This is a genomic window from Nonomuraea sp. NPDC050202 (assembly GCF_040656115.1).
Lineage (GTDB): Bacteria > Actinomycetota > Actinomycetes > Streptosporangiales > Streptosporangiaceae > Nonomuraea.
On the sequence record NZ_JBFALF010000004.1, the window covers coordinates 56,096 to 111,751 of the forward strand.

At 70.5% G+C, this 55,656-nt stretch carries 56 protein-coding genes and 1 pseudogene (2 of these 57 only partly in view); 34 read left to right on the forward strand and 23 right to left on the reverse strand.

Annotated features, from left to right (window positions below; translation table 11 throughout):
- From AB0I79_RS14000 to AB0I79_RS14025, 6 genes are all read left to right on the forward strand, one after another.
- Positions 1-58: the final stretch of an acetyl-CoA synthetase gene (locus AB0I79_RS14000; protein ID WP_357871792.1), read on the forward strand. Its footprint begins 1,376 nt before the window's first position; the window shows 58 of its 1,434 coding nt (coding positions 1,377-1,434); its start codon lies off the left edge, out of view; its stop codon occupies positions 56-58.
- Between the two features lie 96 nt (positions 59-154).
- Positions 155-433, forward strand: a complete 279-nt coding sequence (locus AB0I79_RS14005) for a hypothetical protein (protein ID WP_357871795.1) — start codon at positions 155-157, stop codon at positions 431-433.
- Entirely contained in the window at positions 420-848 is a 429-nt protein-coding gene (locus AB0I79_RS14010) for a type II toxin-antitoxin system VapC family toxin (RefSeq protein WP_357871797.1), read from the forward strand. Before AB0I79_RS14005 ends, AB0I79_RS14010 begins: the two co-directional genes overlap by 14 nt.
- Before the next feature lie 46 nt (positions 849-894).
- On the forward strand, positions 895-1,782 hold the full coding sequence (locus tag AB0I79_RS14015) for a hypothetical protein (protein ID WP_357871800.1): 888 nt from the start codon (positions 895-897) through the stop codon (positions 1,780-1,782).
- Between the two features lie 59 nt (positions 1,783-1,841).
- Positions 1,842-2,798, forward strand: coding sequence for a zinc-binding dehydrogenase (locus tag AB0I79_RS14020; protein WP_357871803.1), 957 nt, complete (start codon positions 1,842-1,844; stop codon positions 2,796-2,798).
- Positions 2,799-2,874: 76 nt separating this feature from the next.
- On the forward strand, positions 2,875-3,732 hold the full coding sequence (locus tag AB0I79_RS14025) for an oxygenase MpaB family protein (protein WP_357871806.1): 858 nt from the start codon (positions 2,875-2,877) through the stop codon (positions 3,730-3,732).
- Between the two features lie 43 nt (positions 3,733-3,775).
- On the opposite strand, the gene AB0I79_RS14030 is transcribed toward AB0I79_RS14025, so the two are convergent.
- The 5 genes from AB0I79_RS14030 to AB0I79_RS14050 form a co-directional block, all read right to left on the reverse strand.
- Positions 3,776-4,531: a PadR family transcriptional regulator gene (locus tag AB0I79_RS14030; RefSeq protein ID WP_357871809.1), complete on the reverse strand. Its 756-nt coding sequence runs from the start codon at positions 4,529-4,531 to the stop codon at positions 3,776-3,778.
- A complete protein-coding gene (locus AB0I79_RS14035) occupies positions 4,528-5,331 on the reverse strand; it encodes a DUF4097 family beta strand repeat-containing protein (protein WP_357871811.1) in 804 nt (267 codons plus the stop codon). The genes AB0I79_RS14030 and AB0I79_RS14035 overlap by 4 nt, the downstream gene beginning before the upstream one ends.
- Positions 5,332-5,456: 125 nt before the next feature.
- Entirely contained in the window at positions 5,457-5,633 is a 177-nt protein-coding gene (locus AB0I79_RS14040) for a DUF6104 family protein (RefSeq protein ID WP_181308704.1), read from the reverse strand.
- A gap of 112 nt (positions 5,634-5,745) precedes the next feature.
- Positions 5,746-9,405, reverse strand: coding sequence for a multifunctional oxoglutarate decarboxylase/oxoglutarate dehydrogenase thiamine pyrophosphate-binding subunit/dihydrolipoyllysine-residue succinyltransferase subunit (locus tag AB0I79_RS14045; RefSeq protein ID WP_357871814.1), 3,660 nt, complete (start codon positions 9,403-9,405; stop codon positions 5,746-5,748).
- Positions 9,406-9,609: 204 nt separating this feature from the next.
- The gene (locus tag AB0I79_RS14050; protein ID WP_357871817.1) at positions 9,610-10,254 is read right to left on the reverse strand and encodes a phenylalanine--tRNA ligase beta subunit-related protein; all 645 of its coding nucleotides are present in this window, start codon (positions 10,252-10,254) and stop codon (positions 9,610-9,612) included.
- A gap of 74 nt (positions 10,255-10,328) precedes the next feature.
- Between AB0I79_RS14050 and AB0I79_RS14055 the strand changes: the two genes are divergently transcribed.
- Complete coding sequence (locus AB0I79_RS14055) at positions 10,329-10,895, forward strand: helix-turn-helix domain-containing protein (protein WP_357871819.1); 567 nt, start codon at positions 10,329-10,331, stop codon at positions 10,893-10,895.
- Positions 10,892-12,175 (forward strand): MFS transporter, encoded by a 1,284-nt coding sequence (locus AB0I79_RS14060; protein WP_357871822.1) that lies wholly within the window; start codon positions 10,892-10,894, stop codon positions 12,173-12,175. The genes AB0I79_RS14055 and AB0I79_RS14060 overlap by 4 nt, the downstream gene beginning before the upstream one ends.
- On the opposite strand, the gene AB0I79_RS14065 is transcribed toward AB0I79_RS14060, so the two are convergent.
- The gene (locus AB0I79_RS14065) at positions 12,123-12,968 is read right to left on the reverse strand and encodes a glutathione S-transferase C-terminal domain-containing protein (protein ID WP_357871824.1); all 846 of its coding nucleotides are present in this window, start codon (positions 12,966-12,968) and stop codon (positions 12,123-12,125) included. The genes AB0I79_RS14060 and AB0I79_RS14065 overlap by 53 nt on opposite strands.
- Before the next feature lie 45 nt (positions 12,969-13,013).
- Here AB0I79_RS14065 and AB0I79_RS14070 point away from each other — a divergent pair, with 45 nt between their 5' ends.
- Positions 13,014-14,072 carry an MBL fold metallo-hydrolase gene (locus AB0I79_RS14070; RefSeq protein ID WP_357871826.1) on the forward strand — a complete coding sequence of 353 codons (1,059 nt, stop codon included), beginning with the start codon at positions 13,014-13,016 and terminating at the stop codon, positions 14,070-14,072.
- A gap of 1 nt (position 14,073) precedes the next feature.
- Here AB0I79_RS14070 and AB0I79_RS14075 read toward each other — a convergent pair whose 3' ends face one another.
- Positions 14,074-15,228: a DUF418 domain-containing protein gene (locus AB0I79_RS14075; protein ID WP_357871829.1), complete on the reverse strand. Its 1,155-nt coding sequence runs from the start codon at positions 15,226-15,228 to the stop codon at positions 14,074-14,076.
- Between the two features lie 123 nt (positions 15,229-15,351).
- On the opposite strand from AB0I79_RS14075, the gene AB0I79_RS14080 reads away from it, so the two are divergent.
- From AB0I79_RS14080 to AB0I79_RS14115, 8 genes are all read left to right on the forward strand, one after another.
- On the forward strand, positions 15,352-16,275 hold the full coding sequence (locus AB0I79_RS14080; protein ID WP_357871831.1) for a zinc-binding dehydrogenase: 924 nt from the start codon (positions 15,352-15,354) through the stop codon (positions 16,273-16,275).
- A 67-nt stretch (positions 16,276-16,342) separates the two neighbouring features.
- Positions 16,343-17,215 carry an SDR family NAD(P)-dependent oxidoreductase gene (locus tag AB0I79_RS14085; protein WP_357871833.1) on the forward strand — a complete coding sequence of 291 codons (873 nt, stop codon included), beginning with the start codon at positions 16,343-16,345 and terminating at the stop codon, positions 17,213-17,215.
- Between the two features lie 167 nt (positions 17,216-17,382).
- Positions 17,383-18,540, forward strand: a complete 1,158-nt coding sequence (locus AB0I79_RS14090) for an ROK family transcriptional regulator (protein ID WP_357871836.1) — start codon at positions 17,383-17,385, stop codon at positions 18,538-18,540.
- A gap of 11 nt (positions 18,541-18,551) precedes the next feature.
- Positions 18,552-20,036: a sugar ABC transporter ATP-binding protein gene (locus AB0I79_RS14095; RefSeq protein WP_357871839.1), complete on the forward strand. Its 1,485-nt coding sequence runs from the start codon at positions 18,552-18,554 to the stop codon at positions 20,034-20,036.
- The gene (locus tag AB0I79_RS14100; protein ID WP_357871842.1) at positions 20,036-21,025 is read left to right on the forward strand and encodes an ABC transporter permease; all 990 of its coding nucleotides are present in this window, start codon (positions 20,036-20,038) and stop codon (positions 21,023-21,025) included. The genes AB0I79_RS14095 and AB0I79_RS14100 overlap by 1 nt, the downstream gene beginning before the upstream one ends.
- Positions 21,022-22,077, forward strand: a complete 1,056-nt coding sequence (locus AB0I79_RS14105; RefSeq protein ID WP_357871844.1) for an ABC transporter substrate-binding protein — start codon at positions 21,022-21,024, stop codon at positions 22,075-22,077. Before AB0I79_RS14100 ends, AB0I79_RS14105 begins: the two co-directional genes overlap by 4 nt.
- A gap of 17 nt (positions 22,078-22,094) precedes the next feature.
- On the forward strand, positions 22,095-23,246 hold the full coding sequence (locus AB0I79_RS14110; protein ID WP_357871847.1) for a Gfo/Idh/MocA family oxidoreductase: 1,152 nt from the start codon (positions 22,095-22,097) through the stop codon (positions 23,244-23,246).
- Positions 23,243-24,250 (forward strand): sugar phosphate isomerase/epimerase family protein, encoded by a 1,008-nt coding sequence (locus tag AB0I79_RS14115; RefSeq protein ID WP_357873047.1) that lies wholly within the window; start codon positions 23,243-23,245, stop codon positions 24,248-24,250. The genes AB0I79_RS14110 and AB0I79_RS14115 overlap by 4 nt, the downstream gene beginning before the upstream one ends.
- Positions 24,251-24,312: 62 nt before the next feature.
- Here AB0I79_RS14115 and AB0I79_RS14120 read toward each other — a convergent pair whose 3' ends face one another.
- Genes AB0I79_RS14120 through AB0I79_RS14130 form a run of 3 tightly spaced genes read right to left on the reverse strand, consistent with a single transcriptional unit; the run spans position 24,313 to position 26,065 of the window.
- Positions 24,313-25,398, reverse strand: coding sequence for an alcohol dehydrogenase catalytic domain-containing protein (locus AB0I79_RS14120; protein WP_357871849.1), 1,086 nt, complete (start codon positions 25,396-25,398; stop codon positions 24,313-24,315).
- A gap of 26 nt (positions 25,399-25,424) precedes the next feature.
- Complete coding sequence (locus AB0I79_RS14125; protein WP_225269183.1) at positions 25,425-25,616, reverse strand: ferredoxin; 192 nt, start codon at positions 25,614-25,616, stop codon at positions 25,425-25,427.
- A complete protein-coding gene (locus tag AB0I79_RS14130; RefSeq protein ID WP_357871851.1) occupies positions 25,616-26,065 on the reverse strand; it encodes a pyridoxamine 5'-phosphate oxidase family protein in 450 nt (149 codons plus the stop codon). Before AB0I79_RS14130 ends, AB0I79_RS14125 begins: the two co-directional genes overlap by 1 nt.
- Before the next feature lie 74 nt (positions 26,066-26,139).
- Here AB0I79_RS14130 and AB0I79_RS14135 point away from each other — a divergent pair, with 74 nt between their 5' ends.
- The gene (locus AB0I79_RS14135) at positions 26,140-26,781 is read left to right on the forward strand and encodes a class I SAM-dependent methyltransferase (protein ID WP_357871854.1); all 642 of its coding nucleotides are present in this window, start codon (positions 26,140-26,142) and stop codon (positions 26,779-26,781) included.
- Here the strand turns inward: AB0I79_RS14135 and AB0I79_RS14140 are convergent, their stop codons facing one another.
- Positions 26,782-27,735 (reverse strand): NADP-dependent oxidoreductase, encoded by a 954-nt coding sequence (locus tag AB0I79_RS14140; RefSeq protein ID WP_357871856.1) that lies wholly within the window; start codon positions 27,733-27,735, stop codon positions 26,782-26,784.
- Positions 27,736-27,784: 49 nt separating this feature from the next.
- Here AB0I79_RS14140 and AB0I79_RS14145 point away from each other — a divergent pair, with 49 nt between their 5' ends.
- On the forward strand, positions 27,785-28,411 hold the full coding sequence (locus tag AB0I79_RS14145) for a helix-turn-helix domain-containing protein (RefSeq protein WP_357871860.1): 627 nt from the start codon (positions 27,785-27,787) through the stop codon (positions 28,409-28,411).
- 4 nt (positions 28,412-28,415) lie between these two features.
- On the opposite strand, the gene AB0I79_RS14150 is transcribed toward AB0I79_RS14145, so the two are convergent.
- From AB0I79_RS14150 to AB0I79_RS14165, 4 genes are all read right to left on the reverse strand, one after another.
- Positions 28,416-29,384, reverse strand: a complete 969-nt coding sequence (locus AB0I79_RS14150; protein WP_357871863.1) for a DUF1702 family protein — start codon at positions 29,382-29,384, stop codon at positions 28,416-28,418.
- A 145-nt stretch (positions 29,385-29,529) separates the two neighbouring features.
- Positions 29,530-30,600 (reverse strand): prenyltransferase, encoded by a 1,071-nt coding sequence (locus AB0I79_RS14155; protein ID WP_357871866.1) that lies wholly within the window; start codon positions 30,598-30,600, stop codon positions 29,530-29,532.
- Entirely contained in the window at positions 30,597-31,307 is a 711-nt protein-coding gene (locus AB0I79_RS14160; protein ID WP_357871869.1) for a methyltransferase domain-containing protein, read from the reverse strand. The genes AB0I79_RS14155 and AB0I79_RS14160 overlap by 4 nt, the downstream gene beginning before the upstream one ends.
- 3 nt (positions 31,308-31,310) lie before the next feature.
- A complete protein-coding gene (locus AB0I79_RS14165) occupies positions 31,311-32,561 on the reverse strand; it encodes a glycosyltransferase family 4 protein (protein WP_357871871.1) in 1,251 nt (416 codons plus the stop codon).
- Positions 32,562-32,812: 251 nt separating this feature from the next.
- Between AB0I79_RS14165 and AB0I79_RS14170 the strand changes: the two genes are divergently transcribed.
- From AB0I79_RS14170 to AB0I79_RS14185, 4 genes and pseudogenes are all read left to right on the forward strand, one after another.
- Positions 32,813-33,841 (forward strand): GDP-mannose 4,6-dehydratase, encoded by a 1,029-nt coding sequence (locus AB0I79_RS14170; protein WP_357871874.1) that lies wholly within the window; start codon positions 32,813-32,815, stop codon positions 33,839-33,841.
- A gap of 277 nt (positions 33,842-34,118) precedes the next feature.
- A complete protein-coding gene (locus tag AB0I79_RS14175) occupies positions 34,119-34,697 on the forward strand; it encodes a helix-turn-helix domain-containing protein (RefSeq protein WP_357871877.1) in 579 nt (192 codons plus the stop codon).
- Positions 34,690-35,526: an SRPBCC domain-containing protein gene (locus AB0I79_RS14180; protein WP_357871879.1), complete on the forward strand. Its 837-nt coding sequence runs from the start codon at positions 34,690-34,692 to the stop codon at positions 35,524-35,526. Before AB0I79_RS14175 ends, AB0I79_RS14180 begins: the two co-directional genes overlap by 8 nt.
- A gap of 495 nt (positions 35,527-36,021) precedes the next feature.
- A pseudogene (locus AB0I79_RS14185) lies at positions 36,022-36,381 on the forward strand (DUF559 domain-containing protein); the annotation flags it as partial.
- A gap of 306 nt (positions 36,382-36,687) precedes the next feature.
- Here AB0I79_RS14185 and AB0I79_RS14190 read toward each other — a convergent pair.
- On the reverse strand, positions 36,688-37,872 hold the full coding sequence (locus tag AB0I79_RS14190) for a cytochrome P450 (protein ID WP_357871882.1): 1,185 nt from the start codon (positions 37,870-37,872) through the stop codon (positions 36,688-36,690).
- A 1,034-nt stretch (positions 37,873-38,906) separates the two neighbouring features.
- Here AB0I79_RS14190 and AB0I79_RS14195 point away from each other — a divergent pair.
- The 7 genes from AB0I79_RS14195 to AB0I79_RS14225 all read left to right on the forward strand — a co-directional run bounded on the left by AB0I79_RS14195 (position 38,907) and on the right by AB0I79_RS14225 (position 46,357).
- Positions 38,907-39,704, forward strand: a complete 798-nt coding sequence (locus AB0I79_RS14195) for a fumarylacetoacetate hydrolase family protein (RefSeq protein WP_357871885.1) — start codon at positions 38,907-38,909, stop codon at positions 39,702-39,704.
- A 158-nt stretch (positions 39,705-39,862) separates the two neighbouring features.
- Positions 39,863-41,137, forward strand: a complete 1,275-nt coding sequence (locus AB0I79_RS14200) for an L-fuconate dehydratase (protein WP_357871888.1) — start codon at positions 39,863-39,865, stop codon at positions 41,135-41,137.
- Positions 41,138-41,166: 29 nt separating this feature from the next.
- On the forward strand, positions 41,167-41,901 hold the full coding sequence (locus AB0I79_RS14205) for an SDR family oxidoreductase (RefSeq protein WP_357871890.1): 735 nt from the start codon (positions 41,167-41,169) through the stop codon (positions 41,899-41,901).
- 30 nt (positions 41,902-41,931) lie between these two features.
- Positions 41,932-42,954 (forward strand): sugar ABC transporter substrate-binding protein, encoded by a 1,023-nt coding sequence (locus tag AB0I79_RS14210; protein ID WP_357871893.1) that lies wholly within the window; start codon positions 41,932-41,934, stop codon positions 42,952-42,954.
- Positions 42,955-44,436, forward strand: coding sequence for a sugar ABC transporter ATP-binding protein (locus AB0I79_RS14215; RefSeq protein ID WP_357871896.1), 1,482 nt, complete (start codon positions 42,955-42,957; stop codon positions 44,434-44,436). It abuts the gene before it with no gap.
- A complete protein-coding gene (locus AB0I79_RS14220; protein WP_357871898.1) occupies positions 44,433-45,422 on the forward strand; it encodes an ABC transporter permease in 990 nt (329 codons plus the stop codon). The genes AB0I79_RS14215 and AB0I79_RS14220 overlap by 4 nt, the downstream gene beginning before the upstream one ends.
- Complete coding sequence (locus AB0I79_RS14225; RefSeq protein ID WP_357871900.1) at positions 45,422-46,357, forward strand: aldo/keto reductase; 936 nt, start codon at positions 45,422-45,424, stop codon at positions 46,355-46,357. The genes AB0I79_RS14220 and AB0I79_RS14225 overlap by 1 nt, the downstream gene beginning before the upstream one ends.
- Before the next feature lie 143 nt (positions 46,358-46,500).
- Here AB0I79_RS14225 and AB0I79_RS14230 read toward each other — a convergent pair whose 3' ends face one another.
- From AB0I79_RS14230 to AB0I79_RS14255, 6 genes are all read right to left on the reverse strand, one after another.
- The gene (locus AB0I79_RS14230; RefSeq protein ID WP_357871903.1) at positions 46,501-47,448 is read right to left on the reverse strand and encodes a DNA polymerase ligase N-terminal domain-containing protein; all 948 of its coding nucleotides are present in this window, start codon (positions 47,446-47,448) and stop codon (positions 46,501-46,503) included.
- 10 nt (positions 47,449-47,458) lie between these two features.
- Positions 47,459-47,635 (reverse strand): hypothetical protein, encoded by a 177-nt coding sequence (locus AB0I79_RS14235; protein WP_357871906.1) that lies wholly within the window; start codon positions 47,633-47,635, stop codon positions 47,459-47,461.
- A 32-nt stretch (positions 47,636-47,667) separates the two neighbouring features.
- Positions 47,668-48,348, reverse strand: a complete 681-nt coding sequence (locus tag AB0I79_RS14240) for a FadR/GntR family transcriptional regulator (protein ID WP_357871909.1) — start codon at positions 48,346-48,348, stop codon at positions 47,668-47,670.
- A 25-nt stretch (positions 48,349-48,373) separates the two neighbouring features.
- Positions 48,374-49,396, reverse strand: a complete 1,023-nt coding sequence (locus AB0I79_RS14245; RefSeq protein ID WP_357871911.1) for an MBL fold metallo-hydrolase — start codon at positions 49,394-49,396, stop codon at positions 48,374-48,376.
- Between the two features lie 63 nt (positions 49,397-49,459).
- Positions 49,460-50,575 (reverse strand): steroid 3-ketoacyl-CoA thiolase, encoded by a 1,116-nt coding sequence (locus AB0I79_RS14250; RefSeq protein ID WP_357871914.1) that lies wholly within the window; start codon positions 50,573-50,575, stop codon positions 49,460-49,462.
- 42 nt (positions 50,576-50,617) lie between these two features.
- The gene (locus tag AB0I79_RS14255; RefSeq protein ID WP_357871917.1) at positions 50,618-51,610 is read right to left on the reverse strand and encodes a sigma-70 family RNA polymerase sigma factor; all 993 of its coding nucleotides are present in this window, start codon (positions 51,608-51,610) and stop codon (positions 50,618-50,620) included.
- 106 nt (positions 51,611-51,716) lie between these two features.
- On the opposite strand from AB0I79_RS14255, the gene AB0I79_RS14260 reads away from it, so the two are divergent.
- From AB0I79_RS14260 to AB0I79_RS14270, 3 genes are read left to right on the forward strand one after another with little or no spacing between them, the layout of a single operon-like run.
- Positions 51,717-52,055, forward strand: coding sequence for a metalloregulator ArsR/SmtB family transcription factor (locus tag AB0I79_RS14260; protein ID WP_357871919.1), 339 nt, complete (start codon positions 51,717-51,719; stop codon positions 52,053-52,055).
- A complete protein-coding gene (locus AB0I79_RS14265; RefSeq protein WP_357871921.1) occupies positions 52,052-52,528 on the forward strand; it encodes an SRPBCC domain-containing protein in 477 nt (158 codons plus the stop codon). Before AB0I79_RS14260 ends, AB0I79_RS14265 begins: the two co-directional genes overlap by 4 nt.
- Positions 52,525-53,163 (forward strand): dihydrofolate reductase family protein, encoded by a 639-nt coding sequence (locus tag AB0I79_RS14270; protein WP_357871924.1) that lies wholly within the window; start codon positions 52,525-52,527, stop codon positions 53,161-53,163. Before AB0I79_RS14265 ends, AB0I79_RS14270 begins: the two co-directional genes overlap by 4 nt.
- 91 nt (positions 53,164-53,254) lie before the next feature.
- Here AB0I79_RS14270 and AB0I79_RS14275 read toward each other — a convergent pair whose 3' ends face one another.
- Entirely contained in the window at positions 53,255-53,905 is a 651-nt protein-coding gene (locus AB0I79_RS14275) for a TetR family transcriptional regulator (protein ID WP_357871927.1), read from the reverse strand.
- A 187-nt stretch (positions 53,906-54,092) separates the two neighbouring features.
- Between AB0I79_RS14275 and AB0I79_RS14280 the strand changes: the two genes are divergently transcribed.
- Positions 54,093-55,656, forward strand: the 5' portion of a protein-coding gene (locus AB0I79_RS14280; RefSeq protein ID WP_357871929.1) for an AMP-binding protein. The gene runs 233 nt beyond the window's last position; the window shows 1,564 of its 1,797 coding nt (coding positions 1-1,564); the start codon lies at positions 54,093-54,095; its stop codon lies beyond the right edge, outside the window.

The following is a 55,656-nucleotide window of genomic DNA, read 5'->3' on the forward strand; positions in this document are numbered from 1 at the left end:
GGTGGGGGAACAGGTGCGGGTGTCCAGCGATGGGAAGCTCAATGTGGCCGTATGGTGACACAAAGTAAGAGCAAAGTTCGTGATCGCATGACTACGATCTGGAGTTGACATTTTTATGTCGCGCGCGGACGCTGGAGTCATGCGGAGGACTACGGTGCGCATCGACGAGGTGCTCCTCAACGAGGCGAAGGCGTACGCGGCGAAGAACGGACGCAGTCTCAACTCGGTCATGGAGGACGCCTTGCGACAACTGCTCAACCGATCCACGGAGGTGGCCGAACGGCCTCGCGTGGAGATCATCACTTCAACGGCCGTACCCGGATATCAGCCCATGGTCCAGGAACGCCTCGACGCCGGCGAGAAGCTGGAGCACATCCTCTACGACCTCGACGACGAGAGGTGGATTGAGGAGGCGCGCGATGCTGCTCGCTGACATCAACGTTCTCGTCAACGCCTTCCGGAAGGAGTCTCCTGATCACGAGTCCTGCCATGTTGTCATCGACGAGATGGTCAACGGTGACTCCGGCTACGCGGTGAGCGACTTCGTCGTCAACGGATTCATCAGGATGGTGACCAACCGGCGCATCTATAAGGATCCCGACCCGATCGAGCGGGCGCTGACCTTCGCCGAGACCTATCGCAACCAACCGCACGCGACGGTGATCACAACGGAGGATCGACACTGGGGGATCTTCACCAGGATCAGCCGCGAGGCGGGTGCGACGGGCAACCTCATCCCCGACGCCTACCTCGCCGCACTCGCCATCGAGCACGGTTGTGAATTCGTGACCTGCGACAAGGATTTCGCCAGGTTCCAGGGCTTGCGCTGGCGGTCCCCGCTCAATTGAACTGGTCGGTAAGGGCGCAAGCCGGCACTACTCGGCTAGGAACGTCGTGGCTGACCAGTTCGACGTCATCGAGGCAGGCGAGCGCGGCCGTCGCCGGTGGATCGGGCTGGTGGTGGTTCTGGCGCTCCTGCTGATCCCCGTTGTCGGCCTGCTCACCAGCCGGGACCCCGAGCCCGAGCCCGAGGCCGCTCCGGCGAGCCGGACGCCCGGGCCCATCAGGTCCCTGACCACGCTCGACAACGCGCCCAACATTCTCAACGTGCCGGCCAGGAAAAAGGGCGACGACGAGGTCATCCAGGTGGTGTTCCCGCACGGTGCGCGGGCCGAGGTGCGTTATCCGGGTGAGCTGGGGCTCGCCGCAATGGGGTCGCGGCCGTTCCGGGCGGGCTGGATCGACGGGATGTTCCGGCAGTTCGTCGCGCCCTACGGTGGCGAGGCCGAGATCACGCGGGGTGGCCGGCCGCTCAGGAATTACGCCTCCAACGTGACTCTCTGGCCGCGCCAGGCCGGCAGCGGCCAGTACGGGCAGGTGCTGCTGTTCGCGTTCGGGCCGTGGCGGCTGGCGATGTACGACCGGGGGCAGGGGCTGACGTTCGAGCAGCGGACGACCGTGGCCGAGAGCCTGAAGGGGCGGGTGACCAAGGACGGGTACCTGGTGCTGACCGCCAGGGGCGGGGTGCGGCTGGCGGAGCCGGGCGAGCACGTGCAGGGGGAGCCGGTCGGGCCGCAGCTGTGGTTCGGGGGCGGGGCGGGACAGATGGTCGCGCTCGTGCCTACGCCTGACTGCGAGCAGCAGGTCAGGACGCCTGGGGCGATCGAAAGGCCGGGGCGGCGGGCCGAGATGGTGTGCCGGGGTGACGTGCTGGTCGCCGTCACCGGGCCGGCGTCGTTCCGGACGAAGGCGATCTCCGGCATCCGGGTCACGATGAAGTGAGGCCTGGGAGCGTGGCGGGGGGCCGGGGCCAGGGGAGCGGGCTGAAGTAAGGTGCGGCCATGTTCGCCGTAACCGCCACACAGACCGATCCCGACAACCCGCTCGCCGGCCTGACGCTGGGCGAGCACCCGGAGCCGAAGCTGCCGGACGGGTGGACGACCGTCTCCGTACGGGCCGCCGCGCTCAACCACCACGACCTGTGGACGCTCAAGGGCGTGGGCATCAGGCAGGACCGGCTGCCGATCGTGCTCGGCTGCGACGCCGCCGGCGTGGACGAGGACGGTAACGAGGTCATCGTGCACGCCGTGATCGGCACCGGGGCCGACGAGACGCTCGATCCCAAGCGCACGCTGCTGTCCGAGGTGCACGACGGCACGTTCGCCGAGCGTGTGGCCGTGCCGCGCCGCAACCTGGTGCCCAAGCCCGCCGGGCTGAGCTTCGAGCACGCCGCCTGCCTGCCGACGGCCTGGCTGACCGCGTACCGGATGTTGTTCGACAAGGCGGGGCTGCAGCCGGGCTCCACCGTGCTCGTGCAGGGGGCGGGCGGGGGTGTCGCGACCGCGCTGATCGCGCTCGGCCGGGCCGCCGGGTACCGGGTGTGGGCCACCAGCCGTTCGGGGGAGAAGCGGGAGCGGGCCCGGGAGCTCGGCGCCGACCAGGTGTTCGAGCCCGGTGCGCGGCTGCCCGAGCGGGTGGACGCGGTCATGGAGACGGTCGGGCAGGCCACCTGGGAGCATTCGCTCAAGTCGCTCAGGCCCGGTGGTCGCATCGTCGTCTCCGGCGCCACCAGCGGCGCGGTTCCGCCGGCCGATCTGAACCGGGTCTTCTTCCTGCAGCTGTCCGTGATCGGCACGACGATGGGGACGCGGGAGCAGCTGGCGCGGCTGGCGGTGTTCCTGGAGCAGACCGGGCTGCGGCCCGTGGTCGATCGGGTGTTGCCGCTGGCCGAGGCGCGGGACGGGTTCGCCGCCATGGACGCCGGGGAGATCTTCGGAAAGATCGTCTTTACGAGCTGAATAAGTGAAGGGTTACTTCTGACCCTCCTGGGTGATACAAGAGGAATGGGGTTGTACCACCCAGGAGGCAGTCACCATGGACGTTGAGCCCTTCGGCCCAGGTTCGATGCACTGGGACACCGCCGGCGAATACCGCAACCTGCTCGTGGCCGGCAGCGCGCTGGTCCTCCAGACGATGCACCCGGCCGTCGGAGCCGCGGTCGCGGAGCATTCCACGTACAAGCACGACCCGTGGGGGAGGCTGGAGCGCACGCTCGCCTCCGTGCAGAAGTGGGTCTACGGCGGTGCGGACGGTCCCGCCGAGGGGCGGCGGCTCAGGGAGCTGCACAAGCCGATCAGCGGGGTGGACGAGCAGGGCAGGCACTACCACGCGCTGAACGGCGAGGCCTGGGCGTGGGTGCACCTGTCGCTGTTCGAGCGGTTCATCGCGCTCAACCGGTACTTCGGCACCCCGTTCACCACGGCGCAGGAGCGGCGGCTGTACGCGGAGTCGCGGCAGCTCGGCGCCATCCTTCAGGTGCCCGAGCGGGAGATGCCCGCGGACCTGGAGGCGTTCTGGCGGTACTTCGACGAGATGGTGAGCCGCCGGCTGGAGGCGCATGCCACCGCGCTCGACGTGCTGACGGTGATGCGCGGCACGCCGGCGCCGCCCCGGCTGCCCGCTCCGCTGCGGCGGTTGTGGACGCCGGTGGGGGCGGGGGCGGGCGAGTTCAACTACTTCGTCACCGTCGGCACCCTGCCGCCTGCCGTGCGGGAGAAGCTGGGGTTGCGGTGGACCGCCAGGGAGGAGCGGCGGTTGCGGCATCTCGGGCACGCGGTGGCGATGGTGACGCCGCGGCTGCCCGAGCGTCTGCGGTACATGCCGATCGCGTATCACGCCAGGCGGGCCGCGCGGAGCTCGCGCCGCCGCCGGCTGGAACGCATGTCGGCCTAGAGCGCCCGATTCCCCGGGGAGGCGGGTCGCGCTCCCCGGCGGGTCACCGGTCGAGGATGTCGTGGACGCGGCGGGCGGCCTCGTCGAGCGTCGTACGCAACTCCTCCAGCTTCTCCGCGGTCAGACGCGCGTCCGAGGCCTCCTCGCGGGCCCTGGCGACGAAGTCGGCGAGGAGCTCGCCCAGCTCGGCGTCGAGCGCGGCCCGGTTGGGCGAGGCGCCGCCGGGCGGGGGGCCGCCGAGCGTGGCCCAGACCTCCGACCAGATCCTGCGCCACTCCTTGCTGATCCGCTCGCCCTCGTCCTGCCAGTGGTAGGCATGCTCCATCCACTGCCGCTTCTGCTGATCACGCAGCCGCTTGAGATCCTCTTTCTGCTTGTCGCGCAGCCGCCTGGTGTCGTCGGCCGCTCCCGTGCGGACGTCCTTGGCCATCCGGGTCAGCTCGTCGCGCAGCGACTTGACCGTGTCGCGCACGTCCTCCTTGACCTCGCGGGCGATGTCGCGGACGGAGGCCGAGATCTCCTGCTCCAGGTCGTCGAGCTCGTCGAGCCGGGCGTTCAGCTCCTCGCGCCCCTTGTCGGTGATGGAGAACACCTTCTTGCCCTCGATCACCTCGTGCGTCACCAGGCCCTCCTCCTCCAGGCGGGCCAGGCGCGGGTAGATGGTGCCGGGAGAGGGCGAGTAGACGCCGAGGAAGCGGTCCTGGAGCAGCCGGATGACCTCGTAGCCATGGCGCGGGCTCTCTTCCAGCAGCTTGAGCAGGTACAGCCGGAGCCGGCCGTGACCGAAGACAGGGCTCATTCCTTCTCCCCCTTGAGCAGCGTGACCTCGCCGGAGACCGTGATGGCCGACAGCGAGGCCATGCCGCCACCCAGCCGCCCCGACAGCGACTTCGCGCCGGGGCCGCTCGTGTTGGACAGTTCCTCGAACGTGCTGACCAGCCTGCCGGAGGTGGACCTGATGCTGACGTCCGCCTCCACGTTCTCCGGCAGCCTGACCAGGATGTCACCGGAAACGCTGTTGAACGTGACGTGGCCCGTCGGCCGCAGCGCGAGATCGGCCGTGATGCGGCCCGAGACGGTGTTGGCCTTCAGCCGGCGCGGGGTGCCGTCGGCCACGGTCAGGTCGCCCGAGATGCTGATGAACGACAGGTCGCCGTCCATGGCCCGGGTCTCGACGGCGCCCGAGACGGTGTTGGCGGCGACGTCGCCGCTGACCCCGTCCAGCACGACGTCCCCGGAGACGCTCTTGACGTGCGTCACCCTTTCGAAACCGGCCAGCACGGCGGGGGCGGACACCACGCCCGCCCTGACCTTGCAGGCCTTGGGCACGGCGATGGACAGCACCGACCTGTGCCTGTCGCGACGGAGCCAGCCGAGCACGCCGTCCCAGGTGAGGTCCCGGTCGGCGATGGTGAGCGACCGGGTGGCCTCGTCGTAGGTCACGGTGAGTGGTGAGGCCGGCTCGATGTCGGCGATCTCCAGTGTCGGCGGGCCGTCGCTGGCCAGCACGTCCAGGCGGCCGGCCACGATGCGGACGTCCAGCGACTCGACCTCACCGAACGTCAGTTGCCCCGGCTCGTCGATGGTCCATTGCTGCATGCTCCCCGGCCCCTCTCTAGGCGACACCGATCCTCCACAAATCACGATATGTCGCGTCTTGCGGAAACTCAAGATGTATCGCGTTATTCGAGACTACGGCTTCCGTGAGGAAGCCGCGGCGTCGGTCAGTCGTCCTCGTCGTCGAGGCGCGCCAGCCACGTGGCCAGCCGCTCGATCGGCGTCTCGAACTCGGGGTTGAGATCGACGAACTCGCGCAGCCGCTCGCCCAGCCACAACAGGCTGACCTCCTCCTCGCCGCGCCGCTCGACCAGCTCCTCGATCCCCCGATCGGTGAAGTACATCGCTCTCCATTCACAGTTCCAGCAGGCACCCGGCCTGCACTTTAGCCTGCCCGAGCAGCAGTGAGCCCCCGGCCGCCGCGGTGGGCGGGCCGGGGGCTCGAACGCCGGTGACTCAGCCGAAGATCTGGTGCAGGATCTCCTCGAGCTCGGTGTCGTGCGAGTTGTGCGACCCGGTCGCCGGCGAGCTGTTCGGCGTGCGCGACACGCGCCGGATGGCGCGGCCGTTCAGGGTCTGCGGGTCCTCGGCCAGCTTGAGCGTGAGGTACGGCCACGGGCCCATGTTGGCCGGCTCGTCCTGCGCCCAGATCAGCTCCACCTGGCCGCCGTACCGGGACAGCTCGGTGGCGAGCTCCTCGGACGGGAACGGGTAGAGCCGCTCCAGCCGGACGATCGCCACGTCGTCGCGGCCGGTCTTGTCGCGGTGCGCCGCCAGGTCGTAGTAGAGCCTGCCGGAGGTGAGCACCACCTTGGTGACCTTGGCCGGGTCGGCCGTCGAGTCGCCCAGGACCGGCTGGAAGGAGCCCGAGGTGAAGTCGGACGCCTTCGACGTGGCCGCCTTGTGGCGCAGCAGCGACTTGGGCGTGAAGACCACCAGCGGCTTGTGCCGCTCCGACTCCACCTGCCAGCGCAGCAGGTGGAAGTAGTTGGCCGGGGTGGTGGGCTGCGCGACCGTCATGTTGTCGAGCGCGCAGACCTGCAGGAACCGCTCGATGCGGGCGGAGGAGTGGTCGGGGCCCTGGCCCTCGTAGCCGTGCGGCAGCAGCAGCACGACCGAGGACTTCTGACCCCACTTCTGCTCGCCCGACGAGATGAACTCGTCGATGATCGTCTGGGCGCCGTTGACGAAGTCGCCGAACTGCGCCTCCCACAGGACCAGCGCGTCAGGGCGCACGACGCTGTAGCCGTACTCGAAGCCGAGCGCCGCGAACTCGCTGAGCAGCGAGTCGTAGACGTAGAACTTCGTGGTGCCCTGGTTGAAGGTCTTGAGCGGCGTGTGGTCGGCGCCGGTCATCCGGTCCACCAGGACGGCGTGGCGCTGGGTGAACGTGCCGCGCCGGGAGTCCTGGCCGACCAGGCGCACCGGGTGGCCGTCCATCAGCAGCGACCCGAACGCCAGCGTCTCGCCCATCGCCCAGTCGATCGCGTCCTGCTCGACCATCTGGCCGCGGCGCTGCAGCACCGGCGCCAGGCGCGGGTGCGGCGTGAAGCCCTCGGGGAGGTTGAGCTGGGTGTCGACGATGCGCTTGAGCGTCTCGTGGGTGATGCCGGTCGGCGTGTCGTCGTGCGACCACTTGACGACCTCGGTCGGAGGCACCCGCATCGCGGCCGCCTCGGCCGGCTTCTTGGCCGCCTCGCGGGTCTCGGTGAACGCCTGCTCCAGCTTGGCCTGGTAGTCGCGCAGCGCCTGCTCGGCCTCCTCGACCGTGATGTCGCCCCGGCCGATCAGCGCCTCGGTGTAGAGCTTGCGGGTCGAGCGCTTGGCGTCGATCAGGTCGTACATCAGCGGCTGGGTGAAGGCGGGGTTGTCGCCCTCGTTGTGACCGCGGCGGCGGTAGCAGATGAGGTCGATGACGACGTCCTTGCGGAACGCCTGGCGGTACTCGTAGGCCAGCTCGCCCACGCGCACCACGGCCTCGGGGTCGTCGCCGTTGACGTGGAAGATCGGCGCCTGGATCATCCGCGCCACGTCGGTCGCGTAGACCGAGGAGCGGGACGAGGCGGGCGAGGTCGTGAAGCCGACCTGGTTGTTGACCACCACGTGCACGGTGCCGCCGGTGCGGTAGCCGCGCAGCTGCGACAGGTTGAGCGTCTCGGCCACGACGCCCTGGCCGGCGAAGGCCGCGTCACCGTGGACGAGCACGGGCAGGACGGTGAAGCCCTCCTCGCCGCGCTCCAGGAGGTCCTGCTTGGCGCGGACCACGCCCTCCAGGACCGGGTCGACCGCCTCCAGGTGGGAGGGGTTGGCCACGACGGAGGCGGTGATCGTCTTGCCGCTCGGCGCGGTGAACGTGCCGGTCGCGCCGAGGTGGTACTTCACGTCGCCCGAGCCGTGCGCCGTGCGCGGGTCGATGTTGCCCTCGAACTCGCCGAAGATCTGCGCGTAGGACTTGCCCACGATGTTGGCCAGCACGTTGAGCCGGCCTCGGTGGGCCATGCCGATGACGACCTCGTCGAGGTCCTCGTCGGCGGCGTCGCTGATCACCGAGTCGAGCAGCGGGATCAGGGACTCGCCGCCCTCCAGCGAGAAGCGCTTCTGCCCGACGAACTTGGTCTGCAGGAACGTCTCGAACGCCTCGGCGGTGTTGAGCCGGGACAGGATGTTGAGCTGCTCGTCGCGCTCGGGCGACTTGTGCGGCTTCTCCACCCGCGCCTGGATCCAGGCCCGCTCCTCGGGGTTCTGGATGTGCATGTACTCGATGCCGACCGTGCGGCAGTAGGAGTCGCGCAGCACGCCCAGGATGTCGCGCAGCTTCATCAGCGGCTTGCCGCCGAAGCCGCCGGTCGCGAACTCGCGCTCCAGGTCCCACAGCGTCAGGCCGTGCGACTGGATGTCGAGGTCGGGGTGCTTGCGCTGCTTGTACTCCAGCGGGTCGGTCTCGGCCATCAGGTGACCGCGCACGCGGTAGGCGTGGATCAGCTCGATCACGCGCGCGGACTTGGCCACGTCGTCGTCGTGGGTGGCCGAGATGTCCTGGATCCAGCGGACCGGCTCGTACGGGATCCGCAGCGCCTCGAAGATCTCGTCGTAGAAGCCGTCCTCGCCGAGCAGCAGCCGGTGGATCTGGCGCAGGAAGTCGCCCGACTGGGCGCCCTGGATGATCCGGTGGTCGTAGGTGCTGGTCAGCGTCATGACCTTGGAGACGGCCAGGCGCGAGAGCGTGTCGGGGGAGGCCCCCTGGTACTCGGCCGGGTACTCCATCGCGCCGACGCCGATGATCGTGCCCTGGCCGGGCATCAGGCGCGGCACGGAGTGCACGGTGCCGATCGTGCCGGGGTTGGTCAGGGAGATCGTGGTGCCGGAGAAGTCGTCGACGCCGAGCTTGCCCGCGCGAGCCTTGCGCACGACCTCCTCGTAGGCCATCCAGAACTGCCGGAAGTCCATCTCCTCCGCGCCCTTGATCGAGGGCACGAGGAGCTGGCGCTCGCCGTTGCTCTTCTGGACGTCGATCGCCAGGCCGAAGCCGACGTGCTCGGGCTTGACGAGCGTCGGCTTGCCGTCGATCTCCGCGTAGGAGTAGTTCATCTCCGGCATGGCCTTCAGCGCCTTGACGATCGCGAAACCGATCAGGTGCGTGAAGGAGACCTTGCCGCCGCGGCCCCGCTTGAGGTGATTGTTGATCACGATGCGGTTGTCGATGAGCAGCTTGGCCGGGATGGCCCGGACGCTGGTCGCCGTCGGGACCGTCAGTGACAGGTCCATGTTGGCGGCCGTGCGAGCGGCGGCGCCGCGCAGCTTGACCTCCTCGGCGCCCTTGGGCACCGGGGTGGCCGGCTGCTTCGGCTTCTCAGCCGCCGGCGGTGTCTTGGCAGGGGCCTTGGGAGGCGCCTTGGGGGTCTGGGGAGGGGCGGGCGCGGTCACCGTGCCGTTCGCCGCCTCCCTGACCGGGGTTCGGCCCGGTCCGTAATCAGGGTTGTAGTCAGCGAAGAAGTTCCACCAGGCCTTGTCGACAGACTCGGGATCTTGGAGGTACTTCTGATACAGCTCGTCGACAAGCCACTCGTTCTGACCAAAGCTTGCCAGCGGGTTTGTCCGCGACGACTCAGACGACACGGCGGAAATCGCCCTCTTCCGCAGATCGGCGTTGATGTTAGAGAACCTGTCCAAGGCTACTCGCCCGGACTGGCAGCGCGCGCCGAAGGACCCGTGCCGCCTCGAACGATCCTCTCAGGACCGCGCAAAGAGGTCACGCCCGCCTCGTCAATCCGGGTGGTGTAGCGATTATTACTCTTTGGTATCAACGCCGCGACAAGAGGTTTATTTCCCTCCGGACACCAACCGGCTTGCGATGCGCACCTCGGGGGACAACTCGGACAGAAGGTCCGAGAGCTCCTCGCCGGCCTGCTTGAGCTCCTCCAGGGACATGGGCTCCAGGCGCTCCAGGAGGAAGATCGCGTTGGTGGTCTCCTCGGTGAGGCGGGTCCGCACCACCTGGCGCCAGTTCCATCTCCTGCAGGTGACACCGATGTCGTCGCGCCAGATCACCTCGCCGGGCTCCGGCTGCCCGAGCGCCTCCTCCGACGTCTCGTCGCCGGTGGCGCGCACCAGGCGGGCCGGGCCCACGTACTTGTCGAGGTCCTCGCCGCCGATCGGCAGCGCGTGCTTGACGCTGATCGAGTTGTACGCGTCCACGACCTGGTTGATCTCCGGCAGCGGCAGGCGCCGCGTCAGGGCGTCGACCGACGGGCGGGTCCGCTGCGGCTTGGCGCCGAACGCGCGGTAGGCGTCCTTCCACGCGTCGATCTTGTCCGTCTGCACCTCCACCGTGGAGGCGGCCTCCAGCCAGGCCCGGGAGCGGTCGTCGGTGGGGCCGTTGCGCAGGCCGTGCGCGGTCACGATGAGCACCGCGAAGTCGGGGCGCAGTGCGAGGACGGAGTCGTCCACCCAGATGTCGTCGAGCATCCCCACAGTCTAAGGAGCACGAAAACCGCAAAATTCACTTTGCAAAATTATCTTTGCGGTTTATCGTCGAGTGCATGGAGGAGCAGTACAAGATCAGTGATCCGCAGGTGCTCAAGGCGGTCACGCATCCGCTGCGGGCCCGCATGCTCGGCCTGCTCCGTGCCGACGGCCCCGCCACCGCGAGCGAGCTGGGGCGCAAGCTCGGCGAGAGCTCCGGCTCGACCAGCTACCACCTGCGCGAGCTGTTCAAGTACGGCTTCATCGAGGAGGACCCCGAGCAGCGTGACGGCCGCGAGCGCCGCTGGCGGGCCCGGCACCGCTACACCTCGTGGAACAGCCGGGAGCTGTCCGGCACGGCCGAGGGGCGCGAGGCGGTCAAGGTCATGCGGCTGTGGCAGGCCGAGATCCTCGGGCAGGTCGTGCAGGAGTTCGACGAGTCCGAATGGTCCGCGGAGTGGGTGGAGACCGCCGGCATGAGCGACCACCTGGCCGAGCTGCCGCCTGCCGCGCTGGCCGAGTTCATGGCCCGTACCGAGGAGGTGCTGCGCGAGCTGGAGGCGCGCCACGCGGGCGCGTCCGACGCCGAACAGGTCCGGATCTGGGTGGGGGGATTCCCCCGCAAGCGGAGGGAGGAGCCGTGACCGCGCGATCGGCGTTACGGCGTTACATGCTCGTCAGCTTCCTGACCTGGCTGCCACCCGGGATCATGATGGCGACCATGGTCCTGCTCATGACCGGGCGGGGCCTCGGCCTGGCCCAGATCGGGCTGGTGGTGACCGTGTACTCGGTCGTGACCGTCAGCCTGGAGCTGCCGACGGGCGGCCTGGCCGACGTCGTCGGCCGGCGCGTGGTGCTGGCGGCCTCGGCCGCGTTCACCGTGGCGGGGCTGGTGCTGATGAGCGTGTCCACCACGTTCTGGATGTTCGTGCTGAGCGGGGTGTTCAAGGGTGTCGCGCGGGCGCTGTCCAGCGGCCCCGCCACCTCCTGGTACGTCGACACGCTGCACGGCGTCGAGGGGCAGGCGGCCGACCTCAAGCCCGGCCTGGCCAGGGGCGGCGCGATGGAGTCCGTGGCGCTGTGCGCGGGCGTGCTGGCGGGTGGCGCCCTGCCGCTCCTGGTGCCCCCTTCGCTGATGTTCCCGCTGGCCGCGCCGCCCCTGGTGGGCGCGGTGGCGGCGCTGGTCCTGCTGGTCGTGGTGCTGTTCGCGCTGCCGGAGCCGGCCCACGAGCGCCGCTCGCTGCGGGGCGTGCTGCGCGAGGTGCCCGCCACCGTGATCAGTGGTGTCCGGCTGGCGCTGGGCGGCGCCGTGCTGCGCAGGCTCATGCTCGCCGCCGCCGCGTCGGGCATGGTGCTGATGAGCATCGAGCTGCTCACGCCCGGCCGTCTGGCCGAGCTGGCCGGCGCGGCGGAGGAGGGCAGCCTGGCCTACGCCGTGGTGGCGGCGCTCGGGTTCGCGGGCAGCGCGATGGGCAGCGCGCTGGCGCCCCGGGCCGCACGCCTGGCGGGCGGGTCGGCCAGGGGCGCGATCGCGGGCACGGCGCTGACCGCGCTCTCCGTCGGGGCGCTGGCCGCGACGGCGGACGTGGACGGCCTGCCCGGGATGCTGAGCGCCGGGCTCGCCTACGTCACGCTCTTCGTCGGCGGCGCGGTGACGGCCGTGTTGTGCCTGGAGATCACGCACCGGGCGGTCACCGCCGCCGAGCGCACCACGGTCACCTCGACGAGCTCGCTGTCCCTGCAGTCCGGCGGCATCGTGGCCAACCTCACGCTCGGCTCCCTGGCCGCCCAGGCGGGCCTCGCCGCCGCCTGGAGTGTCGGAGCCGTGCTGATGCTGGCCTCCGCGCTGCTGTTCGTGCGGATGCCGGCGCCTACAGGCTCCAGTCCAGCTCGGGTCCTACCGGCACGATCCGGCTCGGGTTGATGTTGGTCTGGGTGACGTAGTAGTGGCGCTTGATCTGGTCGAAGTCGGTGGTCTCGTGGAAGGCCGGGATCGAGTAGAGGCGGCGCGCGTACGCCCACAGCGCCGGATAGTCCGTCAGCCGCCGCACCGAGCACTTGAAGTGCGCGTAGTACACGGAGTCGAACCTGGCCAGCGTGGTGTAGAGGCGCACGTCGCTGTCGGTGAGCGTGTCGAAGAGGAACTCCGACTCGGCCAGGCGCACCTCCAGGAAGTCCAGGGTGGTGAACACCCGCGCCACCGCCTCCTCGTAGACCTGCTGGTCACGGGAGAAGCCCGCCTCGTAGACCGCGTTGTTGAGCCCGTGGTAGAGGCGGTCGTTCATGATGTCGATGTCGGGACGCAGGCGTTCCGGATAGAGGTTGGGCGAGGTGCCCCACGACGTCTCCAGATCGAGGGTGATCTGCGGGAAGTCGTTGGTGACGATGCGCTCGTCCCTGGTGTCCCAGACGCACGGGACGGTGTAGCGGCCCGTGTAGCCCGGCTCGGTGGCGTGGTAGAGATCGGACAGGTACTCCGGGTCGCCGCCGGGGACGCGCCAGCCCTTCTCGTCGCGGATGGGATCGACGATCGTGACGTCCAGCAGGTCCTCCAGGCCCAGGAGCTTGCGCACGATCAGCACGCGCTGTGCCCACGGGCAGGCGTAGGACGCGTAGACCCGGTAGCGGCCGGGCTCGGGAGGGCCGAGCCGATCCGTGAAACGGTTCGGCTGCCGGACGAAGCGGCCATCATCTGAGATCTCGCGGCTCAGCTTCATGCCCCAAGTAGAACATGATTCGGACGCAGAACTATATTCGGGTCCGTGGCTAAATTTGTGGTGACCCCGGCCAACCCGGCACAGCGGGAGGCGTGGGTCGGCGGGACGATCCCCGACGTCGAGCGGGTGCGTCCCGGCCTGTGGTCCATCCCGGTCCCGATCCCGATCAACCCTCTCCGGTACGTGCTGGTCTACGCCCTGGAGCTGCCCGACGGCGTGGCGATCATCGACGCCGGGTGGAACACCGACGAGGCCTACGACGCGCTCGTGGCGGGCCTGGGCGTGGCCGGCTACGCGATCACCGACGTCAGGGGCGTGCTGGTCACCCACATCCACCCCGACCACTACGGCCTGGCGGGCCGCGTCAGGGAGAGCTCCGGCGCCTGGATCGCGCTGCATCCCGCGGACGCCCGCCTGGTCCGCGAGCGCTACGACGACGAGGCCATCGACCCCCTCGTCCAGCGCGAGCGGGCGCTGCTGCGCCGCTGCGGCGTGCCCGACCTGACCCTGGACGAGCTGGCCGGCGCCTCCATGATGATCAGGCACATGGTCTCCATGGCCAGGCCGGACCGGCTGGTCGAGGACGGCGACGACCTCGACCTGCCCGGATGGGACCTGCGGGCCGTCTGGACGCCCGGCCACTCGCCCGGTCACCTGTGCTTCGTCTCTCCGGAGCGCAAGGTGCTGTTCTCCGGTGACCACGTCCTGGCGAAGATCACGCCCATCGTGGCCGTGCACCCCCAGTCGGGACCGAACCCGCTGGCCGACTACCTCGACTCGCTGGACGCCGTGCGCAAGCTGGAGGTGGAGGAGGTGCTGCCCGCGCACGAGTACCGGTTCCTGGAACTGGCCGAGCGGGTGGACACCGTGATGGCGCACCACGACGCCCGCCTGGCCGAGATCGAGCAGGTGGTGGGCGCGGCCGGCGGCGCCGCCTGCTGGGACGTGGCCACCCGGCTGACGTGGTCGCGGCCGTGGGAGACGATCCCGCCGTTCATGCGGCGCTCGGCCAACAACGAGACGCTGGCGCACCTGGCGTGGCTGGAGGCGAAGGGCCGCCTGGTCAGGGAGGCGGGCGAGCCCGAGCTGTGGCGCCTGCCCTGACCTACCGGTAGGCCAGGCGGCGCAGCAGGACCTCGGCGGGCCCCCGGTGGCCCGCCCTGCGCATGAGCTCGGCCAGGCCGAGGGACACCACCCAGGTGCCCGCGGCCACCGCCGTGGCGCCGGCGAGCCCCAGGTCGTCCTGGAGCGCGAGCCCGTACGGGTAGAAGACCAGCACGAACACCACGGACTGGAACAGATACAGGCTCATCGAGCGCTGGCCGAGCGCCTGCACGGCGGTCGTGAAGGCGTTCGGCCGCCGGCCCGCCGGGATCGCGACCAGGGCGATGACCGCGGCCATGCCGATCCCGCCCGCGTACCCGGTGAGCGGCTGCGCGAGCGCCGCGCCCCACAGCGCGCCCGCCGGCGGCGCGGCCCAGGCCCCGAGCTGGATCAGGATGGCGGGAAGCGCTCCGAGCACGGACAGCGTCAGGGTGACGATCGCGGCCCTGCGCAGGAACGCGCGGTTGCCCGCCGGGTCGTCCAGCAGCCGCCGCCGTGCCGCCCAGACGCCGGCGAGCACGCCGGGCACGACCATGATGACCCCGGTGACCAGGGCGGCGGGCCACACCTGGAGCCGTTCGGCGAGCAGCTCCCAGAAGCCGCCGGCCCCGGCCGAGATGCTGTCCGCGCCGTAGGGAGCGCCGTCGTTCGCCAGCGGGTACCACAGGGCGACGCCGCTCATGGCCGTCGCCGGGACCAGGAAGACGCCCGCCGTCCACAGCAGGGTGGCGTCCTTGGCGCGCAGCATGCCGACGAGCAGCACGGCGCTGAGCCCGTACGCGGCCAGGATGTCGATGGGCGCGAACACCGCCATGTGCACGAAACCGATCACCAGCAGCCACCATCCCCGGCGGCGCAGCAGCTTGCGGGCCTTCACCCAGTCGTCGCCGCGCTCGGTCCGCCGGTTCAGGAGCTGGACCAGCGAGTAGCCGAACAGGAACGCGAACATCGGGCGCGCGTGGTTGGTCACGAAGAGCTGGTGGAAGACGTTGATCGCGCCGTTGACCACGGGGTTTCCGCGGTCGAGGGCGAGCGCGAACAGCGGCGCGTGCGCGAAGGCGATGGCCAGCAGCATGAACCCGCGGGCCAGGTCAGGGGCCGGGACCCGGCGGGAGGTGTCAAGAGGGGCGTATGCCGGGCTTGAGCTGTTTGCCACGTGATCAACCGTAATGACGGGGTCGTCGGTCCCGAAGCCAACCCGAGCCATAGATAGTCTGCAACGGAACTATCTGCTAATGTCCTACCTGTTCCAACGCCCCACCACCTCAGGAGAGGTCACATGTCCACGCGCGCCCTCATCGTCGACCCGTCCGCACCTGGCGGCATCGGCTTCGGCGACCTCGCAGACCCCGTCGCCGGTCCCGGGCAACTGCTGGTCGACGTGCTGCACGCCTCGCTCAACTACGCCGACATCAACGACGCCACCTCCGGGCGCGTCCCGGTCGGAGCGCCGCTGGGCCTGGACGCGGCCGGGGTCGTGCTGCGGGAGGCGGCGGACGGCTCCGGCCCCGCCGCCGGGACGCGGGTCGTGCTCTTCGCGCAGGGCGTCTTCGCCGAGCGGGTGGCCGTCGACGTGTCGGCGGTGGCCGAGGTGCCCGACGGTGTCGGGCTGGCCGAGGCGGCGGCGCTGCCCACCGCCGGGCTGGCCGCCCTTCGCTCGCTGCGGGCCGCCGGGGTCGCCCCCGGCAAGCGGGTGCTGGTGACCGGCGCCTCGGGCGGCGTCGGACGGTACGCCGTGCAACTCGGCGCCCGCGCGGGGGCGCACGTCATCGCCTCGGTCGGCGCGCCGGAGCGGGGGGAGGGGCTGGCCGACGCCGGCGCCCACGAGGTGGTCGTGGGCCTGGACGACGTCAAGGAGCCCGTGGACATCGTGGTGGAGGCGGTCGGCGGGCCCCATCTGGTCAGGGCGTGGGAGCTGCTCGCACCCGACGGCAGCCTCCAGTCCGTCGGCTGGACCTCGGGCAAGCCGGCCGTCTTCCCGCCGTACGCGACGGTCGGGCCGCGCAAGACGCTCATGTCGTACGTCAACGAGTTCGGCGCCGCCGGCGACCTGGCCGAGCTGGTCCGGCTCGCGGCCGAGGGCGCCCTGGTGCCCGAGATCGGCTGGCGGGACTCCTGGGAGCGCTTCGCCGAGGCGGCCGAGGCGCTGCGCGGCCGGCGCGTGCGGGGGAAGGCGGTCTTCGACCTCGGGCCCCAGGGGTAGGGCGGGAGCGGGTGGGGCGGTTATCGTAGCCGTACTAGAATGTTGTTCTCCTCGCCTGGGAGGTTCGATGCTTCGGTTCGATGACAGGGTCGCGATCATCACGGGGGCCGGGCACGGCCTGGGCAGGTCGCACGCGCTCCTGCTGGCCGAGCGGGGTGCCAAGGTCGTCGTCAACGACCTCGGCGGCGCGCTCGACGGCACGGGCGCCTCGGCGGGTCCCGCGGCCGAGGTGGCCGACCTCATCACGAAGAACGGCGGCCAGGCCGTGGCCAACGCCGACAACGTCGCCACCCCCGAGGGCGCCAAGGCCCTCGTCCAGGCGGCGGTGGACGCGTTCGGCACGGTCGACATCGTCGTCAACAACGCGGGCATCCTGCGCGACAAGTCGTTCGGGAAGATGACGGTCGAGGAGTTCGACGCGGTGCTGGCCGTGCACGTACGCGGCTCCTATCTCGTCAGCCAGGCCGCGTACCCGCTGATGAAGGCGGCCGGCTACGGCCGTGTCGTGAACACCTCCAGCCCCGCCGGCCTGTTCGGCAACTTCGGCCAGGCCAACTACTCCACCGCGAAGATGGGCCTGGTCGGCCTGACAAAGACGCTCGGCATCGAGGGTGCCCGCAACGGCATCAAGGCCAACGCGATCGCGCCCGTCGCGTGGACGCGGATGACCGAGGCGCTGCTGCCGGCCGAGTTCGAGGCCAAGTTCACGCCGGAGCGGGTCAGCGCGCTGGTGGCCTACCTCGTGCACGAGTCGTGCGAGGCCAGCGGCGAGGTGTTCACGGTCGGGGGCGGCAAGGTGGCGCGGGTGTTCGTGGCCGAGGGGCCGGGATGGAAGGCCGACGACCTGACGCCCGAGGCGATCGCGGGCAACTGGGAGGCGGTGATGGCCGAGCAGCCGTACGTGCTGACGGCGGCCGACTCTATGAAGGCCATGCTCTGACCGACGAAAGGTGAAGCGCCGGTCCCCGGGCAAAGGGGGGCCGGCGCTTTCGCGTTCTAGGACAAATGGGGCGATAAGCGGGCTTTGTTCGATCTCCGGCGGAAGTTGGGGGAGTTTGGTCGATCCCCGCTCTTGATTTGCCCCATCGGTGATCTTATTGTCGCGGCATGACCCCCCAGCCGGGCTCCGCCGGCGACGTGCTGACGCTGATCAGCGCGGGCTCCGCGACGACCCGTTCCGATCTGGCGAGGCTGACCGGCCTGGCCAGGTCCACGATCTCCCAGCGCGTGGACGCGCTGATCGAGCGTGGCCTGGTCGAGGAGACCGAGAGCGGCGAGTCCACCGGCGGCCGCCCTCCGCGCCAGCTCCGCCTGCACACCGAGGACCACGCCTTCGCCGGCGTGGACCTGGGCGCCACGCACTGCCGGGTCGCGCTCATGGACATCTCGGGCAACGTGCTGGCCGAGTGTGAGGACGCCCTGCTGATCGGCGAGGGCCCCGAGAAGGTGCTCGCCCACGTGGACCAGCGGCTCGACCAGCTGCTCGGCCGGGTGGGCCGGCCCAGGAGCGCCCTGCGGGCGGTCGGGATCGGGGTGCCGGGGCCGGTGGAGTTCGCCACCGGCCGGCCGAACAACCCGCCGATCATGCCCGGCTGGAACGACTACCCCGTCCCCGACTACTTCGAGGGCGTCGAGGTCCTGGTGGACAACGACGTCAACGTGATGGCACTGGGCGAGCACCGGGAGGCCTTCGCCGACACCAGGCACCTGCTGTTCGTCAAGGTCGGCACCGGCATCGGCTGCGGGATCATGGCCGAGGGCAAGCTGCACAGGGGCGCGCAGGGCTCGGCGGGCGACATCGGCCACATCCGGGTCAGCGGTCACGAGGACGCCGGCTGCCGGTGCGGCAACAGCGCCTGCCTGGAGGCCGTGGCCGGCGGGGCGGCCATCGCGCGGCGGCTGACCGAGCTGGGCCTGGCGGCCGAGACGGGCGCCGACGTGGTGGCGCTCGTCCAGTCGGGCAACACCCAGGCGCTGCGCCTGGTCAGGGAGGCCGGCCGGCTCATCGGCGAGGTGCTGGCCAGCCTGGTCAACTTCTTCAACCCCGAGGTCATCGTGATCGGCGGCGCGCTGTCGCGGGTGCACGAGCACCTGCTGGCAGGGATCAGGGAGACGGTCTACCGCAGGTCGCTCCCGCTGGCCACGCACCACCTGTCGATCACGCCGAGCCGTACGGGGATCAACGCCGCCGCGCTCGGCGCCGGGATCCTCGCCATCGAGCACTACCTGTCACCGGACAACATCAACCGCATAGTCAACGCCTGATAGGACGCCTGATGCTGGTCATGAAGGGCATCGTCAAGCAGTTCCCCGGCGTGCGCGCGCTGGACGGGGTCGATCTGGACGTACGGGCGGGCGAGGTGCACTGCCTGCTCGGCCAGAACGGCGCCGGCAAATCCACTTTGATCAAGGTGCTGGCCGGAGTCCACCAGCCGGACGAGGGCACGATCTCGTTCAACGGGACCGAGGTGCGCCCCGGCAGCCCCATCGACGCCATCAAGCTCGGCTTCGCCACCATCTACCAGGAGCTCGACCTGGTCGACGGCCTCAGCGTGGCCGAGAACATCTTCCTCGGCCACGAGCACGCCCGCCTCGGCTTCGTGAACAGGGCCGCCGGCCGGCGCGCCGCCCGCGAGGTGCTGGAGCGCCTGGGGCACCCGGAGATCCGGCCCGCGGCGGAGGTGGGGCGGCTGTCCCCGGCGGCCAAGCAGGTCGTCTCGATGGCCCGCGCGCTCTCCCACGAGGCCCGCCTGATCATCATGGACGAGCCGTCGGCCGCGCTCGCCCACGACGAGGTGGCCAACCTCTTCCGCATCATCCGCGAGCTCACCGCCCAGGGCGTGGCCGTGGTCTACATCTCGCACCGCCTGGAGGAGATCCGCGAGATCGGCGACCGCGTCACGGTGCTGAAGGACGGCCGCACGGTCGCGGTCGGCCTGCCCGCCCGCGACACGCCCACCACGCAAATCGTTTCGCTCATGACGGGCAGGAACGTCGAGTACGTCTTCCCGCCCAGGGGCGGGCGCGAGCTCGGCGATGAGGTGCTCCGCGTCGAGGGCCTGTCCTCGCCGGGCCTCTTCAAGGATGTCTCGTTCGCCGTGCGCGCGGGCGAGATCGTCGGCCTGGCCGGGCTCGTCGGCTCGGGCCGCTCGGAGATCCTGGAGGCCGTGTACGGCGCCCGCCCCGCCACGGGCCGCGTCCTGCTCGACGGCCGCCCGGTACGCCGCGGCGTGGTCGGCACGGTCAGGAGCGGCATGGGCCTGGCCCCCGAGGAACGCAAGGCCCAGGCCCTGCTCCTCGACCAGAGCGTCACGGCCAACATCACGCTGGGCACCCTGCCGGGCTTCGCCAGGTTCGGCTGGATCGACCGCAAGCGGGAGCGGAGCGAGGCCAGGCGGCTGTCGGAGATGCTGAGCATCCGCCCACCCGACCCCGAACGCCCGATCAGGACCCTCTCGGGCGGCAACCAGCAGAAGGCCGTGCTCGCCCGCTGGCTGCTCGGCGGGCGCAAGCTGCTGCTGCTCGACGAGCCCACCCGCGGCGTGGACGTGGGAGCCAGGGCCGAGCTGTACGCGGTCATCCACGACCTGGCCAAGCAGGGCATCGGCGTGCTGCTGGTCTCCAGCGAGGTGCCCGAGGTGCTGGGCCTGGCCGATCGCGTGCTGGTGCTGCGTGAAGGGTCCGTGATCCACGAGGGAGAGGCGGTCGAGCTGGACGAGCACCGCGTACTGGACATGATCATGAATGGGAGGGCGGCCTGATGGGCGAGCCCACGACGAAGGCGGCGCCGGCTCTGCCGTCGATCCGCGGGGTCAGCGAGATGCGCCATCTCGGCCTGCTCGGCGCGCTGGCGCTGCTGGTCGTCGTCGGCCTGATCACCCGCCCCGAGAACTTCCTGACCACCTCCAACTTGGTCAGCATCCTGTCGCTGGCCGCCACGATCGGCGTGATCACGGTCGGCGCCACGTTCGTGATCATCGGCGGGGGCATCGACCTGTCGGTGGGCGCGGTCATGGCGCTGGCCAGCGTGTGGGCCACGACCCTGGCCACGCAGTCGTACGGGCCGGTCGTCATGGTGATCTGCGCGATCCTCGTCGGCACCGGAGCGGGGCTGGTCAACGGCTTACTGATCGCCTACGGGCGGCTGGTGCCGTTCATCGCCACGCTGGCCATGCTGGTGGCCGCCCGAGGGCTCGCGCAGCGCATGTCGGACCGCAAGACGCAGCTCATCGGGGCGGACAACACGGCCCTCGTGGACCTGTCGACCACGCGGCTGCTCGGCATCCCGCTGCTGGTCTACATCTTCGCGCTGGTCGTGGTGCTCGGCTGGATCGTGCTCAACCGCACGACGTTCGGGCGGCGCACGTACGCGGTCGGCGGCAACCCCGAGGCGGCCCGCCTGGCCGGCATCGACGTACGCAGGCACACCATGCTGCTGTACGCGCTGTCGGGCCTGTGCTGCGGCATCGCGGCCATCCTGATCATGGCCCGCACCACCACGGGTTCGTCCACCCACGGCGACCTGTACGAGCTCGACGCCATCGCCGCCGTGATCATCGGCGGCACGCTGCTCACCGGCGGCCGCGGCACGATCGTGGGCTCGATCCTGGGCCTGCTGATCTTCACCCTCATCACCAACCTGTTCATCCTCAACGGGCTCAACACCAGCGACCAGCTGATCGCCAAGGGCCTGATCATTGTCGTCGCCGTCCTTCTCCAGCGGCGGAATCTGAAGGAGAGAGCACCATGAGTGACAACGTCGCGCGCCGGGGATTCCTCATCGGCGGACTCGGCGGAGCTGCGCTGTTAGCGGCGGGTTGCACCAGCAACGAGCCCGCCGCGAGCCCCACCAGCGCCGCCCCGGCGCCCGCCCCGGCGGCCAGCGGCAACGACCAGCCGGGCACCAAGGTGACGATCGGCTTCTCCGCGCCCGCGGCCGACCACGGCTGGATCGCGGCCATCGCCAAGAACGCCGAGGCCACCGCGAAGCAGTACACCGACATCGACTTCAAGCCGGTCGAGCCGACCAACGACATCAACCAGCAGATCTCCGCGGTCGAGTCGCTGATCGCGGCCAAGGTGAGCGCGCTGGTCATCCTGCCCAACGACGGCCAGCAGCTCAACCAGGTCGCGCTGCAGGCCACCGCGGCCGGCATCCCGGTCGTCAACCTCGACCGGATCTTCCCCGACAAGCTGGCCTACCGCTCGTGGATCGGCGGCGACAACTACGGCATGGGCGTGGCCGCCGGGCACTACATCGGCAAGCAGCTCAAGGACAAGGGCGTGTCGAACCCGGTGATCGTCGAGATCCAGGGCATCGCCACGCTGCCGCTGACGCAGGACCGCAGCAAGGGCTTCGCCGACGCGCTGAAGTCGTACGGGTTCAGCGTCACGGCCAAGCAGGACGCGCAGTTCACCGTCGAGACCGGCAACGAGGTGGCCACGTCGCTGCTGCAGGCGCACAAGAAGATCGACGCGCTCTGGAACCACGACGACGACCAGGGCGTCGGCGTGCTGGCCGCGATCAAGGAGGCCAGCCGCAACGAGTTCATCATGGTCGGCGGCGCCGGCTCGCTGAACGCGATGCGCGAGATCCAGTCGGGCAGCTCCGTGCTGCAGGCCACGGTCACCTACTCGCCGACCATGGCCTCCTCGGCGATCAAGCTGGCGCGTCTGATAGCACAGGGGAAGGGCATGAGTGATCTGGTGGAGAACCAGGTTCCCCAGTCCATCACGCTCGCGTCCGAGACCATTACCAAGGAGAACGTCGAGAAGTACCTGGCACTCGGCTTCGAATCCTGATCCTGATCGGGGGTTGCATGTCAGACAGAACCACCATTGGCGTGGGCATGGTCGGCTACGCCTTCATGGGCCGCGTCCACTCCCAGGCCTGGCGCAGCGTCGGGGCGTTCTTCGACCTGCCGCTCGCGCCCCGCATGGCGGTGCTCGCGGGCCGGTCGAAGGAACGTACCGAGGCGGCCGCGGCACAACTCGGCTGGGCCGACATCGAGACGGACTGGAGAGAGCTGGTCAAGCGCGACGACGTGCAGATCGTCGACATCTGCACGCCCGGTGACTCCCACGCGGAGATCGCCATCGCCGCGTTGCAGGCCGGCAAGCACGTGATCTGCGAGAAACCGCTGGCCAACACCGTCGCCGAGGCCGAGGCCATGGTGGCGGCGGCAGCCGCTGCGCAGGGCAAGAGCATGGTGGCCTTCAACTACCGGCGGGTGCCCGCGATCGCGCTCGCCCGCCGGTACGTCGAGGAGGGCCGGATCGGCGAGATCAGGCACGTGCGGGCGCAGTACCTGCAGGACTGGATCGTCGACCCCGAGTTCCCGCTGGTCTGGCGGCTGCAGAAGGACAAGGCCGGATCGGGCGCGCTCGGCGACATCGGCGCGCACATCGTGGACGCCGCCCAGTTCATCACCGGCCAGAACGTGGTGGGCGTGTCGGCGCTGACCGAGACGTTCATCAAGGAGCGCCCCCTGGCGAGCGAGTCGGCCGGCCTCGGGGCCACCGGGTCCGCCGCCAGGGGCGAGGTGACGGTGGACGACGCGGCCCTGTTCATCGGCCGGATGTCGGGCGGCGCGGTGGCCTCGTTCGAGGCGACCCGCTTCGCCAACGGGCGCAAGAACGCGATGCGCATCGAGCTCAACGGCTCGCTCGGCAGCCTGGCCTTCGACTTCGAGGCCATGAACGAGCTGTGGTTCAGCGCCGGAGGCGGCGGGTTCGAGCGCATCCTGGTCACCGAGCCCGACCACCCGTACGTCGGCGCCTGGTGGCCGCCCGGCCACGGCCTCGGCTACGAGCACACCTTCACCCACGAGATCAAGGACTTCCTGGAGGCGGTCGCCACCGGCGCCGACCCCTCGCCGTCGTTCGCCGACGGCCTGCGGGTGCAGCGGGTGCTGGAGGCGGTCGAGCGCAGCGCGGCTGACGGCAGCCGCTACACGAACGTGGAGGACTGATGCGACCAGTCACGCTGTTCACCGGACAGTGGGCCGATCTGCCGTTCGAGGAGGTGTGCAGGCTGGCGGCCGAATGGGGTTACGACGGCCTGGAGATCGCCTGCTCGGGCGACCACTTCGACGTGGCCCAGGCCGTGGCGGACCCCTCGTACGTGGAGCAGAAGCGGGCCCAGCTCGACAAGCACGGCCTGAAGGTGTGGACGATCTCCAACCACCTCGTCGGCCAGGCCATCTGCGACCACCCCATCGACGAGCGCCACAAGGCCATCCTCCCGGCCCGCATCTGGGGCAACGGCGACCCCGAGTCGGTGCGCCAGGCCGCGGCCGAGGACATGAAGAACACCGCCCGCGCCGCGGCGCTGCTCGGCGTGGACACCGTGGTCGGCTTCACGGGCTCGTCGATCTGGCACACGGTGGCGATGTTCCCGCCGGTGCCGGCGTCCATGGTCGACGCCGGCTACCAGGACTTCGCCGACCGCTGGAACCCCATCCTCGACGTCTTCGACGAGGTGGGCGTGCGCTTCGCCCACGAGGTGCACCCGAGCGAGATCGCCTACGACTACCACACCACCGTGCGCACGCTGGAGGCCATCGGCCACCGGCCGGCGTTCGGGCTGAACTGGGACCCGTCCCACATGGTGTGGCAGGACCTCGACCCGGTCGGGTTCATCCTCGACTTCAAGGACCGCATCTACCACGTGGACTGCAAGGACACGCGGATGCGGGTCGGCGACGGCCGCAGGGGCCGCCTGTCGTCGCACCTGCCGTGGGCCGACATGCGCAGGGGCTGGGACTTCGTCTCGACCGGACGCGGCGACGTGCCGTGGGAGGACTGCTTCCGCGCCCTCAACTCGATCGGGTACGAAGGCCCCATCTCGATCGAGTGGGAGGACGCCGGGATGGACCGGCTCGACGGGGCGAAGGAGGCGCTGGCCTACATCCGCAAGCTGAACTCCATCACCCCGCCGACGACGGCCTTCGACGCCGCCTTCTCCACGACCTGACCCGCGCCGCGCGGCGCCCCGCTCCGGCTACGGGCGCCGCGCGGCCGGCACGGCATTGGCCGTCAGTCCATCAGGACGATCTGGCGCAGCACCTCGCCGCCCTTCAGCGCCGCGACCGCGTCGTTCAGGTCGGTCAGGCGGATGCGGGAGCTGATCATCGACTCCAGGTCCAGCAGGCCGGCCTTGTGCAGCTTGGCGAAGTAGGGGAAGTCGTGCCGCACGTCGGCCTCGCCGTACAGGCTGGACAGCAGGTTCTTGCCCTCGAACAGCAGGCTGAAGGCGGAGATCGAGACCATGTCGTCCATCGCGCCCGCCCCGACGACGATGACGTCGCCGCCCTGCCTGGCGAGCTGCCAGGTGCTCTGGATCGTGGCGGACTTGCCGACCACCTCGAAGGCGTAGTCGAAGCCGCCGCCGCCGGTGAGCTCGTTCAGCGCGTCGGGGACCTGCTCGGGCGTCACCGCGTGGGTGGCGCCGACCTTCCTGGCCAGCTCGTGCTTGGACGCCAGCGGGTCCACCGCGAGGATCGTCCTGGCGCCGGAGACCCGCGCGCCCTGGATGACGGCCAGGCCGACACCGCCGCAGCCGACCACCGCGACCGTGGAGCCGGGGCGTACCTTCGCGGTGTTGAGCGCGGCCCCGACGCCGGTCGTGATGCCGCAGCCGATCAGGGCCGCCGCCTCCCACGACACGTCGTCGTCGATCTTGATCGCGCCCTGCCAGGGCACGACGATCTCCTCGGCCCAGGTGCCGCACCCGGCCATCCCGAACACCGTCGAGCCGTCGCCGAGCCGGAAGTTGCCCTTGCTGAAGGACTCGATGACGTACTTCATGCACAGGAACGGCTGGCCGCCCACGCACAGCTCGCACTCCTGGCAGGCCGGGCGCCAGCTGATCACGACGTGGTCGCCCGGCTTGACCGACGTGACGTGCTCGCCCACCTCGACCACCTCACCCGCGCCCTCGTGGCCGAGGATGAGCGGCACGGGCTGGGGCAGCACGCCGGTCATGGCCGACAGGTCGGAGTGGCAGACGCCCGTCGCCCTGATCCGGACGCGTACGTCGGCCGGCCCGACGGGGGCCAGGGTGACGTCGTCACGGATGTCGAGCTTGTCGTTGCCTACGGCGTGCAGGATCGCGGCGCGCATGGGGGTTCCTCCTCGTTGCCTGCGGGCTATTCCTCGAGGGACAGAGCGGCTTTCGGGCAGGACCTGACCGCGTGGCGGACGCGGTCCTGCATCTCGGGGGGTGGTTCTGGCAGCAGGATGTGCAGCTGGTCGTCGTCGTCCACCTCGAACACTTCCGGCGCGAGCCCCATGCACACGGCGTTGGCCTCGCAGACCAGCTCGTCCACCTTGACCTTCATCAGAGCCTCCTGTGGTCCCATGAGACCACTTTCGTGCGCTCGACGACGTACGCAACCCGCTTGGCGCCGGTTTTCTCCACGTACGGGAGCAGCAGCTCGTCGGGTACGCCCGGAGTCATCCGGCGGGCGATCGCCAGGCCGATGGCCATGACCCGGTCGCGGTCGTCCACCTGCACGGCCTTGCCGTACACGAGGACGCCGCGCAGCTCGTCGTAGTCGTCGCCGGCTTCGACGAGGCAGCTCACCCGGGGGTCGCGGGTCAGGTTGCGGGTCTTCTGCGCCTTGGCGTAGGTCCAGAAGGAGATCCGGCCCTCGTCCAGGCCGTAGAACATGGTGACGAGGTGGGGGGTACCGTCCGGGTTGATGGTCGCGAGCTGCAGCTTGCGCGAGCCCTCCAGGAAGGCGGTGACCTCGTCGTCCGACATGGCGATGCGAGCGCGCTGATTCACGCTGCCAAGTAGAACAGGTTGCAGATCGGCCCTGCAAGGGCCGTTTGGAATGTTATTCGGTTCGGCTAGGGTGCATGCCTATGACGATGCCGTCAGAGCTGCTTTACGCGGCGAAGCACGCCAAGGGATTCATGCCGCCCGACGAGGGGCTGGCCCTGTTCGAGACAGCCTGCCGGTACGGCAAGCTCGGACCCATCTGCGAGATCGGCACCTACTGCGGCAAGTCGGCCGTCTACCTCGGCGCGGCGGCCCGGCAGAGCGGGTCCGTGGTCGTCACGGTGGACCATCACCGGGGCTCGGAGGAGATCCAGCCGGGCTGGGCGCACCACGACCCGACCCTGGTGGATCCCCGGTTCGGGAAGATGGACTCGCTGCCGACGTTCCGGGCCACGATCGCCTCCGCGGGCCTGGAGGAGGAGGTGATCGCGGTCGTCGGGAGGTCGGAGCGGGTCGCCGGGCTCTGGAACACGCCGCTGGGCATGCTGTTCATCGACGGCGGTCACTCTGAGGAGCCCGTGACCCGCGACTACGAGGGCTGGGCGCCGCACGTGATGGCGGGCGGGGCGCTGGTCTTCCACGACGTCTTCCCCGACCCGGCCGACGGGGGGCAGGCGCCGTACCGGGTGTACCGGCGGGCGCTGGACTCCGGCGCGTTCGAAGAGGTGGCGGTCACGGGGTCGATGCGCGTCCTGGAGCGCGTCGGGCCCGGTATCTGATCAGTTCACCAGGACGATCTTGCCGCGGGCGTGGCGGCTCTCGCTGAGCTCGTGCGCGGCGGCGGCCTCGGTGAGCGGGAACGCCGCCGCGACCGGCACTCGCAACCGGCCCTGCGCGGCCAGCTCGACCGCGATGCCGAGACCGTGCAGCGCCAGCGGGTCGGCGGCGGACCCGACGGCCGCCGCGGCGTCGTCTCCCGCCACGCCGTGTGACATGTGCACGCCGTGGGCAGCCGCGGCGGGGTCGGGCGCGATGGTGACCACGCGCGCCGGGTCGCCCGCGATGGCGATCAGGTCGGGCAGCGCCCCTCCCGCGCAGTCGAACACCGCGTCCACCCCGTCCGGTGCCAGCGCGCGGACCCGTTCGGCCAGCCCCGCCCCGTACGTCGTCGGCTCGGCGCCGAGCGAGCGCAGGAGGTCGTGGTTGTGCTCGCGGGCCGTGCCGATGACCCTGGCGCCGCGGGCCGCCGCCAGCTGGACGGCGACCGTGCCGACCCCGCCGGCCGCGCCCTGCACCAGCACGGTGTGCCCGGCGCCGACCGCGAGCCGGTCGAGCACCCTGGTGGCCGTCTCGACGCTGCCCGCGGCCCCGCCTGCCTCCTCCCAGCTCCACGCGGCCGGTTTCGGTGCCCAGGCGGCCAGGACCACGTGGTCGGCGTTGGCGCCGCGCGAAGCCATGGTCGCCATGCCGAACACCTCGTCGCCGGCGGCGACGCCCGTGACGCCGTCGCCGACCTCGTCCACGACGCCCGCGGCGTCGAACCCGGTCCGGTACGGAAACGTCACGGGCACCACCTCACGCATCCTCCCCGAGCGGATGTACGTCTCTCCCGCCGACAGCCCGGACGCCCTGACGGCGATGCGGATCATGCCCGGCCCGGCGTGCGGCTCCTCGACCTCGGCGACGTGCACCACGTCGGCGGGGCCGTACCCGGAAAACTGAACTGCTCTCATGTGCCGCACCGTAACGGAACACCCCGTCCGTTTGACTAAAGTGAGAGCGGTGACGGCCGAAGTGAGTCAGAAGCTGCGCTCGGACGCCCGCGACAACCGGGCGCGCATCCTCGCGGTGGCCCGTGCGGCCTTCGCGGCCGAGGGCCTCGACGTGCCGATCAGGGAGATCGCCCGGCGCGCTCAGGTGGGCGCGGCCACCGTCTACCGGCACTTCCCGACGAAGGAGGCGCTGCTCGCCACGGCCTTCGCCGAGCCGATGGCCCTGTGCTCCGCGGTCATCGAGGAGGGGCTGGCGGCGTCCGACCCCTGGCGGGGGTTCTGTCTGGTGGTGGAGAGGCTCATGGAGGTGCACGCCCTCGAACGGGGCTTCTCCCGCGCGTTCACCTCGCGGCTGCCCGCGGCGGCCGACCCCTTCACCGCCGACCGCGAGCGCGCGCTGCGGCTGCTGGTCGAGCTGTTCCGCCGCGCGAAGGAGGCGGGCGGCCTGCGGCGGGACTTCGTGCTGGAGGACTTCGTCATGGCGATGATGGCGAACGAGGGCATCCGCGCCGAGACCCCCGAGACGAGAGCGGCGGCGTCACGCCGTTTCGCGGCCTTGATGATCCAGTCGTTCCGTGCCGACCCCGAGCCGGCGCCGCTCCCGCCGGCCGTCAGGCTGTCACTGCCCGTCCGCTAGGGCGTCAGTAGCGGTGGCGGCGGGTCCAGGAGCCGCGGGTCTGCGACTGCCAGCGCTGGAAGTCCTCGTGCGTGTGCGCCTCGTGGCCGAGCGCGATCAGCGCCCGGTCGGTCCACGAGGCCGCCTCCTCCGGATCGGCGCCCGCCAGGATCGGCGCCGCCCGCGCCGCGTGCTCGGGCAGCTCTCCCGAGCGCAGCCGCGCCGCCACCGCGAAGGCGCACCCCTGCGCCAGGTACGCCCGGAAGCCGTCCGCCCCGGCCCGCTCGGTCAGCCACCACAGCTCGTCGGCCTCGGCACCGCCCGTGTACGCCGCCGCGAACCCGACCCCGCTCCACAGGTCGGCCCGCCGCGGGATCGCGTACCCGCCGATCCTGGTGGAGACGTCGTCGGGCGCGCCGCACTCGTGGTACCAGAGCAGCCGCCCCAGCCCCTGGTCGAACACCGCGCAGTGCGCCCTGGTGAGCAGGTCGGGCATCGTGCGCTCGCCCACCATGCGGTCGGCCCTGGACAGGCTCCACTGGAAGCCGAACCCGTCCACGGCCAGCCACCGCAGCAGCGGGTGGGCCCGCCGCGCGCCCCACACCGGGCGCAGCCGCAGCAGCGCGTACGCGCGGCCGGCGCCGAGGTAGGCGGCGTGGCGGTGATGCTGGGCGGGGCCGGCCAGTAGCTCGTGAAGGCGCCGGCCCCGGGTCAGGGTGAGCAGGTCGAGCATCGTGCAGGCGGCGGCGGCCCCCTCGTAGGCGAAGGGCCGCTGGGCCTGCGGGACCTCCTCGACCTTCTCGACTTCTCGTGACATCACCGCGTTGTAGCCGAACACGTACGAACGCTCGGACGTGGTGAAGACCGTCCGCGAAGCTCCGCCCCTGTGCCGGAACCTGCGCCGGCTCAGATCGGACTCCAGCGGATCCTTGGCCAGCAACCGCCGCAGGCCGCTGGCCGCGGAGAGTGTCGGCTCGGTCCTCGCCTGGTCCAAGAACGATGGTGTGCCCGTGTCGCCCACGCTTCCCCCGAAGACGCCTCGTACGTCACTCAGAAGCTAGTAAGCCCGCTCAGCGACCCATCGGCGGCGCACCGGCCCGTACGGGCAAAGAACCCGCAAAAGCGGTTGTACGGCCCCCTCAGCGCCCTTCGGCGGTTGTGTGGGCTTCGGGGCCCTCGGTGTGCACCGCGGCGCAGCCGCAGACCTCCGGGTCGAACACGGCGGTCCCGTCGATGTCGCGGAACAGTCCGCTCCCGGGCGAGAGCCCGAGCAACGCGTCGGCCGCCAGCACGACGGCGGCGGCGGTGTAGCCGGAGCGCTCGTGCGGGAAGTGCTTGCGGTTGGCGAACTGCCAGCCGGTCCAGTACGAGCCGTCCTCGTGCCGCAGGTGCTGCATGTCGGCGAAGAGCGCCAGCGCCCGCTCCCGGTCACCCAGCGCGTCGAGCGCCAGCACCAGCTCGCACGTCTCGGCCCCCGTCACCCACGGCTGGTCCGACACGCACCGGATGCCCAGCCCCGGCACCACGAACGTCGACCACTCGCGCTCCAGCAGCTCGAACGCCTGCTGTCCGCGCACCGCGCCGCCCAGCACCGGGTAGTACCAGTCCATGGAGAAGCGGCTCTTGTCCGCGAACGCCTCGGGGTGCGCCGACAGCACGTGGGCCAGCCGGTCGGCGGCCAGCTCCCAGTGCGGCTGCGGATCGCCCAGGTGGTCGGCGAGCAGCACGCCGCAGCGCAGCCCCTGGTGGATGGAGGAGCAGCCGGTGAGCAGCGCGTACGTCGCGGCCTGGCCCCGCGCGTCGCGCTCCCAGACGATCTCGCCGCGCTCGGTCTGCAGCCCCGCCACGTAGTCGAGCGCGGCCTTGACCATCGGCCAGCTCTCCTCGGTGACGCGCCGGTCGCCGGTGACGAGGTGGTGGTGCCAGACGCCGACGGCGACGTAGGCGGCGTGGTTCGTCTCGCCGCCCGGCTCCGTCGGCACGCCGTCGACCAGCTTCATCGGCCAGGAGCCGTCGGCGCGCTGGTGGCGGGCCAGCCAGGCGTAGCCGCGGCGCACCGGCTCGGCCAGGCCCGCCGCGGACATCGCCATCAGGCACTCGACGTGGTTCCACGCGTCCACGTGGCCCTCGGGCCAGGGCACGCCGCCGTCGTCCTGCTGGATCGCCGCGATGCTCTCGGCCGTCCGTACGACCTCCTCGCGGGAGATCATGGCTTCCTGACGTAGAGGACCACGCTCTTGCCGATGATCGGGTTGAGCAGGGACTCGGCGATCCTGGTGGCGGCAGGGCGCTTCATGATGTCCCAGACCAGCAGCTCGTGGTACGCCTTGGCGAGCGGGTGCTCGTCGTTGTTGACGCCGACCGCGCACTTGATCCACCAGTACGGCGCGTGCAGGCCGTGCGCGTGGTGGTGGGGGCCGATCTTGAAGCCGGTGGCCTTCAGCTTGGCCGACAGCTCGGCGAGCGTGTAGATGCGGACGTGGCCGCCAGGAGCGGTGTGGTAGTCCTCGTCCAGAGCCCAGCAGATCCGCTCGGGCAGGAAGCTCGGCACGGTCACGGCCGCCGTGCCGCCCGGTTTGAGCACGCGGAAGATCTCGCGCATGGCCGCCATGTCGTCCGGGATGTGCTCCAGCACCTCGGCCGCGATGACCCGGTCGAAGCTGCCGTCCTCGAACGGCATGTCCAGCGCGGTGCCCTGGACGGTCTCGCCGGTGGCGCCGTCGGGCACCTCGCCCGCCTTGTCCATCGCGACGAACATGCTCGCCACGCCGTCCAGCTCGGACTGGTCCATGTCGAACGCGATCACGTCCGCCCCGCGGCGCAGCACCTCGAAGGCGTGCCTGCCGCCGCCGCAGCCCAGGTCGAGCACGCGCACGCCCGGACCCACGGGCAGGCGGGCGAAGTCCACGGTCAGCACTGGTCAGCCTCTCCTCTTGTGGTTCTCGATGGCCTCGTGGTACGCCTCGACGGTCCGCTTGGCCACGACGTGCCAGGTGTAGCGCTCCATGACGCGGTCGTATCCGGCCTTGCCCACCCGCTCGCGCTCCTCCGGCGAGTCGTGCAGGCGGCGCAGCACCGCGGCCAGCTCCTCGGAGTCGCCCGGCGGCACCTGCACGGCCGCGTCGCCGACGACCTCGGGCAGCGCGCCCGTACGGCTGGCGACCAGCGGCGTGGCGCAGGCCATGTGCTCGACGGCGGGCAGCGAGAAGCCCTCGTACAGGGAGGGCACGACGGAGATCTCCGAGGTGGCGATCAGCTCGCCCAGCTCGTCGTCGGAGATGCCGTGCACGAACCGCACCCGGTCCTGCAGCGACAGCTCCTGCACGAGCTGCTCCGTCGGGCCGCCGGGGGTGGGCTTGCTGACGACGGTGAGGTTCACGTCGCGCTCGGTGGCCAGCTTCGCCACCGCGCGCAGCAGCGTGGCGACGCCCTTCATGGGGGAGTCGGCGCTGGCCACGGCCACGATCGAGCCCCTGCGCCTGGGCTTGTCCGGGCGCGGGTGGAAGTAGCGGGTGTCCACGCCGAGCGGGATCAGGCGCATGTTGGCCTGGGGGACGTTGAAGTCGCGGTGGATGTCGGCCAGCGACGACTCGCTGACGGTCAGGATCGGGCTGAGCTTCGGCGCGACGCGCGACTGCATCTTCACGAAGCCGTACCAGCGGCGCATGGTGAGCTTCTTGGCGCCCTGGGCGGCCTCCAGCTCGATGCGGCGGTCCACGCTGATCGGGTGGTGGATGGTGCCGACCACGGGGAACAGCTTCTGGATGCCGAGCAGGCCGTACCCGAGGGTCTGGTTGTCCTGCACGACGTCGAAGTCGCCGACGCGCTTCTTCAGCTCGCGGTAGGCCCGCAGCGTGAACGTCAGCGGTTCGGGGAACCCGGCGGTCCACATGGTGCCGACTTCCAGCCAGTCGATCCAGTCGCGGTACTCGTGCAGCTTGGGCGTTCTGAAAGGGTCCTCGTCGCGGTAGAGGTCGAGACTGGGCACCTTCCGGAGGATGACGCCCTCGTCCAGCTCGGGGTAGGGCTGGCCGGAGAACACCTCGACGTGGTGCCCGAGCGCGACCAGCTCCCGGCTCACGTGGCGGAGGTAGACCCCCTGACCGCCACAGGTGGGCTTGCTGCGGTAGGACAGAAGCGCGATCCGCAGCCTTCGCTCCCGCACGGACACCCCTTTCTCCGCCGGTAGGGCCCGGAGTCGGGCGTGTACCGTGAAAGATGACCTTAGTCCGAGAAGGCTACCATTCGGTAGGTCGGCTGGAATTGTTCACAATGGCCGTTGCAGGGCGTGCGAACTGCGACATTGCCGTAACCGAGCGTGGTTCGGTGGAACGTGTTCTATGTGGCCTGATGTCCTTGCGAGGTGCTTAGCTGTACATTCCCGTCTCAAAGGGACAGGGCAGGCGATAGTTGGAGGACCCCTTGGCCAGGCGCGCTCTGATCACCGGTATCACCGGCCAGGACGGTTCCTATCTGGCGGAGCATCTGCTCGAGCAGGGGTACGAGGTCTGGGGGCTGGCCCGCGGGCAGGCGAACCCGCGCGTGTCGCAGATGCGGAAGCTGCTGGCCGACGTCCGGGTGGTGCGGGGGGATCTGCTGGACCAGGGGTCGTTGATCTCGGCCGTGGAGCGGGTTCAGCCGGACGAGGTGTACAACCTGGGAGCGATCTCGTTCGTGCCCATGTCGTGGGAGCAGGCCGAGCTCACGGCCGAGGTGACCGGGATGGGCGTGCTGCGCATGCTGGAGGCGATCCGGGTGTGCTCGGGCGTGTCGCGGGGTGTTTCTCCTGGTTCGAGCGGGCAGATCCGCTTTTATCAGGCTTCGTCCTCTGAGATGTTCGGCCAGGTCAGCGAGACCCCGCAGAACGAGCGCACCGCCTTCCACCCGCGGTCGCCGTACGGGGTGGCCAAGGCGTACGGGCACTTCCTGACGCAGAACTACCGCGAGTCGTACGGCATGTTCGCCGTGTCCGGGATCCTGTTCAACCACGAGTCGCCGCGGCGCGGCGCCGAGTTCGTCACCAGGAAGGTGTCGCTCGGGGTGGCCCGGATCAAGCTGGGGCTGGCGACGGAGCTGCGGCTGGGGAACTTGGAGGCGCGGCGCGACTGGGGGTACGCCGGCGACTACGTCAAGGCCATGCACCTGATGCTGCAGGCCGGCAGGCCCGAGGACTACGTGATCGGGACCGGGCGGATGAAGTCGGTCAGGGAGCTGGTGGAGGCGGCCTTCAGCGCGGCGGGGCTGGAGTGGGAGCAGTACGTCGTCACCGACCAGACGCTGCATCGGCCGGCGGAGGTGGATCTGCTGTGCGCGGACCCGAAGAAGGCTCGGGTGCAGTTGGGGTGGGAGCCTCGGGTGTCGTTCGACGAGCTGGTGGCGATGATGGTCGAGGCGGATCTGCGGCTGCTCACGGACGGCGGCGACCCGCATGACGACAGCTCCTGGCCCTGATCGCCGCCCGCTGACTCCGGCCCGCTGACTCCGGCCCTCTGATCCCTGCCCTCTGATCCTGCCCGCTGACTGCCGGCCCGGGCTGCTGCCTGCTGGGTGTCCTCCCCATGCCCCCGTGCGCTTTGCCTCCGTGGGCCCTGCGCCCTGGTCGCCAAGCGTGCGCCCGTGCGCTCCCATCCCCGTGCGCGCCGTACGCCGTGCACGCTCGCGTCTTCAACCCCGCCTCATGTCCGGGCCATTGACAAAACGAATTTTTACGTAAAAAATTGCTTTTGCCATGAGAGACGTCCTGTATCTCGAAGAGATCGAGCAAGCCGAAGCCCTGCTCAAACCCCAGCGCGTGGAGGTGCTGCGGCAACTCGCCGAGCCCCGCACCTGCTCGGAGGTCGCCGAACGCCTCGGCCAGACGCCGCAGCGGGTCTACTACCACGTCAAGAGGCTGGTCGAAGCGGGGCTGGTCGACCAGGTGTCCGAACGGAAGGTGCGCGGCGTCCACGAGGGCATCTACCAGGCCGGAGCGCGCTCGTACTGGCTGTCGCCCCGGCTCGTGGGCCACCTCGGGCTGCGCAAGGTCCGCGATCAGCTCAGCCTCGGCTACCTGCTCGATCTCATGGAGGAGGTCCAGGCCGACATAGCGGCGCTCGACCGGACCGCCTCCGAGCTTCCGTCGATCGGTCTCTCCGGAGAGATCCGCGTGCGTCCGGAGCACCGCCAGGAGTTCCTGACCGAGTTGCAGGGCCTGCTGCAGAACCTGTTCACCCGCTACGGCGGGGCGGAGGGCGACGCCTTCAAGCTGGCCCTCGCCTGCTATCCGCTGACCGCTCAAGAGCCCAGAGGAGAACAAGACCATGACTGAGCCCATGATTGTCCGCGCCAGCGTCCCGGCGCCGGTCGAGCGGGTGAGCCGCGCGCTGACCGATCCGGCCGACCTGCGCGTCTGGCTGGCCGAGCACGTCGAGGTGGAGCTGCCGGAACGGTTCGCGTTCTGGGGGCGTACGACGCCGGAGGGCGACGCGCCGCACCAGCGGCTGCTGCACGCGGACGAGCGCACGGTGCGCTTCGCGTGGCTGCTCGACGGCGAGGAGACGACGACCGAGCTGTCGATCGAGGCCGACGGTGACGACCGGACGACCCTGACTCTGTCGCAGACGCACTTCGACTTCCAGGACGTCATCACGGGCAAGAGCATCCGGGGCGTGCTGCAGACGTACTGGTGCCAGGTGCTGACCAACCTGGCCGAGCACCTGGAGGGGCGCGCGCTGACGCCCATGCAGGACTACACCTCGACGGACATGCGGGTCGAGGTCTCGGTCGACGCGCCGGCGTCGAAGGTGTTCCATGCGATCACCGACTCGGAGGCGGTGTCGCGGTGGTTCGGCTACACGATCGAGATCGAGCCGTACGAGGGCGGGCGCCTGGCCATGGGCGGCTTCGACAACAACCCGGACCCCTCCAAGGTGCTGGAGGTCGTGCCCGACCGCAAGTTCTCCGTGGACTGGGGCGACGGGGGGGTCGGAACGTGGGAGCTGGAGGGGTCCGGCGGGAAGACGCGGCTGACGCTGGTGCAGAGCGGCTTCGACCAGGCGCACCCTCCGTACGCGGCGTGGGGCGGCTTCCTGTCGGGGCTCGCCGAGCTGCGACGCTACCTGGAGGTGCCGGACTGGAAGCCGGTCATCATGGCGTAGGTGTTCGGCGTCCTCGCCCGCCACACCCTGGACAACCGTCCCCTGTCCACAGAACCTCGTTCTGCCCACCCCCTGTCCACAGAACCCCGTTCTGCCCATCCCCGCTCGGCCCGGCCGCGGCATCCTTCGCCCATGAACTCACCGCTGCTTCCACCTCCGCCGCCGGGCACATCCATCCCGCCCGCGCCGTCACCGGCAACATCGTCCTCATCCTCGTCCTCGCCCTCCCTGGCGGAACGCGCCCGCCGCGTGACCCGGGCAGCCCCGCAGACCACCGTCTGCCGCCAGACCGCAGCACACATCTGGGGCATCAAGACCCTCTCCACGCCGGAGGAGGTCTGGCCGGTGGAGCTGACCGCTCACAGCCACCTCGCGATCCCCGGCTGCGTCACCTATGTGATGCCTCTGCCTGACGAGGACATCACGGAGCACAGAGGCATCCGTCTCACCACCATGGCCCGCACGGCGCTCGACTGCGCCCGCTGGCTGCCGCGTATGGAAGCCGTGGCCGTCCTCGACCAGTTCGCCCGCAGAGGCGTGGACCTGGAAGCCCTGTGGTACCGACCCCTGAACACGTGGAGCCTCCGCGAAACCCTCAGCCTCGCCGACCGCGGCGCAGCCTCACCCCGAGAGAGCTGGCTGAGGGTCATCCTGGTCGACGGCGGCCTGCCCAGGCCCACCACCCAGATCAGAGTGGAGCTGGGCGAAGACCGATCCGCCTACCTCGACCTGGGCTGGGAGGAGTTCAAGGTCGCGGTGGAGTACGACGGACAGGAGCACCACACCTCACCCGCCGACCAGCAGCACGACGCGGACCGCCGCGAGGAGTTGCGCCGGCGTGGCTGGCGCGTGATCGCCGTCCGCCGAGACGTCATCCCCGGCCAGATCGCCGACCTCCTCCACCACGTGGCCAACGCCTTGATCGAACGCGGCTGGCGCCCGGGCCCGCAAGGCACGATCCGCATCTTGAGCCGCATCCGAGCAGCCCGCCGCGACCGCCGCTACCGGTTACCCCCCTCACCCCTGCCACCCACGACGCACCCACCCGCGTTCCGCCGCAGGAAGGAAGGAGGAAGACGGAAAGCGGGGCGCGGAAGAGAGGGGAGACAGCGGAAGGAGGGAGGGGCCGGCGGCGGAGACCGGAGGGTGGAAGCGGTCGGGTCAGCCGATGGTCACGGGCAGTTCCTTGATGCCGTTGATGAAGTTGGAGCGCAGGCGCCGGACCTCGCCCGTCTGGCGCAGGCGGGGGTGGCGGCGGGCCAGTTGCTCGAAGAGGACGCGGAGCTCCAGCTTGGCCAGGTGGTTGCCCAGGCAGAAGTGTGCTCCGCCGCCGCCGAAGCCGATGTGGGGGTTCGGGTCGCGGGCGATGTCGAAGATCTCGGCGTCGGGGAAGACGGAGGTGTCGCGGTTGGCGGAGGAGTAGAAGACCACGACCTTGTCGTTCTCCTTGATCTCCTGCCCGCCCAGCACCTGGTCGGTGGTCGAGGTGCGCCGGAAGAGGTTGACGGGGGAGACCCAGCGGACGATCTCGTCCGCGGCCGTCCTCGCCAGTGCCGGGTCGGCGACCAGACGGTCCCACTGGTCGGGATGGTCGAAGAGCGCGAGCATGCCGCCGGAGGCCGCGTTGCGGGTGGTCTCGTTGCCGGCGACCACGAGAAGGAGGACGAAGAGGTCGAACTCGTCCTCGCCGAGGGTCTCGCCGTGCTCGTCCGACTGGAGGAGCTTGGTGACGATGTCGTTCCTGGGGTTGGCCCTGCGCTGGGCGGCGAGCTGGTTGGCGTAGGCGTAGACCTCCATGGCCGCACCCGAGCCCTCCTCGGGGCTGGCGGCGTAGTCGGGGTCCTGGGAGCCGATCATGCGGTTGGACCAGTTGAACAGCTTGTCGCGGTCGGTTGCCGGGGCTCCGAGCAGCTCGCAGATCACATAAAGAGGCAGGGGCGCGGCGACTTCGGTGACGAAGTCGATCTCGCCGGTCAGCTTGTCGAGGAGGTCGTCGCAGATGTCGCGGATGTGCTGTTCGAGTGCTCCGATCGTGCGCGGGGTGAAGCCGCGGTTGACCAAGGAACGCCGCCTCGTGTGCTCCGGGGGGTCCTGGTTGAGCATCATGAGGCGCTGGAGCGCGATCTGGTCCTCGGGGAGGTCCTCGAAGAGGGCGAGTTTACGGTGGGAGGAGAAGAGGTCGGAGTGCCGCGACACGTGCACGACGTCCTCGTAGCGCGTCACGGCCCAGAAGCCGGGCTCGCCCTCGTGCCAGTGGACGGGGGAGTTCGCGCGTAGCCAGGCGAGCTGGTCGTGGGGTGGGCCGGCGTTCGCGTAAATGTCCCTGTCGACAAGGTCGATGTGCACGCGGGTCACCTCTTGATCAAGCGCTTGGTTAGGACTATCTGAAACGTGTTCTATTACGGCGCTGTACGGTCGTCAAGGACGGGCATGGATCCTTCCTGATGCGTCCTGCCGCAAACCGCCTCTGAGCTGCTCCTTTCTTGTCGTATCGCATGTCGCCGGCTCTTTGTGTCACTCGCCATGCCCCGCCAGGTGTTCCTCGTCCACGTAGCGAGTCGTTGCTTGGGACGTCCTTGCCGTTCGTGCGGGTCGTGTCCGCCCTGGCAGGCCGTTGCGGGCGGCCGCAGGTTGATGGGCGTCTGGCTGTGTTGCCGCAGTGTGGCGCGTTGTGGGTGGGTTGGGTCAAGCTCGCGTCGTTTGCGTTGCTTTGCCTTCGCGTCGCCTCGTTTTGGGTCGTCTCGCCGCGCGTCGCCTCTCCCGCGTCGTGTCGCCTCGTGTCGCCTCGCCTCGCGTCGCCTCGTGTCGCCTCGTGTCGCGTCGCCTCGCCTCGCCTCGTGTCGCGTCGTGTCGCGTCGCGTCGCGTCGCCTCGCGTCGCCTCGCGTCGCCTCGCGTCGCCTCGCGTCGCCTCGCGTCGCCTCGCGTCGCCTCGCGTCGCCTCGCCTCGCGTCGCCTCGCGTCGCGTCGCCTCGCGTCGCGTCGCCTCGCGTCGCGTCGTGTCGTGTCGCCTCGCGTTGGCTTGCGTCGCATTGTCTCGCTGTGCGTCGTGTCGCCTGCCCTGCGGTGCGTCGCGTGGCGCTTCCTTGCCCTGTCCCGGGGCGTGCTTCGGAGGGAGGGTTTGTCGTCCGATGTATGGGTGGACGGGATTTCGGCTGTGTGGACGGGAGGTGGTCGGGTGGTTAAGTGGGTTCACAAGTGGGAGAAGGGCTTTATGGGGGTGTTTCGTGGTTACGGATCGGATGTATCCGTCATGTGGCACTTGACACACTCCGTTCACCAGCACGAGCATCTTGAAACGAGACATCCGATGTATCGATGAGAAGGGTGCGGTGTGAAGCTGCTGCGAGTTGGACCCGTCGGCCAGGAGCGGCCGGTGGTCATGGATGACGCCGGTAACCTGCGCGACATCGGAGAGCCCGAGATCGACGGGGCTTTCCTCGCTTCCGGGGGAGTGGCGCGTGTCCGCGAGGCGCTGGAGCGTGGGGATCTGCCCGTTGTCGAGGCCGAAGGGGTGCGGATCGGAGCGCCGATCGCGCGGCCCGGGAAGATCGTCTGCATCGGCCTGAACTACAGCGATCACGCCGCCGAGTCCGGTGCCGCGGTGCCGGCCGAGCCTGTGGTGTTCATGAAGGCGAGTAACACCATGGTCGGCCCGTACGACGAAGTGCTCGTGCCGCGGGGCAGCGTGAAGACCGACTGGGAGGTGGAGTTGGCCGTCGTCATCGGACAGCAGGCCCGTTACCTCGGCAGCCGGGAGGAGGCGCTCGGTGTGATCGCCGGGTACGCGATCTCCAACGATGTCTCCGAGCGGGAGTTCCAGCTGGAGCGGGGTGGACAGTGGGACAAGGGGAAGTCGTGTGAGACCTTCAACCCGCTGGGCCCGTGGCTGGTGACGGCCGACGAGGTGGGCGACCCGCAGAACCTGGCGATGCGGCTCTGGGTGAACGGGGAGCTGCGGCAGGACGGCGACACCAAGAACATGATCTTCGATGTGGCCGAGGTCGTGCGGTATCTGAGCCAGTTCATGGTGCTGGAGCCCGGTGATGTGATCAACACCGGTACGCCGGCCGGCGTGGCGATGGGGATGCCCGGGCAGCCGTACCTGCGGGCCGGCGACGTGATGGAGCTGGAGATCGAGGGGCTCGGGCGGCAGCGCCAGACGGTGGGGCAGGCATGACCGGAGCGATGGACTCTCCCAAGGACGTCGCGGGGGTTCACGAGGGCACGGGGGGACCCGGCGACGGTGCGGGTCCGGGTGTGGGCGTGGCTTCCAGTGCGGGCGAGGGCGCGGGTCCCAGTAAGGGTGAGGGGGCGGGGGCGTACAGGATCGTGGAGATGGAGACGCACGACGTGCGGTTCCCGACCTCCCGCCAGCTCGACGGCTCCGACGCGATGAACCCCGACCCCGACTACTCCGCCGCCTACGTGGTCCTCAAGACCGACGACGGCTACGAGGGTCACGGGTTCGCGTTCACGATCGGCCGCGGCAACGACGTCCAGACCACGGCCATCAGCGCCCTGGAGCCGTACGTGCTCGGCAAGGACGTCGAGAACCTCGGCGCGCTCTACCGCGACATGGTGGGCGACTCGCAGCTGCGCTGGCTGGGCCCGGAGAAGGGCGTCATGCACATGGCGATCTCCGCCGTGGTCAACGCCCTGTGGGACCTCAAGGCGAAGCGGGCGGGCAGGCCGCTGTGGCGGTTGCTGGCCGAGATGTCGCCGGAGGAGATCGTCGAGCTGATCGACTTCCGGTATCTGAGCGACGCGCTGACGAAGGACGAGGCCCTCGAGATCCTGAAGAGGAACGAGGCGGGCAAGGGCGAGCGGATCGAGCGGCTGATCCAGGAGGGGTACCCGGCCTACACCACGTCCCCCGGCTGGCTCGGGTACGACGACGAGAAGTTGCGGCGGCTCTGCAAGGAGGCGTTGGAGCAGGGGTTCGGGCAGATCAAGCTCAAGGTCGGCGCGGATCTGGAGGACGACCGGCGGCGGTTCAGGGTGGCGCGCGAGGTGTGCGGGCCGGACTTCCCCATCGCGATCGACGCCAACCAGCGCTGGGACGTCGCCTCGGGCATCGAGTGGGTCAACGCGCTGCGCGAGTTCAGGCCGCACTGGGTGGAGGAGCCGACCAGCCCTGACGACGTGCTCGGGCACGCCGCCATCGCCAGGGGCATCGCCCCCGTGCCGGTGGCCACGGGCGAGCACGTCCAGAACCGCATCGTGTTCAAGCAGCTCCTGCAGGCCGAGGCCATCTCGTACGTGCAGATCGACTCGGCCCGCGTCGGCGGCGTCAACGAGAACCTGGCGATCCTGCTGCTGGCGGCCAAGTTCGGGGTGCCGGTGTGCCCGCACGCGGGCGGGGTCGGGCTGTGCGAGCTGGTGCAGCACCTGTCGATGTTCGACTACGTGGCGGTCACCGGGACGATGGAGGGCCGCGTGATCGAGTACGTCGACCACCTGCACGAGCACTTCGTGGACCCGGTGGTGATCCGCGACGGCCGGTACGTGGCGCCGTCCAGGCCGGGGTTCAGCGCGGAGATGCACGCGGAGTCGATCGCCGCCCACACGTTCCCCGGCGGCGAGGTCTGGCGGGACGGCGGCACACCATGAGCGGGGGACAGGGCACGAAGGAGAGCGGCGTGAGTCTGAAGGCGGTCGTGACCGGCGGCGGTTCCGGCATCGGGCTGGCGGCGGCGCAGGCGCTGGCCGGGCGCGGCATGACGGTCGCCTGCCTCGACCTGAACCCGCCCGGTGAGCCGTTCATCGGCATCAAGGCCGACGTGACGGACGACGCGCAGGTACGGGCGGCGGTGGCCGAGGCGGCCGAGCGGATGGGCGGCATCGACGTGCTCGTGAACAACGCGGGCATCGGAGCACAGGGCACCATCGAGGACAACCCGGACAGCGAGTGGCACAAGGTGTTCGACGTCAACGTGCTCGGCATGGTCCGGGTGGCGCGGGCGGCGCTGCCGTACCTGAGGAGGTCCGGGCACGCCGCGATCGTGAACACGTGCTCGATCGCCGCCACCGCGGGGCTGCCGCAGCGGGCGCTCTACAGCGCCACCAAGGGCGCGGTGCTGTCGCTGACGCTGGCGATGGCGGCGGATCACATCCGCGAGGGCATCCGGGTCAACTGCGTCAATCCGGGCACCGCCGACACGCCGTGGGTGGGCAGGCTGCTGGACGCGGCCGACGACCCGGAGGCGGAGCGGGCGGCGCTCAACGCCAGGCAGCCGATGGGCCGCCTGGTCACGGCGGAGGAGGTGGCCGCGGCGATCGCGTACCTCGCGAGCCCCGAGTCCGCCTCGACCACCGGCACCGCGCTCGCGGTGGACGGCGGCATGCAGGGGCTGCGGCTCCGGCCCGCCAACTAGGGCCAAGCTACTCAAGGAAGGTAACCCCCCATGAAGTTCGGACGGGCGGTCGCGGCAGCGGCCCTCTTGGCGGTCGTGACCGCGTGTGGCTCGGGCACCACGGCAGGAGGAGGAAGCGGCGGCGGGAAGGTCGGCATCGACCACCCGCGGGCCGACTCCGACTTCTGGAACTCCTACATCAAGTACGTCCCGCAGATGGCCGGCGAGCTCAAGGTGGACCTCATGCCCGCCACGAACTCGCAGAACGACGTGGCCAAGCTGGTCAACAACGTGCAGGCGCTGACCGGCCAGGGCGCCAAGGTCATCGTCATGGCCCCGCAGGACACCGGCGCCATCGCCAACACGCTCCAGCAGCTGGAGAACAAGAAGATCCCGGTCGTCACCGTGGACACCCGTCCGGACAAGGGCAAGGTCTACATGGTCGTCCGCGCCGACAACCGCGCGTACGGCACCAAGGCGTGCGAGTTCCTCGGCGAGAAGCTCGGCGGCAAGGGCAAGGTGGTGCAGCTCCAGGGCGCGCTCAGCTCGATCAACGGCCGTGACAGGTCGGAGGCGTTCCTGGAGTGCATGAAGGCGAAGTTCCCCGGCATCACCGTGTTCAGCGAGCCGACGGAGTGGGAGGGCAGCAAGGCGGCGTCCATGCTGCAGACCCGCCTGGAGCAGAACCCGGACATCAAGGGCATCTACCTGCACGCGGGCGGCGTGCACCTGGCGCCGACGCTGCAGGTGCTCAAGCAGAAGGGCCTGCTCGTCGCGCCGGAGGACCCCAAGCACGTCTTCGTGATCTCCAATGACGGGATCCCGCAGGAGTTCGAGGCCATCCGCAAGGGCGAGATCGACGCGACGGTGTCGCAGCCGGCCGACCTGTACGCCAAGTACGCCCTCTTCTACGCCAAGGCCGCGGCGGAGGGCAAGACGTTCAAGCCGGGCCCGACGGACCACGACAGCACGATCATCCAGCTCCCGAACGGGCTGGAGGACCAGCTCCCCGCGCCGCTGGTGACGAAGGAGAACGTGGACGACAAGGCCCTCTGGGGCAACCAGGTCAAGTAGATGAACCTTCACGTTGAAGCCCGGAAGGTGGTCAAGCGCTTCGGCCCGACGACCGCGCTCAACGGCGCGGAGATCGCGATCGCCGAGGGCGAGACGCACGCGCTGGTCGGCAGGAACGGCGCGGGCAAGTCCACGCTCGTGTCGATCCTGACCGGGCTGCAGCGGCCGGACGAGGGCGAGGTGCGGTTCTCGGGGCAGGCCGCGCCCGCCCTGGCCGACCGTGACGCCTGGCGGCAGCGCGTGGCCTGCGTCTACCAGAAGTCCACGATCATCCCGGCGCTCACGGTCGCCGAGAACCTGTTCCTCAACCGCCAGTCCGACGGGCACGCGAGGATCAACTGGAGAAGGCTGCGGGCCAGGGCGCGCGAGCTGCTGGACACCTACGAGGTGGACGTGGACGCGCAGGCGCTGGCCGGCGACCTGAGCGTGGAGCAGCGCCAGCTCGTGGAGATCGCCCGCGCGCTGTCGTTCGGCGCCAGGTTCATCATCCTGGACGAGCCGACGGCGCGGCTGGACGGCCCGGCCATCGAGCGGCTGTTCACGCGCATGCGGTCGCTGCGCGAGCAGGGCGTCACGATGATGTACATCTCGCACCACCTCGACGAGGTCTACGAGATCTGCCAGAGCGTCACCGTCTTCCGCGACGCCCGGCACGTCACCACCAGGCCGGTCGCCGACCTGCCGCACGACGAGCTGGTGGCCGCGATGACGGGGGAGGCCACGGCGGCCTACGAGGCGCGCGAGCACACGCCCGGCGAGCGGGTGGTGCTGCAGGGCGCGAACCTCAGCCTGGCGGGGCGCTACTCGGACATCGACCTCTCCGTCAAGGAGGGCGAGGTCGTCGGCCTGGCCGGCTCCGCGAGCAGCGGCAAGGTCGGCCTCGCCGAGACCCTGGTCGGGCTGCGCAGGCCCGACACCGGCACGGTCACGGTGAACGGCACCCGGGTCAGGCCCGGCGACGTGCCGGCCGCCATGAAGGCCGGGCTCGGGTTCGTGCCCGAGGACCGCCACCACGAGGGCTTCGTCCCGCTGCTCTCGGTGGGGGAGAACGCCACGTTCCCGATCGCCCGCAAGCTGGGCCGCTACGGCCTGGTCTCCCCGGCCAGGCGCCGCGCTAGGGCCGAGCAGATGATCGGCGCGCTGGACATCAAGACCGAAGGCCCCGACCAGCCGGTCGGCGACCTGTCCGGAGGGAACGCGCAGAAGGTCGTGTTCGCCCGGGCGCTCGTGGACGACCCGACCGTGCTGGTGGTGATCAACCCGACCGCCGGCGTGGACGTCAAGGCCAAGCAGGCCCTGCTCGGCGCCGTCGAGGACGCGGTCGAGCGCGGGGCGGGCGCCGTGGTGGTCTCCGACGAACTGGACGACCTGCGGATCTGCGACAGGGTGCTGGTGATGTTCCACGGCAGGGTGGTGAAGGACGTGCCACGTGGCTGGACCGACCACGAGCTCGTGGCCGTGATGGAAGGCATGGAAGAGTGACGACTTTGACTGCGCCGGCCCCCCGGCTGAAGCTGGCCAGGTTCCGCGACCTGACGCTCGTGCCGGTGATCGTGCTCCTGCTGGTCGTGGGCGCGTTCCTGGACCCGACCTTCCTGACGGCGGGCAACCTGACGAACGTGCTCCAGCAGCAGGCGGCGATCTCGCTGCTCGTGCTGGCCGAGGCGATGATCCTGATCGCCGGCAAGTTCGACCTCTCGCTGGAGTCCACGGTCGGCACCGCGCCGGCCATCGCGGTGATGCTGGTGGTCCCGGTGGCGGCGGGCGGGTTCGGCATCGGGCTGCCCGGGGCGCTGGTGATCCCGCTGGCGCTGCTCATCGGGGCGGCGATCGGGGCGTTCAACGGCTTCCTGATCATCAGGTTCCAGCTCTCGGCGTTCATCGTCACGCTGGCCATGCTGATCATCGTGCACGGGTTCCTGCAGGGCCCGACCGAGGGCAAGACGCTGTTCCAGCTCCCCGAATCGATCCTCTACCTGGGCAGCGCCATGTGGCTCGGCCTCCCGGCCGCCATCTGGATCGCCGGCCTGCTGTTCGCCGCCGGCATCTTCGGCCTCGGCTACCTCAGGCTCGGCCGCGCGCTGTACGCGATCGGCGGCAACATCGACGCGGCCCGCGCCGCCGGCATCCGGGTGGACCGGGTCCTGTACGGCGTCTTCATCCTGGGCGGAACGCTCGCGGCACTGGCCGGCATCCTGGAGACCGGGCGTCTCGGGGCGATCGGCAACAACCAGGGCGTCGGCTGGATCTTCATGGTGTTCGCCGCGGCCGTCATCGGCGGCGTCAGCATGGACGGCGGCAAGGGCACGATCCTCGGCGCGCTCACCGGCGTGCTGGTGATCGGCCTCGTCCAGAACATCCTGACCCTCATCGGCGTCTCCGGCTTCTGGCAGCCGGTCATCTACGGCTCGATCATCCTCATCGCCCTCATGATCAGCCGGATCGCGGGCGGAAAGGCACAGGACTGATGGCCATCGACCTGCCCCGTCACGGCTTCGGCGGCGCCCCCATCGGCAACCTCTACGACGAGGTCGCCGAGGAGCAGGCCCGCGCCACGGTGGACGCGGCCTGGGAGAGCGGGGTACGCCTGTACGACACCGCGCCCCACTACGGCCTCGGCCTGTCGGAGCGCCGCCTGGGCGCCGCGCTCGCCGGCCGGTCGGGCTACCTGCTGTCCACCAAGGTGGGCCGCCTGCTGCGGCCCAAGGCGTCCGGCGACGGCCGCGACGACGACGTCTTCGACGTCGCCGGCGACCTGGAGCGGGTGTGGGACTTCTCGCCGGGCGGCGTCCGCGCCTCCCTGGACGACTCCCTGGTACGCCTGGGGCTCCCGGCCGTGGACATCGCCCTCATCCACGACCCGGACGACCACGTGGACCAGGCGATCACCGAGGCGGCTCCGGCGCTGGCGGAGCTGCGCGCCGAGGGCCGGGTGCGGGCGATCGGCGTCGGCATGAACCAGTGGGAGGCGCCGCTGCGCTTCGTCCAGGAGACCGACATCGACGTCGTCATGCTCGCCGGCCGCTACACGCTCCTCGACCAGTCGGGCCTGCCCCTGCTGGACGCGTGCGCCGAGCGGGGCGTCCAGGTGCTGGCGGCCGGGGTGTTCAACAGCGGCATCCTGGCCACTCACGAGCCGTCGGGCACCTACAACTACGCGCCGGCCCCGCCGGAGCTGCTCGACCGTGCCACGAGGATCGCGCGGGTCTGCGAGCGCCACGACGTCACCCTGCCGCACGCCGCCATGGCGTTCCCGCTGCGCCACCCGGCGATCGCCACGATCGTGCTGGGGGCCCGCACGCCCGAGGAGGTCCGGCGGAACGCCGAGCTGTGGTCGCGGCCGGTGCCCGGGGAACTGTGGGCCGAGCTGGAAGGGGAGGGGCTGCTGGCCGCGGCCGGATGAGGTCTCGCGGGCCCGTCGCCGCGACGGGCCTGCCCGGCCTCCCGCAGCGCGCTGACCGGCAATGGCCCCCAAGGGGCACTGACCGGCATGGCTCCGAAGGGGCACTGACCGGCATGGCTCCGAAGGGACGCGGTCGTCACCGTTCAGGACCCGATGAACAACCACGACTTCGACGGCCCCGGCTCGTACGGCGAGTCCAGCCGCTTGGCGACCACCCCGGGCAACCCCTGCTCGCGTGCCGCCTGCCGCACCGCGCCCGCCTCGCCGGGCCAGGACGGCGCGGTCTGCCAGTGGGCTCCGGTCAGCTCCAGCGCTTCCAGGGCGGCCCGCCGCGCCGTGTAGGGCTCGTCCAGCAACGACCGCCCGTCGTCGTACAGCAGGTCGTAGAAGAGGAGGATCTCCGCGCCGCCGAGCGTGGCCACCTCCCCGTCCAGCACCGCCGTACGGCTGCCGAACGACTCCGCCAGCCCGCGCAGCCACGGGTGCTCGCGGGCGACGTCCGTGCGGCCGCCGTCGATGGGCACCAGGAGCCGCCGCCCGCCCCAGGCGAACTCGAAGGCGTACGCCGCGACGTCCTTCGGGAGCTTGGCGCGCTCGGTCGGGAGCATGGGGGAGACGGACGGGAACGGGTCGCGGACCGCGGAGCCCATGCGGTGGATCATCCAGTTCTTGCCCCGCGTCCGGAACAGCACGAACCGGCCGGAGGCCCGCTCGCCGCGCAGCACGAACTTGACCTCGCGCTCCGACCACTTCTCCGTCTCGTAGGTGCCGGTGTCCCAGATGGTCATGGTGCCGCCGCCGTACTCGCCCTTGGGGATCTCGCCGTGGAAGGTGAGGTACTCCATCGGGTGGTCCTCGGTGTGCACGGCCAGGTGGTTGGTGCCCGGGTCGGCGGGCAGGCCCTTGGGGACGGCCCAGGAGACGAGCACGCCGTCGCGTTCCAGGCGCAGGTCCCAGTGCAGGGAGCGGGCGTGGTGCTCCTGGATGACGAAGGCGTTTCCTTCGGGGGACGGGGAGGGGGAGTCGGGGACGGGCTCTGGGGTACGTTTCGGGTCGCGTTTGCTCCGGTATTTCGAGAGTTTGTCGGACACAGCACCGGTACTACCCGCTCGTGCTCTCCCTGATCACCAGCCGGTACGGCACCCGCACCTCCCTGGGCTCGCCCGCCGACGAGGTCATGCGCTGGGCCGGCAGGTCCACGGCGTGCCTGGTGACGTGCACGTAGCCGTTGACCACGTTGGAGAAGGTCTCGCCACCATTCCTCCGATGTGTGCTCACGGCCTGCCGCCGCCCTTGACCAGGCACGATGCTCAGTCGAGCTCCAGCGCCCGGCGCAGCCACGACTCCACGCCCGCCACGTGCACGGTCGCCCAGGAACGGGCGACGTCGGCCTGGCGCGCGGCGATGGCCTCGTAGATCGCGGTGTGCTGCTCCCGCGTCTTCTCCATCGCCCCCTCCTGTGTGAGGCCGCGCCAGATCCGCGCCCTGGTGGTCGGCCCCGAAAGGCTCTCGATGAACGAGCACAGCACGCTGTTCCCCGACCCCTGCGCGATCCGCAGGTGGAACTGCAGGTCGTTGGCCACCAACTCCTCCACCGTGGGCCGCTCGGGGAGCGACTCCAGGATCAGCCGCAGCTCGGCGACGTCGGCGTCGGTCATCTGCTCCGTGGCCATCGCCGTGGCGGCCGGCTCCAGGATCCGGCGCACCTCGAAGAACTGCAGAACCGTGTCGTCCCGGTGCAGGTCGAGCACGAACGACATGGTGTCGAGCAGCAGCCGCGGCTCCAGGCTGGTGACGTACGTGCCGTCGCCCTGCCGCACGTCCAGCACGTTGATCAGCGACAGCGCGCGCACGGCCTCGCGCAACGAGTTGCGTGACAGGCCGAGCCGTTCGGCGAGGTCGGCCTCCTTCGGCAGCCGGTCGCCCGGCGCCAGCTCGCCGGAGAGGATCATCTGCTTGATCTTGTCGATGGCCGCATCGGTGACCGCCACGCTTTTCTCCCTAGACATCGGATGTCTAGGAGTCTAGAGCGTGGAAGCGCACGGCATCGACACCTGGGATGCGGCGTACCCGGCCCCTGGCCTCCAGGGTCCGCAGGTGGGCCGCGGCCTCGCCGGCCGCCATGCCCCTCAGCGGGGGCGCCAGCTCCTCCCACGGCCTGTTCCACGTCATCATCGCGGCGACCTCCCAGATGGTCAGCGGTTGCGGCCGCTGGACCAGGAGGGCGCGCAGCCGTTCGAGTTTCTCCTCGTGATGGTGGCGGATCTGAGCGGCGCGTGCGGCCACATCAGGAAATATCCACTCATGCGCGGGAAGAGCGTCGAGCGGCCCCAGATCGCTCACGCGATCCAGGGACTCCAGGAAGTCACCCAGGGGATCGACATCGTCCCGATCATAGGGATAAATCCCGACGTGCGGGGTGATGTCGGGGAGGACGTGGTCGCCGGTGAACAGCCGGTCGGCGTCCTCCAGGTGCAGGCAGATGTGCCCCGGCGTGTGACCGGGGGTGTGCACCGCGCGCAGCTTGCGGCCCGGCAGGTCCACCAGGTCGCCGTCGCGCAGCTCCCGGTCGGGCAGCGCGGGCGGGGCCGGGCGCTCGCCCGCGACCTGCCTGGCCTCGCCGGGGTCGGCCCCCGCCCGCCTGAGCATGTCGGTCTGGAACGCCTCGTGCTTGCTGTCGGCGTACTCGATCATGAGCCTGACCAGCGCCGCGTCGCTCTCGTGCATGGCGATCCAGGCGCCGGACGCCTCCCTGACCTGCCCGGCCAGCCCGGCGTGGTCGGGATGGAAATGGGTGACGACCACCCCGCTCACCGCGCTCACGTCCAGCCCGGCCGCGGCCAGGCCGCCGCTGAGCGCCTCCCAGGCGTCGGGGTGGTTCCATCCGGCGTCGACCAGCACAGGGCCGCGGGGTGACTCGATGGCGTAGACGAGCGTGTAGCCGAGCGGATTGCCCGGTATCGGCACCGGCACGCTCCACACCCCGCCGCCGAGGTCCTGCGGCCGCTGCTCCGCGTACGGCCTGCGCGTGGACTTCATGTGCCCCCCGAGAGATGAGTGCGTACGTGCCCTGAGCGCCGAAGGCGACGATCAGATACCTGATCAGCCGAGGCGTTCCAGAATGGTGGCCGTGGCCAGCGCGCCGCCCGCGCACATCGTGACCAGCGCGGTCGCCGAGTCCGACCGCTCCAGCTCGTGCAGCGCCGTGGTGATCAGCCGCGCGCCCGTGGCGCCCACGGGGTGGCCGAGCGCGATGGCGCCGCCGTTGACGTTCACCCGGTCGAGGTCGGGCTCGTGCACGCTCGCCCAGGACAGCACGACCGAGGCGAACGCCTCGTTCACCTCGAACCTGTCGATGTCGCCGATCGTCATGCCGGCCGCCGCAAGCACGCGCGCCGTGGCCTCCACGGGCCCGTCCAGGTGGTAGTACGGCTCCGCCCCGACCAGCGCCTGCGCCAGGATCCTGGCCCTGGGCCGCAGCCCGTGCCGCCGTGCCGCCTGCTCGCTCATCACCAGCACGGCCGCCGCTCCGTCGGAGATCTGCGACGAGGTGCCGGCCGTGTGCAGCCCGCCCTCGACCACCGGCCTCAGCCCGGCCAGCCCCGCCGCGGTGGTCTCGCGCAGGCCCTGGTCCCTGCGGACGTCGCCGATGGGCACGATCTCCCGCTCGAACCGCCCGTCGGCCCACGCCTTGCCTGCCCGTTGCTGCGACCGCGCCCCGAACCAGTCGAGCCGCTCGCGCGTGAGCCCGCGCCGCCGCGCGATCCGCTCGGCGGCGGTGAACTGGTCGGGCAGGTCGATGTTCCAGTCGTCCGGCCTGGGCTGGGCGGGGCGCACGTTGCTGCCCAATGGCGCCCGGCTCATCACCTCGACCCCGCACCCGACGCCGACCTCGATCACACCTGCGCCGATCATCGCCGCCGCCAGGTGCACCGCCTGCTGGGAGGAGCCGCACTGGGCGTCCACGGTGGTGACCCCCGTCTGGTACGGCAGCCCGGCATACAGCCACGAGTGACGGCCGACGTGACCGCCCTGCTCGCCGGCCTGGGTCACGCACCCCGCGAAGACCTGCTCCACGGCGCCGGGATCGACGCCGGAGCGCTCGACGAGCCCGTTCAGCGCCGCGGCCAGAACCTGTTGCGGTTTGAGCTCCGACAACCATCCCGCCCGCTTGCCGATGGGCGTGCGAACGGCCTCGACTATTACCGGTGTGCCCATGGCCGCCTCCAGAACGACGCTCTGGCGCGACTGTAACGCGTTCTACTTTGTTTCGGAACCCTCCCACTTGGCCGGCATCCCGAACGTCTCGAACAGCGACTCCTCGAAGAACATGCCGACATGGCCGACCCGCTCGCCGGAGAACGTCAGCACCATGATCGCGAACTGCTCGTGGACGCCGTCGTCACGGCGGTGGTAGACGGCGAAGGCCGGCTGGCCGTTGGCCCCGACGGGCACCAGCTTGAGATCTCCGGGCCGCTCCGCCGGGCACCGCGTCGCGACGAGCTCGGCGATGTTCTCCGGCCCCTGGTACCAGCCCACGAACGGCGGCATCTCCCACACCGCGTCCTTGGTGAACAGGTCCACCAGGCCTTCGACGTCATAGTTCTCGAACGCCGCCACATACCGGTCGAGCAGGGCCCGCTGCTCCTGCGTCAGCGGCTCCACCGGGTCGTCGAGAGTCGGCGACACCTCGTTGAGCTGCGCCCTGGCGCGCTGCAGGATGCTGTTGACCGCCGCCGTGGAGGTGCCGACGGCCTCGGCCACCTCGGCGGCCTTCCACTTGAGCACGTCGCGCAGGATCAGCACGGCCCGCTGCCGGGGCGGCAGGTGCTGCAGCGCGGCGATCAGCGCGAGCCGGATGCTCTCGCGAGAGGTCACGATCGAGGCCGGGTCGTCGCCGGCCACGCCCGCCAGGGTGTCGGGCACGGGCTCCAGCCACGGCACCTCGCCGTCCTGCACCAGGGGCGCGCTCGCGTCGAGGCTCGGCGCGCCGAGCCCGGTCGGCAGCGGGCGCCTGGAGCGGTTGTCGAGCGCGGTCAGGCAGGTGGTGGTGGCTATACGGTAGAGCCAGGTGCGCAGCGAGGAGCGCCCCTCGAAGTTCTCGTAGCCGCGCCATGCGCGTAGATACGTCTCCTGCACGAGGTCCTCGGCATCGTGCACGGAGCCCATCATGCGGTAGCAGTGCGCCAGCAGTTCGCGCCGCATCGGATCAGCCAGCCGGAGGAAGTCCTCGTTCGTCGGCTTGTCGGTCATACCACCCTGTATAGCTCCCGCCACCGACAGAAAACCGAATCCTTGGACAAGCCGGCTCGAAACTTAGCCCTTGCGCTTACTGTCGCCTCTCCTGATACTTAGCCACATGGCACAGTATTCGGCGCACCTGGACGGCGTGTTCGTCGCCCTCGCCGACCCGACCCGGCGCGCCGTGGTCCGGCGCCTCGGCCACGGGCCCGCTAGCGTCGGCGACCTCGCCCGCGAGTTCCCGATGACGCTCCCCTCGTTCATGAAGCACGTGCGGACGCTCGAGTCGAACGGTCTCATCCGCACGGTCAAGTCCGGCCGGGTACGCACCTGCGTGCTCAACCGCGAGCGCCTCGCCCTCGTCGACGACTGGCTCGCCGAGCAGCGCCGGATCTGGGAGGAGCGCACCGACCGCCTCGAACAGTTCGTCACAGGCCCGGAGGAGAGCAGCCAGTGAATCCCGATCTCGACCTCGTTCTGGAGCGGATCATCCGCGCCCCGCGCGCGACCGTGTGGCGCGCCTGGACCGACCCGTCCAGACTCGAACAGTGGTGGGTCCCGGCTCCGTTCCGCTGCCGGGTGGACCGCCTGGACCTGCGGCCGGGAGGGGCGTTCGTGACCCGGTTGAGCGACGGCGGCGCCGCGTTCGCCCCGCACCTGGACGCGTGCTTCCTCGCCGTGGACGAGCTCGAACGCCTCGTCTTCACCAACGCGATCACCAGCACGTGGCGCCCGGCGACCCCCGCCCCGGTCACCATGACCGCCACCATCACGCTGAACGACCACCCCGACGGCACCGGCTACCGGATCCTCGTCCGGCACGGCGACCCGGAATCCCGCGCCCTGCACGAGAAGCTCGGTTTCGCCGACGGCTGGGGCACGGTCACCGCCCAGCTCGCCGCCCTCGCCGAGGGCACGGCCACCGCATGAAGATCACGCTCACCGAGTTCGTCACGCTCGACGGCGTCAGCCAGGGCCCCGGCTCGCCGGACGAGGACACCACCGGCGGCTTCACCCGAGGCGGCTGGCTCGTGCCGCACCTCGACGAGACGTTCGTCCGGCGTACCTCCGAGTGGCTCGACCTCGCCGACGGCCTGCTGTTCGGGCGGCGCACCTACGAGGCGTTCGCGCGCGACTGGCCGAAGAACACCGACCCGGCCGACCCGTACGCCGCGCGGATGAACTCCCTGCCGAAGTTCGTCGTGTCGAACACTCTCACCGGGGGTGCCTGGCACCCCACAACCGTGCTCGACGGCGACCCGGCCCGGTCGGTCGCCGCACTCAAGGCCCGGCCGGGACGGGAGCTGCAGATCCACGGCAGCGCCCGCCTCGCTGACGCGCTCCTGGCGGCGGGACTGATCGACACCCTCCGCCTCGTGGTCGCCCCCACCGTGCTGCGGACCGGCCGGCGCCTCCTGGTCGGCCAGGGCGCCACGTCCGGCCTGCGCCTGGTCCACCACGAGGCGACGCCGAACGGCCTGCTGCTCCTCGAGTACGAGCCGGCGGGCCAGGCGTCGCAGGGGCACTACGAGGGTGTCGCCGCCTTCGTGGAGCGTCAGGGCTGATGCTCGGCCACGCCGTCGGCCCCTGCGCGCGCCGTGACGGCGGCCCGCCACTGACGGGTCCGGCGGCCGTGTTCCTGGAAGGCCGCGGGGCTCAGATGTCGGCGAGGAGGCGGGCGGCGGCGGCCTCGATGCGGCGCTGGATCTGGTCATAGGTACGGCGGCCGCGCAGCATCTCCAGCAGCTCCTGCACCCACACGCTGGACAGCGACCCCGCGAGGTCGAGCTGCTCCTCGCTGGCCTCCTCCAGCGTCAGCCCGTCGGCCGAGACGCGCAGCAGCAGCCCCGTCATGCGGTCGCCGAACGGGGTCTGCACCTCCGCCAGGATCAGCGACCGGATCAGCGCGTCGGCCAGCTCCGGCTCGCGCATGAGCCCCCGCGTGGCCCGCATGAGCACGTCGACCGCGCGGCTGGACGGGGTGGCGGCCCCCGGCGGGCGGCGCTCGATGCTGCTCTCCAGCAGGTCGATCTCCTCGCCGACGACGGCCACGACGAGGTCCATCTTGGAGGGGAAGTATCGATAGAGCGTGCCAAGCGCCACGCCCGCGCGCTCGGCCACCGTGCGCATCTGCATGGCCTCCACGCCGCCCCGCGAGGCCAGCGCGGCGGCGGCCTGGACGATGCGCTTGCGGCGTTGGTGCTGGCTGCGCGTACGGACGCTGTGCCCGCCCGGCGCGGGGTGGCTTTCCAAGGGTCCCTCGGTCTCGCTCGGGGGCGCGGTGATTGCGGGCTGCGTGGTACGCATAAGAACACGTTATCTGATTTCTCGATTACGCGGCTTGTTACTCGCGAGTCACAAACGAGCCGTATCGGCCCATGTCTCCGGCGTTACACGGATATATCGGGGTTTATCCCCGGAGGTGGATACTGGACAGCTATTAGAATCTGTTCTAGTTTGCGATTCGGCTTACCTAGCGCTTGCTGGAGGAGCGATGATCGCGGACACGCTCGCCTCCCTGCTGCTCGCCCGGGCCGAGGACGACCGGCCGGGGCTGGTGCACGAGGGGAGGGTGTGGTCGTGGCGTGAGCACGTCGCGGCCTGCCTGGCCGCCGGGGCGAGGCTGTCCGCGCGAGGGATCGGGACGCACGTCGGGGTGCTCAGCGAGAACGTTCCCGAGCTGGTCGTCCTGATCGGCGGCGCGGCGCTGGCCGGGCACGTGGTCGTGGCGCTGAACCCGACGCGGTCGGTGGACGAGCTGATCCGCGACGCCCGCGCCACCGACGTGGACCTGGTCCTGGCGGACGAGTCCTGCGGCGGGATCGGGCGGGCGGTGTCGGAGGCGCTGGGCGTGACGGCGCTCCCGCTCGCCTCCGAGGCGAACAGCACCGCGCCCGAGGATGCCGTGAGGTCGGAGGGCGTCGTCCCAGCTCCGGGCGACCTCGTGATGCTGATCTTCACCTCCGGCACGTCCGGGCGTCCTCGAGCCGTGCGGATCACGCAGCGCAAGCTGGCCCTGCCCGGGGCGAGCCTGGCGGCGCTGCTCACCCCCGAGGACGCCGTCTACTGCTCGATGCCGCTGTTCCACTCCGGCGCGCTGATGGCCGCCTACGCCCCCGCCGTCGCGTCAGGGGCGGCGCTGGTGCTGCGGCGGCGCTTCTCGGCCTCGGGCTTGCTGCCCGACATCAGGCGATACGGCTGTACGTACCTCCACTACGTCGGCAAGGCGCTCTCCTACGTCCTGGCCACCCCGGAACAGCCCGACGACGCCGCCAACCCGCTCAAGATCGCGTTCGGGAACGAGGGCAGCGCGGTGGCCGTCAGAAGGTTCGGGGAGCGGTTCGGATGCCGGGTCATCGACGCCTTCGGCTCCACCGAGACCGCCATCTCGCTCATCCCCGACCCCTCCGGGCCGCCGGGCTGCCTCGGCCGCCTGCCCGAGGGCGTGCGGATACTCAACCCGTTCACCACCCGGCCCTGCCCGCCCGCGCGGATCGAGGACGGCCGCCTGCTCAACCCGGACGAGGCCATCGGCGAGCTGGTCAACACGGCCGGGCTCGGCTTGTTCGAGGGGTACTACAACGACCCGGACGCCGACGCCGAGCGGATCAGGGACGGCGCGTTCTGGTCCGGCGACCTGGCCTACCAGGACGCCGACGGCTACGTGTTCTTCGCCGGCCGGGGCACCGAGCGGCTGCGCGTGGACGGCGAGAACCTGGCGGTCGCGCCCATCGAGGCGGCGCTGCGGGAGTTCGGCGGGGTGGTGGAGGCGGCGGTGTATCCGGTGCCCGACCCGGCGGCCGGCGACCAGGTCATGGCGGCGCTCGTGCTGGCAGGCACCCCGGACCCGGGAGCCTCTGCCTCGGGCGCGCCCGATCCGGCAGCGTCCGATCCGGCAGTGTCCGGTCCGGCAGTGTCCGGTCCGGCAGTGTCCGGTCCGGCAGTGTCCGGTCCGGCGGCGTTGGATCCGGCGGCGTCCGGTCGGGCGGCGTCCGGTCGGGCGGCGTCCGGTCCGGCGGTGTTCGATCCGGTGGTGTTCGCCGCGTTCCTGGCCTCGC

Bases quoted from the DNA above. Each gene is read 5' to 3' on its own strand.
- AB0I79_RS14010 (WP_357871797.1), top strand. From the start codon at position 420: ATGCTGCTCGCTGACATCAACGTTCTCGTCAACGCCTTCCGGAAGGAG.
- AB0I79_RS14020 (WP_357871803.1), top strand. From the start codon at position 1,842: ATGTTCGCCGTAACCGCCACACAGACCGATCCCGACAACCCGCTCGCC.
- AB0I79_RS14025 (WP_357871806.1), top strand. From the start codon at position 2,875: ATGGACGTTGAGCCCTTCGGCCCAGGTTCGATGCACTGGGACACCGCC.
- AB0I79_RS14030 (WP_357871809.1), bottom strand. From the start codon at position 4,531: ATGAGCCCTGTCTTCGGTCACGGCCGGCTCCGGCTGTACCTGCTCAAG.
- AB0I79_RS14035 (WP_357871811.1), bottom strand. From the start codon at position 5,331: ATGCAGCAATGGACCATCGACGAGCCGGGGCAACTGACGTTCGGTGAG.
- AB0I79_RS14040 (WP_181308704.1), bottom strand. From the start codon at position 5,633: ATGTACTTCACCGATCGGGGGATCGAGGAGCTGGTCGAGCGGCGCGGC.
- AB0I79_RS14050 (WP_357871817.1), bottom strand. From the start codon at position 10,254: ATGCTCGACGACATCTGGGTGGACGACTCCGTCCTCGCACTGCGCCCC.
- AB0I79_RS14055 (WP_357871819.1), top strand. From the start codon at position 10,329: ATGGAGGAGCAGTACAAGATCAGTGATCCGCAGGTGCTCAAGGCGGTC.
- AB0I79_RS14065 (WP_357871824.1), bottom strand. From the start codon at position 12,968: ATGAAGCTGAGCCGCGAGATCTCAGATGATGGCCGCTTCGTCCGGCAG.
- AB0I79_RS14080 (WP_357871831.1), top strand. From the start codon at position 15,352: ATGTCCACGCGCGCCCTCATCGTCGACCCGTCCGCACCTGGCGGCATC.
- AB0I79_RS14085 (WP_357871833.1), top strand. From the start codon at position 16,343: ATGCTTCGGTTCGATGACAGGGTCGCGATCATCACGGGGGCCGGGCAC.
- AB0I79_RS14090 (WP_357871836.1), top strand. From the start codon at position 17,383: ATGACCCCCCAGCCGGGCTCCGCCGGCGACGTGCTGACGCTGATCAGC.
- AB0I79_RS14095 (WP_357871839.1), top strand. From the start codon at position 18,552: ATGCTGGTCATGAAGGGCATCGTCAAGCAGTTCCCCGGCGTGCGCGCG.
- AB0I79_RS14100 (WP_357871842.1), top strand. From the start codon at position 20,036: ATGGGCGAGCCCACGACGAAGGCGGCGCCGGCTCTGCCGTCGATCCGC.
- AB0I79_RS14105 (WP_357871844.1), top strand. From the start codon at position 21,022: ATGAGTGACAACGTCGCGCGCCGGGGATTCCTCATCGGCGGACTCGGC.
- AB0I79_RS14110 (WP_357871847.1), top strand. From the start codon at position 22,095: ATGTCAGACAGAACCACCATTGGCGTGGGCATGGTCGGCTACGCCTTC.
- AB0I79_RS14120 (WP_357871849.1), bottom strand. From the start codon at position 25,398: ATGCGCGCCGCGATCCTGCACGCCGTAGGCAACGACAAGCTCGACATC.
- AB0I79_RS14125 (WP_225269183.1), bottom strand. From the start codon at position 25,616: ATGAAGGTCAAGGTGGACGAGCTGGTCTGCGAGGCCAACGCCGTGTGC.
- AB0I79_RS14135 (WP_357871854.1), top strand. From the start codon at position 26,140: ATGCCTATGACGATGCCGTCAGAGCTGCTTTACGCGGCGAAGCACGCC.
- AB0I79_RS14140 (WP_357871856.1), bottom strand. From the start codon at position 27,735: ATGAGAGCAGTTCAGTTTTCCGGGTACGGCCCCGCCGACGTGGTGCAC.
- AB0I79_RS14155 (WP_357871866.1), bottom strand. From the start codon at position 30,600: ATGATCTCCCGCGAGGAGGTCGTACGGACGGCCGAGAGCATCGCGGCG.
- AB0I79_RS14175 (WP_357871877.1), top strand. From the start codon at position 34,119: ATGAGAGACGTCCTGTATCTCGAAGAGATCGAGCAAGCCGAAGCCCTG.
- AB0I79_RS14180 (WP_357871879.1), top strand. From the start codon at position 34,690: ATGACTGAGCCCATGATTGTCCGCGCCAGCGTCCCGGCGCCGGTCGAG.
- AB0I79_RS14195 (WP_357871885.1), top strand. From the start codon at position 38,907: ATGGATGACGCCGGTAACCTGCGCGACATCGGAGAGCCCGAGATCGAC.
- AB0I79_RS14200 (WP_357871888.1), top strand. From the start codon at position 39,863: ATGGAGACGCACGACGTGCGGTTCCCGACCTCCCGCCAGCTCGACGGC.
- AB0I79_RS14210 (WP_357871893.1), top strand. From the start codon at position 41,932: ATGAAGTTCGGACGGGCGGTCGCGGCAGCGGCCCTCTTGGCGGTCGTG.
- AB0I79_RS14215 (WP_357871896.1), top strand. From the start codon at position 42,955: ATGAACCTTCACGTTGAAGCCCGGAAGGTGGTCAAGCGCTTCGGCCCG.
- AB0I79_RS14225 (WP_357871900.1), top strand. From the start codon at position 45,422: ATGGCCATCGACCTGCCCCGTCACGGCTTCGGCGGCGCCCCCATCGGC.
- AB0I79_RS14245 (WP_357871911.1), bottom strand. From the start codon at position 49,396: ATGAAGTCCACGCGCAGGCCGTACGCGGAGCAGCGGCCGCAGGACCTC.
- AB0I79_RS14250 (WP_357871914.1), bottom strand. From the start codon at position 50,575: ATGGGCACACCGGTAATAGTCGAGGCCGTTCGCACGCCCATCGGCAAG.
- AB0I79_RS14255 (WP_357871917.1), bottom strand. From the start codon at position 51,610: ATGACCGACAAGCCGACGAACGAGGACTTCCTCCGGCTGGCTGATCCG.
- AB0I79_RS14260 (WP_357871919.1), top strand. From the start codon at position 51,717: ATGGCACAGTATTCGGCGCACCTGGACGGCGTGTTCGTCGCCCTCGCC.
- AB0I79_RS14270 (WP_357871924.1), top strand. From the start codon at position 52,525: ATGAAGATCACGCTCACCGAGTTCGTCACGCTCGACGGCGTCAGCCAG.
- AB0I79_RS14275 (WP_357871927.1), bottom strand. From the start codon at position 53,905: ATGCGTACCACGCAGCCCGCAATCACCGCGCCCCCGAGCGAGACCGAG.